Origin of the sequence: Actinoallomurus bryophytorum (genome assembly GCF_006716425.1) — a bacterium.
GTDB lineage: Bacteria > Actinomycetota > Actinomycetes > Streptosporangiales > Streptosporangiaceae > Actinoallomurus > Actinoallomurus bryophytorum.
The window spans coordinates 511376-568076 of the sequence record NZ_VFOZ01000002.1; the positions used below are offsets into that span (position 1 = coordinate 511376).

Here is a 56701-nt window from a genome sequence, read left to right on the forward strand (position 1 = left end):
TGCCGATCAGATCGTGGGCGTTACGGACGATCGACTGCAGTACGTCGTCGAGCTCGCCCAGCGCGGTGAGCGACCTGGCGGTGGCGTACAACGACGCGAGTTCGCGCTGTCGGCGTACAAGCGAGTGCTCCGCCTCGCCATCGAGGTCGCCGGCCACAGTGCCGTCCATTCTCAGCATCGGGTGGAAGAAAGACCTACCGAATCGGCGCTAGATGTGGACGATACCTACCTCAGCCGCAGATTGACAGCGCCCTAACATGACCGCCATCACCTGCCTGCGCTATCGCCATTCCTGCCGGCGGTCGCCGGCGTATCCGAGAGAGAAGGTGCTCCACGGATGCTCGGGTTGATGCAGGACCGTCCGCTGTCATTGCCGCACGTCTTCCGGCGGGTCGAACGCTACTTCAGGCACAAGACCGTGGTGTCAGGCCGCGTCGGCGGCGAGACGACCATGACATGGGCCGAGGTCTGTACGCGGGTGCGGCGCCTGACCACCGTCCTCGACGAGCTCGGCGTACCCGCCGACGCCCGGGTGGGCACATTCGCGTGGAACAGCCACCGGCACGTCGAGCTGTATCTGGCGGTGCCCTGCACCGGGCGGGTGCTGCACACCATCAACCACCGGCTCTTCGGCGAGCAGATCACCTATATCGTCAACGACGCCGCCGACGACGTGTTGTTCATCGACCGCTCCATCCTGCCTGCCGTCTGGCCCCTGGTCGACTCCTTCACCACCGTGCGCGCGGTGCTGGTCATGGACGACGGAAGCGACGCCGAGATCCCCGACGACGCCCGCATCCTCGACTACGAAGGCCGTCTCGGCCGGGCCGAGGACACGGAGCGGGAGTTCACCGTCACCGACGAGAACACCGCCGCCGCGCTGTGCTACACCTCGGGCACCACCGGCAATCCCAAGGGTGTGCTCTACAGCCACCGCTCCGTGGTCCTGCACGCCGCCCTGTTGCTGATGGTCGATACCTTCGGCATCAACGAACGCGACGTGATCATGCCGATCGTGCCGATGTTCCACGTCAACGCCTGGGGCCTGCCGTACAGCGCCATGCTCTGCGGGGCCGACCTCGTGCTCCCCGGACCGGCGATGACCCCACGGGAACTGGCGGGAATGCTCGCCCGCCACAAGGTCACTTTCGGCGCCGCGGTCGCCACCGTCTGGCGCGGACTCCTGCCCTTGCTCGACCAGCACGACCTGTCAGCCGTACGCCAGATCGTGAGCGGCGGCGGCGCGGTCGACGAGGCGCTCACCCGTGCGTACCAGGACGCCATCGGCGTGCCGCTGACCAATGCCTGGGGCATGACCGAAACCAGCCCGGTGGTCACCACCTCCCGCATCGGCACCGCGCACGACCGGTACACGCGCGAGGAGCGACGCGCACTGCTGGCCACGCCCGGGCCGGCCATCCCGCTCACCGAGGTCCGCGTCGTCGGCGACGACGGGCGCGAAGCACCCTGGGACGGCCGTACGCCCGGTGAACTGCAGGTCAGCGGCCCCACCATCGCCGCGCGCTACTTCAGTACGCAGGCCGTCGCAGACGCGGTCACCGACGATGGCTGGCTGCACACCGGTGACGTGGCCACCGTCGACGACCACGGCTACATACGCATCGTCGACCGCACCAAGGACCTCGTGAAATCGGGAGGTGAATGGATCTCCTCGGTCGAGCTGGAGAACGCCATCATGGACCACCCTGATGTCGCCGAAGCCGCCGTTATCGGCGTCGCCGATGCCAAATGGGGCGAACGACCTGTGGCCTACGTCGTCGCCCGGCCCGGGGCCACATTGACCGCCGAGACCGTACGCGATCACGCCCGCGCCCGCGTGGCCTCCTGGTGGCTGCCCGACCAGGTGTTCTTCCTCGACGAGATACCCAAGACCGCCACCGGGAAGTTCTCCAAACAACGACTCCGGTCCCTCTACCTCACCGACACCCAGCGATCCGCGCAGTGAAGGGGCACGACGCCATGACCATCGAACCCCGCCTGATCGTCACCGGCCGTGAGGCCGACGGCACCTCCGTGTTCGTGACCGACGAACCCGCCGACCCCACCACCATCGCCGCGTTCCCCGGCACCTTCTACCTGATGTGGGGCACGGACGACGGCGGCACCACCGTGGGCACCGAACCCCAAGAACCGAAGGTCTTCCCCTTCTTCCCCGGCCCCGGCGGCACCCGTGCCCTGTTCCTCCGCTTCGCCCCCCACTCCTCCGAACCCGCCGGTGACCCCGAGGCCATCGCCGCTGAGGGAGCCGAAAAACTCCCCGGCCTGCTCGATGTGTTCGAGCCCGACAACCCCGGCATGCACACCACCGACAGCATCGACTACGGAATCTGTCTCGAAGGTGAACTTCACCTCGAACTCGACGACGGCAAAGAAGTCAAACTCGTCCCCGGCACCCTCGTGGTCCAGCAAGGCACCCGCCACGCATGGCACAACAAGAGCGACACACCGGCACTCATGTGCTACGTCCTCATCGGCGCCGGGCGCTAACGCCCATCGGCCCACGACAGCCGGGGACATTCCAGCACTTGCTTCATCCAGCGCATCGTCCCAGCCGGCCTTGCCCAGCGGTCCAGGTGTCGCGTTGGTGGCCCGACCAGGCGGTGCGGGTGAAGGGCCGCGGCGGCCGCCCCGATCGTCATCACGCGCAGCCTCACTAATTCGTCGCCGCGGGCGCTCCGGAGAGCCCGGTTTCTTCTGCAGAATCTGCGGCACTGGTTGCGGGGCATTCCATCCAGGAATCCTCACCGTCGGCAGGGGCCCGTTGACCACGTCAGGGGACACGTCTACACCGAATTCCCTCTCAACCGCCAGCAATACCATTTCTGCAGAGTTCCAATCATCGAAGTCATCGCTCTCATCGTGAAAGAATCCGACTTCCTACAACGCCCAATTGAGGCGACCAGGGTTCACTCCCTTCGCCGGCGCGAAGTCCCAGTCAATGTAGGTGGCCAGGATTTCCCCGTCGCGCGCATGTGTGGCCTTGGCCGTGCTGTCCAGCAGCTTCTGCACGCAGATCGCCTCAGTTCCAACAGACAGGCGGGAAAGTGTTCAACCTGAAACACCTCGTCGGCGAGGTTAGGATCGACCTCAAGCAGGAGAGTCCAATCACCGCCGACGTGTACACGCAGGACCGGACGCCATGACCGAAGTGCTGCACCGCCTCGACCGGCATGTACTGCGGATGTGACTCCTGACCGGCAACGCCCAGCCTGACCAGCACCCCATCCAGCGGGAGGCCGCGCACGCACGTGACGCAATATTGGTCATCTGCCACACAGGAATAAACCTTCGATCGCAGGTTAGTCACCTCGCCGCTGAACTCATACTCTCTACTCGCCTGCACCAATACGGATCAGGCCACCCGGTTCCACGTGACTACCGCGCACCCTCAACATAGTTCACGAGGAAATATCGGTGTGGGTGCCGAATATCGTGTCACAGGGGCTGATCTGGGGTTTCGCTGTGGTGGTGGCTCGGCTCCGGCAGGATCGCAGGATGGCGCTGCGGTTGTTGTACTTGATCGTCTTACGGGTGTTCGGCTGGATCGCGCTGCTCGCCCGATCACGAGCGTCGAAAGACGCCGAGGTCTTGGTACTGCGTCATCAGCTCGCGGTACTCCGCCTCCAGGTCGCGACTCCTCGGCCATCGTGGGCGGACCGGGCGATCATTTCCGCGCTCGCGCGACTGCTACCGCGACACCGCCGGCACAATCTGTTCGTCACCCCACGAACGCTCTTGCGCTGGCATGCCGATCTTGTGAAGCGACGTTGGACCTACCCCAAGCGCGGGCCAGGGCGACCACCGATCCGACCCACCATCCGAGCCCTGGTGCTGCGGCTGGCCGCCGAGACCCGGCCTGGGGGTACCGGCACATCGCCGGGCAGATCGCCAGCCTGGGCCGGAAGGTATCTCCGGCCACCGTTTGAGCGATCTTGAAGAAGGCCGGCTTCGATCCAGCGCCCCGGCGCAGCGACCCGACCTGGGCTCAGTTCCTCAAAGCCCAAGCATCCGGAATCTTGGCTTGTGACTTCTTCAGCGCCGAGACCGTCATGCTCGCGTGGATGTACTGCTTCGCCGTGGAAGAGCACGCCACGCGGCGGGTCCACATCTTGGGTGTCACGGCGCATCCAACCGCCGGCTGGGTCGCCCAGCAAGCCCGCAACCTGATACTCGACCTGGGTGATCGGGCCGGCGACTTCCGATCTTGATCAGGGACCGGGACAGCAAGTTCACCCGGCTGTTCGATGAGGTGTTCACGACCGAGGGCATCCGCGTGGTGCTCACCGCACCGCAGGCCCCTCGGATGAACGCGATCATGGAACGGCGGGTTGGCAGCGTACGCCGCGAACTTCTTGGCCGGATACTCATCATGAACGAACGCCACCTGCGCACGGTCCTCGCCGAGTACGAAACCTACTTCAATGAACATCGCCCGCACCGGGCCCTGAACCAGGCCAGCCCGCTGCAAGCGCTGCCCGATCCGGTCGACGCCGACATCAAGGTCACCCGACGGGACTGACTCGGCGGCCTCTTACCCGAATACGCCCAGGTCGCATGAGGTGACGCAATATTTGGCACCCACACCGACGCTATGGCTAACGGTTAGCTCTCAGCACCAACTCAGCACGGGGCCGGGCAGCAACGGGAAACGATCAGGACTGACGGGCATTCGCCGATGGCCGTGTGACCCGCCTTCAACCCAAGAGGTGGCCATCCGACGATGCCTCTGACCTGCGAAAAGGCTACCGGACCGGCAGTCCGGTGATCGTGCGGCCGATGACGAGGCGCTGGATCTCCGACGTGCCCTCGAAGATGGTGAAGATCTTGCTGTCGCGGTGCCAGCGTTCGACCGGATAGTCGCGGGTGTAGCCGTTGCCGCCCAAAACCTGGATGGCGTCCTCGGTCACCTTCACGGCCGTCTCGCCGGCGTGGAGTTTGGCCATGGAGCCCTCCGCGCTTTCGAAGTCCTTGCCGTTGCGCGCCATCCATGCCGCGCGCCAGACCAGGAGGCGTGCCGCGTCGACCGACATCTTCATGTCGGCCAGTTTGAACGCGACCGCCTGGAAGTCGCCGATCTTGCGGCCGAACTGCTCGCGTTCGCGGGCGTAGTCGAGGGCGTACTCGTACGCGGCGCGGGCGATGCCCACGGCCATGGCGCCTACCACCGGGCGGGACGCCTCGAAGGTTCGCATCGCGGCCTGGCCCGCGGAGCGCTTGCCCTCGCGGGCCCGGGCCAGTCGCTCGTCCAGTTTCTCCTTGCCGCCGACCAGGCACGCGCCCGGGACGCGTACGCCGTCCAGGATCACCTCGGCGGTGTGGGACGCGCGGATTCCGTGCTTCTTGAACTTCTGGCCCTGGGAGAGGCCGGGCGTGCCCGGGGGGACGATGAAGTTCGCCTGGCCGCGGGAGCCCAGGGAGGAGTCGACCGAGGCGACGACCACGTGCACGTTCGCGATCCCGCCGTTCGTGGCCCATGTCTTGGTGCCGTTCAGGACCCATTCGTCCTTGGCCTCGTCGTAGGAGGCGCGGGTACGGATCGCCGAGACGTCCGAGCCCGCGTCCGGCTCCGAGGCGCAGAACGCGCCGAGCTTGACGTCATCGGCGGTGCCGAACATCTGCGGGACCCACTCCCCCGTCTGCTCGGGCGTACCGGTCGCGGCCACCGAGACGGCGGCCAGGCCGGAGCCCACCAGTGACAGGCCGATCCCCGCGTCACCCCAGAAGATCTCCTCGAAGGCGACCGGGATGCCCAGCCCGGAGGGCTCGAACCACTGCTGGGCGAAGAAGTCGAGCGAGTACAGGCCGATCTTGGCCGCCTCCTGGAGGATCGGCCACGGCGTCTCTTCGCGCTCGTCCCACTCCTCGCCGGCCGGCCGGATGACGTCCTTGGCGAACTCGTGCACCCATTCCTTGACCTGCTGGATGTCCTCGGGCAGTTCGAGGGAGAAGGCCGAGGCGCCGTCGTCGGACATGTTTCCTCCGTCTCGGCCGATCCGCAGGGAGCGGGCCGGCCGACTATTGGACTCGCTGTCACTTAAGCGTAGCCCCCCAGGCGTTACCGGCGGTAACATCGTGGCCGGATTCACAGTCGAGCGGCTCCAGTAGCGGCCCGCCCATGCCGCCGAGATCACGGCGTCGCCTCGTAGCCCCGCCAGGTAATCCACCGGCGAGCGAATTGAATGCCGAAGTCGAACTTTGCCGACCGGAGAAGAAGGTTGAACGAGCATCTATCCCGCCGACACTTGAAGCGCACCAAAGGCGGACGGGCCGCCATCCTCAGGCCGCCGGACAAGGCCGAGTTCACCCGGGGGCCATCGCCAGACGATTGGCGATCTGTCAAGTAACAGATTGCCCTGCGAGCGGTGACCACTCAACTCCGGAGCGGATGAACGCGATAGGCCGACATACAAAAAACCATCCGGGCGAATGCGGCTTACCATACCGCGCTACGGGGGCGACGGCATGGAGCATCGATAGAGGTCAACGGCCATATTCGGCGCCGTTACAGTAGAGCTGAGTGATCTACGTCACAGACCACTTTACGGTCGACCGATCTCCTCATTACGAGCCCTTGCCTCTCCGCTAGAGATAGGTATAGTGCTGGGTTGTTCACCCTATTTCCGGGATAGGCGCGGTACGCGAAAGGTTGTGATGCCGCGGGGTCATTGAAGAAGGCTTGGTAATGGCAGTACATCCTATCCGGCGCATTTTCTATTTATGATGTTTCGAAAGGGAGAAGTCATGAGCCGTCTCATTGATCGCATGATCGAACGGATCGTTCCCCAGACGACCGCGTCCGCCTGCCAGGGCCTCTACTTCTGCAACTCCGCAGGACACTCGGGCTACTGGTACCGCTTCTGCTGCCCGCAGACCGGCTGTGAGTGGGACAAGGTCAGAAGCACCTGCTGACCTGACCGTCAGAGCGTGCCGGACGGTGGTGTGACGCCGCCGTCCGGCGCCGGCGAGGAGAAGACACAGGCATGGAATACGTGAGGGCGGGTTGTGCCAGCTTGATCGCCTTGGTGTTCGTGGCCTCGGCGGTCTCGAAGATGCGGGACTTCGACGGGTTCGCACGATCGCTGCCCGCGCTTGCGACGGTGAGACCCGGCCTGGTCCGGCCGCTGGCGATGGTGGTCGTCGTCGCGGAGGCGGTGACCCCGGTTCTCTTGGTGATCCCGCCGGTGACCTCCTACGGCTTCGCGCTCGGCTTCGTGCTGCTCGCCGCGTTCACTACCGCCATCGCCGTCGCCGTCCGGCGCGGGCGGCATGCCCCCTGCCGATGCTTCGGAGTGTCCAGCACGCCGGTCGGCCCCCGTCATCTGGTCCGCAACACCGCGTTGGCGTTCATGGCCGCGCTCGGTGGCCTGGCGCCCCAGCAGATCCCACCGCCGGCCGGTCTGGCGGTGGCGGCCGCCGCCGGTCTCATCGGGGCGATCCTGATCGTCTCCTTCGACGACATCGTCGATCTGTTCGCGAGGAGTTCTTGATGCCCTACCTTGCCGCCGCCGTCGTGCTGCTCGGTGTGCTGTGCGTGTTGAACCTGCTGCTCACGATCGGGATCCTGCGCCGGATGAGGGCGCAGGGCGACCGGTCCGGGCGGCATCCCGGGCCCCTGTTCGCGCTGGGGCCAGGCTCGCCCATCGGCGAGTTCGCCGCCGTGACGACCACCGGTGAGCCGGTGTCCCACGACACCTTGACCGGCACGGTGGGATTCTTCTCCGCGGCCTGTGAGGCATGCCACGTCATGCTTCCGCGTTTCGTCGAGCACGCGCGTCAGGCGGGCCGCGAGAACATGCTGGCGGTCGTCGGCGGCGCCGACGCCGAATTGGTGGAGACCCTCACCCCGGTCGCCCGGGTCGTCGTGGCCGACCTCGACGGCGGACCCGTGGCGCGAGCGTTCCAGAACACCTGGACTCCGGCGCTCTACCTGGTCGGGGATGACCACAGGGTCGCCGCCGCGGCGGCCACGATCGAGGAACTACCCACGCTCACGTACGACCGCGTCGCCGGCCGGGGGTGAGTGTTGAGCGCCGCCCCGGACGGGGACCTGCGGATCGGCGCACGGGAGCTGTGCGCCTCCGCCGCGGAGGCCGTATCGCTCATCTGGCGGGCCGCCTCGGCGAACGTAGCGGTGTTCCTGCTGGCGACTGTGGCCGCGGCCGCGGCGCCGATCGCGACCGCGTGGTCGACCAAGCTCGTGATCGATCGGTTGACGACTCCGCACGGCGCGGTCGGCGGCCTGGCGCTCGTACTGATCACCACCGGACTCGGCGCCGCCGCCCTCCCGGTCCTGGTCCAGTACCTGAGGGGTCAGATCGGGCGGTCGGCGGGTCTGACCGCGACCGAACAGCTGTTCACCGCGGCCGAACGCCAGGTGGGCCTGCGTAACTTCGAGAATCCGGCCTTCCAGGACCGGCTCCGGCTCGCCCAGGAGGGCGTCGCCCGCATCGCCGAGATCGTGGACGGCCTCGGCAGCACTCTCGGTGGTGTGCTCGCCCTCACCGGGTTCATCGGTTCGCTGCTGATCCTCAGTCCGCCCATGACGATCGTGGTGCTCGCGGCCGCCATCCCAGCGCTCGTCTCCGAGATGCTCCTCTCCCGGCGCCGTTCGGCGATGGAATGGAGCATCGAACAGTTCTACCGGCGAGAGTTCTTCTACAGCCAGCTGCTCACCGGAGTCGCCGCGGCCACGGAGATCCGTTTGTTCGGCATCGGGGCGTTCCTGCGCTCCCGGATGATGGACGAACGGCGCAGCGCCAACGCGGCCAACCGGCGGATGGACCTTCGAGAGGTCCGCACGCAGGGTGGGCTGACAGTACTGAGTGCGACGGTGGCCGGTGTCGGCCTGTGGTGGGCGATCACGGCGGCCCGGCGTGGCGCGCTCAGCATCGGGGACGTCTCGATGTTCCTCGCGGCCGTCATCGGCGTGCAGTCCGCCCTGTCGACGCTGACCGCGGCGATCTCCGGCGGGCAGGCGAGGCTGCTGGCCTTCACCCACTATGTCGCCGTGGTCCGGGCCGAGTCCGATCTCCCCCAAGCGCGACAGGGAGTTCCCCCGCGGTTGCGGCAGGGCATCGAACTGCGGGACGTGTGGTTCCGTTACAGCGACGACCACCCCTGGGTGCTGCGGGGGGTGAGCCTCACGATCCCCTCCGGTCGCGCCGTCGCGCTCGTCGGCCTGAACGGCGCGGGCAAGAGCACGCTCGTCAAGCTCCTGTGCCGGATGTACGACCCGACCCGAGGACGGATCCTCTGGGATGGCGTCGATCTGCGGGACATCCCTCCCGCGCTCCTGCGCGAACGGATCAGCGCCGTTTTCCAGGACCATATGAATTACGACATGACGGCCGAGGAGAACATCGCCATCGGCGACCTGACCGCGCTGGGCGACCCAGGACGGCTCCAGGAGGCGGCCGGCCGTGCGGGGATCCACGACAGGCTCACCACGCTGCCCCGGGGTTACGCCACCCTGCTCAGCCGCATCTTCGTCGTCGGTACGGACAAGGACGACCCGGTGACGGGCGTCGTCCTGTCCGGCGGGCAGTGGCAACGCCTCGCACTGGCCCGCGCCTTCGTCCGGAACGACCGGGATCTGATGATCCTCGACGAACCCAGCTCCGGTCTGGATCCCGAGGCGGAGCACGAGATCCACACCCGGATGCGAGAACACCGCGGCGGCCGTACGAGCCTGCTGATCTCCCATCGGCTCAGCGCCGTCCGTGACGCCGACCACATCGCGGTCCTGGACGGCGGCCGCATCACCGAGCACGGGTCGCACGACGCCCTGCTCGCCGCCGACGGCAGCTATGCCCGGCTCTTCCGGCTCCAGGCCGCCGGATACCAGGAGGCGCTGTGACCATCGTCGTCCCGGTCATCGGGTCGCTGCTGGCGGCCGGGCTGCTGGTGCTGACGCTTCGCCGTCGTTTCCTCGTCACCGTCGTCGACGGCGCGAGCATGGAACCGGCGCTGCGATCCGGCGACCGCGTCCTGGTACGCAGGACCAAACGGGTCCGCCTGGGCCAGATCGTCGTCCTGGAGTTCCCCGATCTCCCGAGCGGGCGGGCACCGGTGACCGCACGAGGCCACCGCCAACTCCTCCTCAAACGGGCCGTGGCGGTGCCGGGCGACCGGCTGCCCGCCGAGTGGGAGGACCCGGACCTCGACGCGATAGCCGGCACGGTCGTGCCGCCCGGGTCGGTCGTGGTGCTCGGCGACAACCGTGCGACGAGCTGGGACTCACGCCACTACGGCTTCGTACGCCGTGAGCGGCTGGTGGGCGTGATGATCCGGCACCTGCCCCGATCAGGCGTGGCCGAGGTGGAGCCGGGCTCCGAGCGAGCGCGCGAGCATCACGCCTAACGCCCGGAACCAGTCCAGGCGCGCCCAAGGCAGCCGTACCCCGGCGAAGAGCCTGTCTTGATTGATAAGTTTCCAACCGTCAGTGACGGCACAGGTGCGTAAGTGGTAACTTATTGCGCGCCTCGCCCTGTGATTCCGGGGTCACTTCTGAAGATTGGGAGCCTGAGTGGGTCTGCTCCGTGGCCGAAATGCCCGTGCTCCCCGCGCGCTGACGTACGGCGCCCTCCTGCTCGCCGTCGTCATGGTCGCCGCGTTGACGGCCATTCTGTGGCCCGGTGGACCACAGACCCACGTCACCGCCTACTTCGAGCGGGCGACCGGCGTCTATCCCGGCACCGAGGTACGCATCCTGGGCGTCAAGGTCGGCAAGGTCACCAAGGTGACGCCCAAGGGCAACATGGTCGAGGTCAAGATGGCGTGGACGGCCGAGCACAAGGTGCCGGCCACCGCCCAGGCCGTGATCATCGTGCCGTCCCTGGTCGCCGACCGCTACATCCAGTTCACGCCGGTCTACCGCGGTGGCGCGGCCCTCAAGGACGGCGCCACGCTGTCGCTGTCCAGCACGGCCGTGCCGGTCGAGCTCGACGACGCCAACTCGGCGGTCAACGACCTGACCAAGGCCCTCGGCCCGCAGGGCGCCAACGCCAACGGCTCGTTGTCCAAGCTCCTCTCGACGAGCGCGCAGACCGTCGACGGGCAGGGCGAGAACTTCAAGCAGACCCTCCAGGACCTGTCCGACGTCAGCCGGGTCCTGTCGGACAACCGCGGCAACGCCACCCAGACGGTCCAGAACCTCGCCAAGATCACCCAGGCGATGGCCGCGAGCGACCGTCAGATCCGCTCGTTCTCCCAGAACCTCGCCTCGGTCTCGAGCACCCTCAACGGCGAGAAGGCCGAGCTGCGGGCGGCGGTCAAGAGCCTGTCGGTGGCGCTGCGCGAGGTCGCAGGCTTCGTCAAGCAGAACAAGTCCGAGATCGCCGCGAACGTCCAGGGGCTCGCCCAGATCACCGGGGTCCTGGTCAAGGAGAAGGCCGCGCTGCAGCAGTTCCTGGACAAGGCGCCGGTCGCCGCGTCCAACGCTCTCAGCGTCTATGACCCCCAGGACGGGTCCCTGCACGCCCGCCTCAACCTGCAGCAGTCACAGAACATCGCGATGTGGCTGTGCTCGCTGGCCTACTCGCTCGGCGCCCCGCCCAAGCAGTGCGAGACGCTGCTCAAGCCGCTCAACGCGCTCGGCATCCCGCTGAGCAAGCTGAGCCTGGACGCGTCGTCACTGACGACGGCGACGACGCAGTACGACGTCGTGCCGCCGCCCGCGGACGCGTACGGCGGCAACGCCCCGGCGCAGGGGACGAGCGGCAAGAGCACCGCCCGCACCAACCCGGACCCGACGTTCGGCGGGATCCTGTCCCCGCCGGGCAACTGAGCCGGGTCAGACCGTCGAGCCGACGTAGTCCGGCACCACGATCGCCGGTGGCCGCTCGTCGACCGCCACGCTGCTGGTCCGCACCTCGTGTCCGTCTCCGTCGCGACGGAACTGCGTCAGCGTGGTGGACGGCGGCTCCAGCCGTACGACCCTGCCCTGCCGTTCGAGCCGTGACCACGCGGTCTGCATGATCTGGCCGGACATGCCGCCGAGCGCCTCGGCGGACTGGTGCCGGTGCAGGCGTACGCCGAGGTCGACCTGGGCGATCGCGTCCAGTCCGGCGAGTTCGAGCACGTCGATCAGCATGCCGAGCTCGACGCCGTACCCGGTGACGAAGGGCAGGCGTTCGAGCACCTCGCGCCGGCCGGCGTACTCGCCCGACAGAGGCTGGAGGACTCCCGCCAGCACGGGCCAGTGCATGTTGATCAAAGGCCGTGCGACGAGCTCGGTCACCCGGCCGCCGCCGTGTGCCACGGTCGTGCCGCCGCTGACGTACGGGCGGTCGTAGCAGGCCTTGACGTAGCGGACGGACGGGTCGGTCAGCAGCGGGCCGAGCAGTCCGGTGACGAACGACGACGAGAACTCGCGCAGGTCGGCGTCCACGAAGACGATCACGTCACCGCGCGCGACGTGCATCGACTTCCACAGCGCCTCTCCCTTGCCGGACATCGGTGGGAGCTGGGGCAGCACCGCGTCCTGGGCGACCACCCGGGCTCCGGCGGCCGCCGCCACCTCGGCGGTGTCGTCGACCGACCGGGAGTCGATGACCACGATCTCGTCCACGAGCGGCGCGCTCTCGACGAGGTCACGGCGGATCGCGCCGACGATCTCACCGACCGTCTCGCGTTCGTTCCGTGCGGGCAGGACGACACTCACCGTCGTGTCACCCTTCGCCGCGAGCAGCTTGTCGACCGGCCAGTCCGCAGCCGAGCTCATGCGGTTGCGCAGCCATTCCTGGACCTGAGGCAGCAACGGGTCCCCCTCTCGTTTTTGCGACTCGGCCATTGACCCCCGCCGCCGTTTCACCGCCGTTTCGGCAACGTCACACGCAGGCAACGTCATCCCGACGCGTGCTGGTCGAGGAACGCGTACACGTCCGCCTCGTCCACTCCGGGGAACGCCCCGCGCGGCAGAACGGCCAGGACGTGGGAGTGCGCACGGGCCGAGGGCCACGCGTAGCCCTGCCAGCGCTGGGCGAGATCGGCCGGGGGCAGCTGGCAGCAGTCGCCGTCCGGGCAGGCGGACCTGACCCTCCGGTTGGTCTCGCGGCCGCGGAACCAGCGGGAGTGCTCGAACGGGACGCCGAGGGTGATCGCGAACTCGCGTTCGTGGCTCGGGTCGATGTGAGAGAGACACCAATACGTGCCGGTCGGCGTGTCGGTGTACTGGTAGTAGATCGAGAAGCGGTCGTCGGCCGAGAACACGTGCCTCCCGGCCCACTCGCGGCACATCCGTTGCCCCTCGATGGCCCCGTGCTCGTCGGAGGGGAAGATCAGCCCGTCGTTGGCGTACGCCTTGTAGATCGTGCCGCTCTCGTCGTTCTTGGTGAAGTGCACCGGCAGCTCGAGGTGGTGCGTGGCCAGGTTGGTGAAGCGGTGCGCGGCCATCTCATAGGACACTGAGAAGACGTCGCACAGGTCCTCGATGGACAGCTCCCGGTCGGCCTTGGCCTCCTGGAGATAGGGCACGACGGTCCGTTCGGGCAGAAGCGTCGCGGCGGCGTAGTAGTTGGCCTCGACCCGCTGGCGGAGGAAGTCGCCGAAGTCCTTGGGCACCGCGTGGCCGAGGGCGATGTGACCGAGGGTCTGCAGGAGGATCGTGCGCGGCGTGTGCATGCCGAGCTGCTGGCGTTCGAGGTAGATCCGCCGGTTGCGCAGGTCCGTGACGGACCGCACCGAGCGCGGCAGATCCTGCACGTAGCGAAGAGTGAAGCCGAAGTAGGTGACGAGGGCGAGCAGCATGCCCTGCGAGAGCGCACCGGCCCGGTAGCCGACGGCCTCCAGGGTCTTGGCGGCGCTCTCCTCGATCTCACCGAAGTAGTTGCCGCGCTCGTGCATCTGCTGGCGCAGCTCCGCGTTGGCCTTCCGCGCGTCCTCGGGGCTCGCGGTCGGCTTGGTGCGGCTCCGCCTGACCTCGTCGTACATGGCGAGGAGGTGTTCGAGCACGTCATTGGGCACCCGCTTGCCGATCTTCAGGTGCGGCAGGCCGAGGCTCTGGTAGAGCGGGTCGCGCTGGGCCTCCTCGATCGCGATCTCGAGCTGGGCACGCCGGTTCGGGGGCTGCTTGCGCAGGAGCTCCTCGATCGGCACCTCGAGGGCGGTGGCGAGCCCCTGGAGCAGCGAGAGCTTCGGCTCGCGCCGGCCGTTCTCCAGCAGCGAGAGCTGCGAAGGCGCCCTGCCGACACGTTTTCCCAGGTCAGACAGGGTGTAGCCGTGAACCTTACGAAGATGACGCAGTCGCTGACCGAACGTCACAAGGTCTAGACCATTCGTCAAGTTCAGCGGTTCTTCTTTTTGAAAGCCCGTCACAGGTTCACGCTAGCAGAATTTCGGGCGTTCTTCTTGTTACTTACCGGTTCACTAACACTGCCCTCACACGGAGACTGAGGACATACGCACCCAGGGGACGACATAGGAGGGCAATGGCAATGACTGACCGTCGCCTCAAGGGCGCAGCCAAGGAGCTGCAGCAACAGTGGGAGACCGACGCACGCTGGGCGAACATCGAGCGTGACTACACCGCCGAGGACGTCGTACGGCTGCGGGGGTCGGTGCAGGAGGAGTACACGCTCGCCCGTCTGGGCGCCGAGCGTCTCTGGAAGCTGCTGCACGAGGACGATTACATCAACGCACTGGGCGCGCTGACCGGAAATCAGGCGGTTCAGCAGGTGCGCGCCGGCCTGAAGGCCATCTACCTGTCGGGCTGGCAGGTCGCGGCGGACGCGAACCTCGGTGCGCAGACCTACCCGGACCAGAGCCTCTACCCGGCCAACTCCGTGCCGGCCGTCGTGCGCCGCATCAACAACGCGCTGATGCGCGCCGACCAGATCACCTGGTCGGAGGGCGACGACGACGCGCCGTACTGGCTCGCGCCGATCGTCGCCGACGCCGAGGCCGGCTTCGGCGGAGTGCTCAACGCGTTCGAGCTGATGAAGGGCATGATCGCCGCGGGTGCGGCGGGCGTGCACTGGGAGGACCAGCTCGCCTCGGAGAAGAAGTGCGGCCACCTCGGCGGCAAGGTCCTGATCCCGACCGGGCAGCACATCAAGACGCTGAACGCCGCCCGCCTCGCCGCGGACGTGTCCGGCGTGCCATCGCTGATCGTCGCGCGGACCGACGCCCAGGCCGCGACCCTGATCACGAGCGACGTCGACGAGCGCGACCAGGAGTTCGTCACCGGCGAGCGCACCGCGGAGGGCTTCTACCGGGTGCGCAACGGCATCTCCTCGTGCATCGCCCGCGGCCTGGCGTACGCGCCGTACTCCGACCTTCTGTGGATGGAGACCGGCACGCCGGACCTGGACGTCGCCCAGGAGTTCGCCGAGGCGATCAAGGCGGAGTACCCGGACCAGATGCTCGCCTACAACTGCTCGCCGTCCTTCAACTGGAAGAAACACCTCGACGACTCGACGATCGCCAAGTTCCAGCGCGAGCTGGGACACATGGGGTACACGTTCCAGTTCATCACGCTGGCCGGCTTCCACTCGCTCAACCACTCGATGTTCCACCTCGCCAAGGGCTACGCCGAGGACGGCATGACGTCCTACGTGGAGCTGCAGGAGGCGGAGTTCGCCGACGAGGCGGACGGCTACACCGCGACCAAGCACCAGCGCGAGGTCGGGACGGGCTACTTCGACCTGGTCAGCACGGCGATCTCGCCGGACTCCTCAACGGTGGCGTTGAAGGGCTCCACCGAGGAGGAGCAGTTCGTTAAGGCTCACTGACGCACTCGTCCAGGTCGTTGGAGATCCCCCGGTACTTTGCCGGGGGATCTTCTACTTGTGGCGCTATGCGGTCAATGCCACTTTGTGTAAGCCTTACGGTCAGAGGGCCCTATCGTCAGATAGTGGTCTTTGTCCTGTTCGATCCTCAGTAGTAGGGACCGACATGCGCAAAACCCGCCGACTGCTCGCCATCGGCACGACGACCGTCTGCCTTGCCGCGATCACTCCGGCCGCGGTCGCCGAGAAAAGACCGCAGTTCACCCCCGGTGCCAACGGCATCGGAGACCCGTACTTCCCTCTCGAGGGCAACGGGGGTTACGACGTCCAGCACTACGATCTCGCCCTGTCCTACGACCCGCAGACCAAGCGACTCGACGGCACGAACACGATCACCGCGCGGGCGACGCAGAACCTGTCCCGTTTCGACCTGGACCTGCAGCAGCTCGACGTCAGCAAGGTCACCGTGGGCGGGCGGAACGCGAAGTTCACCCGCGACGGCCAGGAGCTGCGGATCACGCCGCGGAAGGGGCTGCGGAAGAACTCGCGCTTCGTCGTCGCCGTGACGTACGGCGGCGTGCCCCAGACGATCGTCGGCTCGCCGGTCGTGTTCGGCTCGCCGTACGGGTTCGTGCACACCGACGACGGCTTCTTCACGGGTGACGAGCCGAACGCCTCCTCGACCTGGTTCCCCAGCAACGACCACCCGAGCGACAAGGCCACCTACACGTTCCACGTGACGGTGCCCAAGGATCGCTCCGTGATCGCCAACGGGAATCTCGTGTCGCAGCGGACCAAGGGCGACAAGACCACCTGGGTGTGGGACGAGAAGTACCCCATGGCGACCTACCTGGCCACGGCCGACATCGGCCAGTGGCAGTTCAAGAACGGCAGGACGCCGGGCGGGATCCGGGAGACGGTCGCGGTGGACCCGAAGCTGGTCGGGCGCGACCCGAACCACCCGGACCCGATGGCCTTCTTCTGGGACACCACCGCCCAGGTGACGGACCTGTGGTCCAAGACCTTCGGCAAGTACGCCTTCGACTCCACCGGGGCCATCGCCGACCTGGCGACGTACAACGGGCAGGCGATCGGCTTCTCGCTGGAGACCCAGACCCGGCCGCTGTACTCCGACGTGCGCAGCGCGGGGACGATCGCGCACGAGCTCGCCCACCAGTGGTTCGGTGACGCGGTCTCGGTGCAGGACTGGAACGACATCTGGCTGAACGAGAGCTTCGCGACGTTCGCCGCCAACCTGTACACGGAGAAGAACGGCGGCGCACCGGTGCACGACACGGCCCTAGCCGTGTACAACCGGCACAGCGCGACCGACCCGTGGTGGAACGTCAAGATCGCCGACCCGCAGCGCGACACCATGTTCCACGACCGCGTCTACAGCGGTGGCGGCATGGTGCTGGAGTTCCTGCGCGAGAAGATCGGTGACGACAAGTTCTTCGCCCTGCTGCACACCTGGTACGAGCAGCACAAGTACGGCAACGGCAGCACCGAGCAGTTCACGGCGCTGGCGAGCAAGATCTCCCACCAGGACCTGAGCTCGTTCTTCCAGACCTGGCTCTACTCGACCGGCAAGCCCGCCCTCCCGACGAGCTGACCCGCACCGAGCGCCGCCCGCCGCACCGTAAAGGTGTGGCGGGCGGCGCCGCGTCATCCGTACGGTGGTGCCCGGTACGCCCGGCACCCTCCGCCGTGCCCGGCCCCTGTCACCGGTGGTGAGGAGAGCGTCACGATGCGGCTCTACGCCTGGATCGCGGCGTACGCCTTCCGGCGCTACAGCACCTACCGCATCGCGGCCCTGTCGGCGACCTTCACCAACACCGTCTTCGGCTTCATGCGCGCGGGCGTGCTGATCGCGCTGTGGCACGCGCGGCCCTCGCTCGGCGGGTACGACGTCACGGACGCGGTGACGTTCAGCTTCCTCACCCAGGCGATGATCGAGCCGGTACGCATCTTCGGCGGCAGCCTGGACCTGACCGAGCGGATCCGCAGCGGCGACGTCTCGATCGACCTGCACCGCCCGGCCGACCTGCAGGGCTGGTGGCTGGCCGACGACCTCGGCCGCGCCGCGTTCGCGTTGATCTCACGCGGGCTGCCGCCGATGCTCGGCGGCGCGCTGGTCTTCTCGCTGCACTGGCCCTCCCCCGCGACCTGGCTCGCCTTCGCCGGCGCGGTGTTGCTCGGCGTGCTGGTCAGCTTCGGGCTGCGCTACCTCGTCTCGCTGGCCGTCTTCTGGCTGCACGACGACCGCGGCATCCATGGGATCTCCCTGGTCACCTCGATGTTCTTCTCCGGACTGCTCGTCCCGCTCACCGTCTTCCCCGGCCGGCTCGGGACGGTCGCGCACGCCCTGCCCTGGGCCGCGCTGGTCCAGCTCCCCGCGGACGTCTACCTCGGCAAGCGCACCGACCTCCTGCACGTGTACGCCTTCCAGGCGGGATGGGCGGTGGCCCTGCTCGCGGCCGGGCGGCTGCTCACGATGGGCGCGCGCCGGAAGCTGGTGGTCAACGGTGGTTGAGGCGGTACGCGTCTACCTGCTGCTGGCCGGCACCTGGATGCGCTCGGCGGCGCAGTATCCGGCGTCGATGGTCATGCTGGTCGCCACGCAGGCCGTCGCGACCTCCCTCGACCTCGCCGCGATCCTGATCATCTTCGCGCACACGCCACGCCTGGGCGGCTTCTCCCTGCCCGAGGTGATGTTCCTGTACGGCACGGCGGGCGTGTCGTTCGCCGTCGCCGACGTCACCCTCGGCACCTCCGAACGCCTCGGCGAGCACATCCGCCAGGGCACGCTCGACACCCTGCTGGTCCGCCCGGTCGGTCCCCTGGTCCAGATCGCCACCGAGGACTTCTCCCCGCGCCGGATGGGCAAGCTGGTCCCCACGGTGACCGTGCTCGTGGTCTCGCTCGTACGCCTGCCCATCGCCTGGACGCCCGTCCGTGTCATGGCCGTCCCGCTGATGATCGCGTGTGGCATCTGGATCTTCGGGGCGCTCTGGGTGCTCACCGCCGCCTGGCAGTTCGCGGTCGTGGACGGCAAGCAGGCGGGCAACTCGGTCACCTACGGGGGCGCCTACCTCACGCAGTACCCGCTGAGCCTGTTCGGCCGCGACGCCCTGCGCGGACTGACGTGGGTGCTGCCCCTGGCGTTCGTCAACTGGGAGCCGGCGCTGTACGTCCTCCGCCGCGCCGATCCGCTCGGCCTGCCGGTGTTCTTCCGCTTCGCCGCGCCACTCGTGGCGGCGGTGCTGTCCGTTCTCGCCGCCCTCGCCTGGCGTACCGGGCTGCGGCACTACCGATCCACGGGGAGCTGACGTGATCGAGGTGGACGAGATCGCCAAGTCCTTCACCGTACGGCGCCGCTCCGGGCGGCTGCGCCGGAGCCGTGTCCACGTCGCCGCGGTCGACGGGATCTCCTTCACGGTCGCCGCCGGTGAGTTCGTCGGCTATCTCGGCCCCAACGGCGCCGGCAAGTCGACCACGATCAAGATGCTCACCGGCATCCTCACCCCCTCCTCCGGGCGGGTACGGGTGGCCGGGCTCGACCCGTCACGGCAGCGTACGGCGCTGGCGCGGCGGCTGGGCGTGGTGTTCGGCCAGCGGACGACCCTCTGGTGGGACCTGCCGCTGCGCGACAGCCTGACCCTCATCCGGCACCTGTACCGGGTCGAGCGTTCGGTGCACCGGGCCCGGCTCGCCGAGCTCACCGAACTGCTCGAGCTCGGGCCGTTCCTCGACACGCCGGTCCGGCAGCTCAGCCTCGGGCAGCGCATGCGCGGCGACCTGGCGGCCGCGCTGGTGCACGACCCGGAGCTGCTCGTGCTGGACGAGCCGACGATCGGCCTCGACGTCGTCAGCAAGGCGACCGTGCGCGCCTTCCTGACCCGGCTCAACACCGAACGCGGCACGACGATCCTGCTGACCACCCACGATCTCGGTGACATCGAACGCCTCTGCCGCCGGGTCATGATCATCGACCACGGACGGCTGGCCTACGACGGGTCGCTGGACGCGCTGCGCGCCACCGTCGACGCGGACCGGATCCTCATCGTGGACCTCGCCCGGCCGGCCCCGCCGATCGAGGTGGAGGGCGCCAGCGTCGTCCGCACCGACGGCCCGCGGCAGTGGCTGGCGATCCCGTCCGCGGTGAACGCCGCCGCCGTGGTGGCGGCCGTGGCGGGGCGCCACGAGGTGGAGGACATCTCCCTTCGCGAGCCCGGCATCGAGGACCTCATCACCCGGCTCTACCGCGGCGGGGTCCCCGCCGGCCACTGACGCCGCACGCGTAAGTGACACACCGCCGGACGTGCTCGGTGCGCCAATACTTCAGTGCCACTTCGTATTCCGTCGGCAAAAGGCGCGCATTCTCGAAATGGCTGTGCATGCTTGCCCGGAAATTGGATATAGACGGTTCGCGTCCGAGAACGATCACCAACACCGAACCCCACCACAGGAAGTGTCACTATCAGGCGTTCACTCGGCAACCGGAACCTTCCCGGCAATCGTATTGAAGACGATTCGAGGCCGCCTGAGGTCGACTTCACACAAAGCAGTAACAATGACTTCGGGGGATTACAAATGGGCTCAATCACGAGAACGGCGGGCGGAATCGGTGCCGCGGTGCTCGCGGGAGCGGCGCTGACGATGGCACAGGCACCCGCGCAGGCCGCGGCGAAGAAGCAGGTCGTCACGGTGCCGTGCAGCTCTGCGGCGCTGGCGGCCGCGATCACCGCTGCCAACGCGACGCCGGCCACGCTCCGGCTCGCCGCCAACTGCACCTACGACATCACGACCGCGGCGACGGCCGCGGACGCACTGCCGATCATCACGGGGAACGTCCGTCTCATCGGCGGGCCGTCCACGACGATCAGGCGTAACGTTGCCGCGGGCGCGGTCCGCCTTCTGGAGGTCGCCACCACCGGCACGCTGCGCATCGACGGGATCTTCCTGCTGAACGGCACCTCCGCCACGTCGGGCGGCGCCATCATGAACGCCGGTTCGCTGACGCTGAACCAGGTGACGCTCAGCGGCAACACGGCCGCCACCAACGGCGGCGGCGTGGACATCGCGGTCGGCGGACGCGCACTGATCTTCCGCACGATCGTCAGCGCGAACACCGCCCTCGCCGGCTCCGGCGGCGGTGTCAACAACAACGGCACCCTCAGGTTCGAGCAGAGCCGCGCCTCCGCGAACAGCGCCGTCAGCGCGGGCACGGGCGGCGGAGGCATCAACACCGCGCTCGCCGCCACCTCGAGCGTCATCCAGAGCACGCTCGACCACAACACCACCACCGGCAGCGGCGGCGGGATCCGGAACCTCGGCACCACGCTGGTCGACCACACGCTGATCGAGCTCAACGCGGCCACGCTCAGTGGCGGCGGCATCTTCAACCTGCCGCCCGGCACCGTGACCATCTTCACGTCGATCATCCGCAACAACACGCCGACCAACTGCTTCCCGCTGAACAGCATCGCGGGCTGCACCAACTGATCCCGGCATGACTCCTGGAGAATTCACATGGGTTCATCCTCAGCGATGACCAGTGGAATCGGAGCCGTCGTGCTCGCCGGCGCCGCGCTGACGATGGCGCAGGCGCCGGCCCAGGCCGTGGCGAGAAAGCTCATCGTCGTGCCGTGCAGCTCGTCGGCGCGATCACGGCGGCGAACGCCGTCCCGGCCACGATCCGGCCGGCCGCGAACTGCACGTACGACATCACGGCGCCGGCGGTGGCCGGTGACACGCGGCGCTGCCGCCGATCACCGGTAACGTCACCATCGTCGGCGGGCCGTCCACCACCCTGCGGCGTGACCCGGGCATCGCCGTCGCGCGCGTCCTCAGGGTCGACGCGGGCGGCAGGCTCGACCTGGAACGCGTCTTCGTCCTCGCCGGGACCGGTCCCGGCGCCGGCGCGATACTGAACAACGGCACGCTGGTGCTGAGGTCCGACACGCTCAGTGGCAACACCGGGCCCAACGGCGGCGCGGTCTCCAACGGCGCCGCCGCGAGCGCGCTGATCTCGCGCACCGTCATCAGCGCCAACTCCACTCCGGGCACCGGAGGCGGCATCATCAACCTCGGCACCCTGACGGTCTCCGAGAGCCGCCTCTCCGGCAACAACTCCGGCGATGACGGCGGTGGCATCGCGACGATCGCCGGCGCCACGACCCGTCTCGTCCAGACCACGATCGACCACAACGTCGCGACCGGCACGGGCGGTGGTGTCTACCCGGACAACTGCTCACCGGCGAACACCATCCCGGGCTGCGTCGGCTGACCCACCCGCGGTGAGGGGCCGGGCCTGTCGCCCGGCCCCTCTCCACGTCAGGCGGCCGAGGTGCGCATGATCTCCCGGGTACGGGCCAGGCCGTCGCGGTATCCGCTCACCGACGGCTTCCAGCCGAGCTCGTCCCGTGCCCTGGCGGTGGACAGCCGCATCGAGGTGCGGGTCATGAGCACGCCGGCGTACGGAGCCATGAGGCGCACCAGCGCACCGGGCGCGCCCATCGGCCTGGGCAGCTCGAAGACGCGGGCCACCTCGGTGACGACGTCGAGCCAGGTCGCCGCCTCGTCGTCGCAGATGTTGTAGGCCCGGCCGCCCCGGCCGTGTTCGAGCGCGGCGACCGTCGCGCCTGCCGCGTCGTCCACGTAGGTCCATGGCGCGACACCGCCACGCGCGACCGGCAGCCGCCGCCGGCGCAGCGCCTCCAGCATCCCGTCCACCGATCCGGGGCCGTAGAAGCCGCCGTAGCGCAGCGAGATTCCCTCGACGCCCCCGGCGGTGAGGATCTGCTCCTCCGCCGACCGCATCGCGGCGACCGTACGCGCGAACGGGCCGCCCGGCTCGCCGAACGGGGCGTCCTCGGTGAGCGGTGCCGCGCCGTGGTCGCGGAAGCCGTAGCCGCCGAAGAACGACTGGCTGACGAACCGGTGCGCCCCGGTGGCACCGGCGACCGCCAGCAGGTTCGTGGTGCCCTCGGTGCGCAGCGCGTTGGTCGCGGCCATCAGCCCCTCGCGCGTGGGCACCTTCTTCAGCGCGGTCAGCTGGTGCACGACGGCGTCGAGCCGCAGCCCGTCCACTGCCGCGAGCAGCTTCGTACGGTCCAGGGCGTCGGCGACGACCGTGGTCGCGCCGGGGACCGGCTGCCGGGATCGGGTGAGGGCGAACACCTCGTGCCCGCCCTCGGCCAGCATCCGTACCAGGGGGCGTCCAACGGCACCGGTGGCGCCCGCGATCAGAACCTTCATCTCTCGGTCTCCTTGTCTCTCACCGCAGGAGACGAGAGACAGGGAGCCGGCGTGACATCACCTCGCGAGCGGCCCCGACTGTCCCGGCCGCCAGAGGTACTCGTGCTCGGGCCGTCCCGTACTGCCGTACCGCAACGACACGAGCACCCGGCCGGCCTGGGCGAGTGACGCGAGGTAGCGCTGGGCGGTCGCCCGCGAGATGCCGACCTCCTCGGAGATCTCGGCCGCCGAACGGGGCTCGCCGGCCCGCCGGAGGGCCTCGGCCACGAGGCGCGAGGTGACCGGCGACTGTCCCTTGACCACCTTCGGCGCGCCGCGCGCGGTCTCGTGCAGCGTACCGAGGGCGCGGTCGACGTCGGCCTGGGTCAGCCGGTCCCCCACCGAAAGGCGGCTGCGGTAGCGCGCGTAGGCCTGGAGTCGCTCGCCCAGCTCGGCGGCGGTGAACGGCTTGATGAGGTAGTGCAGCGCGCCGCGGGAGAGTGCCGTACGCACCGACTCCGGGTCGGTCACGGCGCTGGCCATGATGACGTCGGCGGACAGGCAGGGCAGCAGGTCCAGACCCGACTCGTCCGGCAGGTAGACGTCGAGCAGCACGAGGTCGGCACGTGCCGCCTTGTCCCGCGCGTCGGCGGCCGTACGTGCGCGGCCCGCAACGCGGAAGCCCGGCACCAGGTCGACGAACCCGGCATGGACCTGCGCCACGCGGAAGTCGTCGTCGACGACCAGCACGTCGATCAACTGAGCACCCCCGGAAGCCGGGCCACGAACACCGCGCCGGTGTCGTCCTCCCCCGTGCCGGCCAGCGTCACGTCGCCGCCGCGCGTCCGCGCGGCCGTACGCGCCAGTGCGAGGCCGATGCCGCGCGGCCGTCCGCCGTCGCCCTCGCGGGTGGACACGCCGTCGAGGAAGATGGCCTCGCGCAGATGCTCCGGCACGCCCTCGCCGGAGTCGGCGATGGTGGCGTGCAGGTCGGCGCCGTCGCCGAGGAGCTCGACCTCGACCCGCGCGGGCCGCCGCCCTCCGAGGCGCGCCGCCTCCAGCGCGTTCTCCACGAGGTTGCCGAGCACGGTGGTCACGTCCAGCGGCTCGGACACGCGTCCGGGCACCCAGGTGGTCTCGAGGATCTCCAGCTCGACGCCTTTCTCCGCCGCGACGGCGGCCTTGGCGGCGAGGAACGCCCCCAGGTACGGATCGGGTACCGTGCCCGGCGGCTCGCCCTTGGTGGTGGGGATCTCGGCGAGGGCCTGGATGTAGCCCGCCGCCTCCTGGTAGTGGCCGAGCTGGAGCAGCCCGGACAGTGTGTGCAGGCGGTTGGCGTACTCGTGCCGCTGGGCGCGCAGCGCGTCGAACAGGGTGCGTACCGCGTCCAGCTCGCGGGCGAGCGACTCCACGTCGGTACGATCCCGCAGGCTGATCACCGCGCCGAGGCGGCGGCCGTCGTGGCTGACCTCGCGCCGGTTGACGACGAGCACCCGGTCGCCGGAGACGACGAAGACGTTCGGCGGCACCTCCTCGCCCTCCAGGACGGCGCGGAGCCGGCCGTTCACGGGCAGGTCCGCGACGAGCGTCCGGCGGGCGGGCGTGGCGTCGAGCAGCCGCGCGGCCTCCTCGTTGCAGACGGTGACCCGGCCGCCGGTGTCCAGGGCGAGCACGCCCTCGCTGATGCCGTGCAGCACCGCCTCGCGTTCCTGGACCAGCTCGGCCAGCTCGTGGGGCTCCAGGCCCAGGGTCTGGCGTTTCAGCCGCCGGCCGATCGCGGCGGAGGCGAGCGCGCCGAGCAGGACCGTACCGGCGGCGAACAGGGCCGCCACCGCGAGCGTGCGGTGCACCCGGCGGTCGATCTCGCCGGCGTCGAACCCGACGCTGACCTCGCCGACCAGGGTGCCCACGTGGTCGTACAGCGGGACCTTGCCACGGGCGGACAGGCCGAGCGTGCCGCGTTCGATGACCATGACCTCGTGCCCGGACAGTGCCGCGGAGGGATCGGTGCTGACCCGCTTGCCGATCTCGGCGCGGTTGGGGTGGGCCAGCCGGATGCCGCGTCTGTCCGTCACGACGACGAACAGCGCGCCGGTGGCCCGCCGGATCCGCTCCGCCCGTGCCTCGACGACACCCTGCGGGTCGCCGTTCTCCACGGCGTCGCCGATCACCGGGTCGGACGCGACGGAGCGCGCGAGGGTGAGCGCCCGCCAGCCGAACTGGTGCCGCAGCTCATCACGCTGCACCCAGGCGGCGAGACCGCACCCTGTCGCGGCGACGAGCACCACGACACCGATCTGCAGGATCAGCACCTGGTGCACGAAGCGGATGCGCGGACGCCGGGTCATGACGTCTGAACCGTAACGGAAGCGGCGTTCGCCCGCCCTGCGAGCAGAATGCACAAAACAACGATTTAAACACGCAACATGGTGAAACGCGTTCTTGTGAGTAGAAGGCGGGCAAGGCTTAACGCAGTGGAAACACGGTCGTAGCGTCTGGCGACATGCCCACGCAAGCAGGCTCTGACGGTCCCGCGATCGAGCTTCGCGGCGCCACCAAGCGTTTCCGATCATCGGGCGGAGTGCACACGGCCGTCCGTGACCTCGACCTCACCGTGAACTCTGGGGAGTTCGTGGCGGTGGTCGGCCCCACCGGCTGCGGCAAGTCCACCACACTCTCGCTCGTCTCAGGGCTGGAGCCGGCCTCCGCCGGCGAGACACTGGTGTACGGCAGACCGGTCAACGGCATCCCCGACGGTGTCGGCTACATGTTCCAGACCGACGCCGTCCTCCCCTGGCGATCCGTGCTCGACAACGTGGCGACCGGCCCTCGCTACCGGGGGGCGAGCCGGCGCGCCGCACGAGAGAAGGCCCGCGACTGGGTGGAGCGCGTCGGCCTCGGCGGCTTCGAGTCCTATTACCCGCACCAGCTGTCCGGTGGCATGCGCAAGCGGGTCGCGCTCGCTCAGACGCTGGTCAACGAGCCGTCGATCCTGCTGATGGACGAGCCGTTCTCCGCGCTCGACGTGCAGACACGCGGGCTGATGCAGGACGAGCTGCTGCGGCTGTGGTCGGGCGGCACGTCGCGCGGCGCCGCGGTCGTCTTCGTCACCCACGACCTGGAGGAGGCGGTCGCGCTCGGCGACCGCGTGGTGGTGATGACCGCCGGGCCCGCGACCGTCAAGGCGTCCTTCCACGTCCCCCTGGAGCGGCCGCGCGACGCGGAGGAGATCCGGCTGACGCCGGAGTTCCTGGCGATCTACCGCGAGGTGTGGGAGTCGCTGCGCGAAGAGGTCCAGATCACCCGAGAGAGGAGTTCCGGCCGTGCTGCCTGACCTTACGATCGACTCCGCCCCCGAGGACACCTCGGGCGATGACCACGCGATCGCGCAGGCGCGCGGCGCGCAGCGGCGCCGGCTCATCGTGATCAACACCGTACGGATCCTGCTGGTCGTCGCGGTGCTCGGCTCGTGGGAGCTGGCCGCGTCCCACTGGATCGACCCGTTCTACTACTCCAAGCCGAGCGCGATCTGGCACCGCCTGGTCGACTGGTTCACGAACGGCACGTCGCAGGGCTCGATCTGGCAGCAGATCGCGTACACGCTGGAAGAGGCACTGATCGGCTTCGCCCTGGGCAGTGTGGGCGGCGTCGTGCTCGGCATCGTGCTCGGCCGCAGCCGCTTCCTGTCCGACGTGTGCGCGCCGTTCATCAAGGCCGCCAACGCGATTCCCCGCATCATCCTGGCCTCGCTGTTCGTCATCTGGTTCGGCCTCGGCATGTCCTCCAAGGTCGCGACCGCGTTCGTCCTGGTGTTCTTCGCGGTGTTCTTCAACGCCTTCCAGGGGGCACGCGAGGTCGACCGCAACCTGGTGAACAACGCTCGGATCCTGGGGGCCGGCCGGTTCCAGGTGCTCAGCACGATCGTCGTGCCCAGCGCCACCTCCTGGATCCTCGCCTCGCTCCACTCGGCGTTCGGCTTCGCCATCATCGGCGCGGTCGTCGGCGAGTACAGCGGCGCGGACAAGGGTCTCGGCCTGCTCATCAACCACGCCCAAGGCACTTTCGACTCGGCCGGCATCTACGCCGGAATGATCATCATCACGGTGATCGCCCTGCTGGCCGAGTGGCTGCTCACCCTGCTCGAACGCCGCCTGCTGCGGTGGCGTCCTCCCTCGTCCAGCGTCGAAGTACAGATCTAAGGAGCCACCCATGCGTACGGCCACCCGCATCGCCGCGGCCGCGATCGCCGCCACCACCGCACTGTCGCTCTCCGCCTGCCGCGACTCCCATGCCTCCTCCTCGGGCGGGAGCGGCGGCAAGAACGACACCATCAAGATCATGGTCGGCGGCATCGACAAGGTGATCTACCTGCCGGCCAAGCTCACCGAGCAGCTCGGCTACTTCAAGGAGCAGGGCGTGAACGTCCAGCTGCTCACCGAGCCGGCCGGAGCGCAGGCGGAGAACGTGCTGATCTCCGGCGACGTGAGCGGCGTCGTGGGTTTCTACGACCACACGATCGACCTGCAGACCAAGGACAAGTGCATCGAGAGCGTGCTGCAGTTCGCCGACGTGCCGGGCGAGGCCGAGATGGTGTCGACCGCGAAGGCCGGCCAGATCACCTCGCCCGCGGCGTTCAAGGGCAAGAAGCTCGGCGTCACCAGCCCCGGCTCGTCCACCGACTTCCTCACGCAGTACCTGGCGACCAAGAACGGCGTGCCGACGTCGGGCTACACGACGGTGAAGGCGGGTGCGGGCCAGACGTTCATCGCCGCGCTCAACAACGGCGGCATCGACGGGGGCATGACGACCGACCCGACCATCGCCCAGCTGACGAACACCGGCAAGGGGAAGGTCCTGATCGACATGCGCACCGAGGAGGGAACGCGCGCGGCACTCGGGGGCCTGTACCCGTCGAGCTCGCTCTACATGAACTGCGACTACGTCAAGTCACACGCGGAGGCCGTACAGAAACTGGTGAACGCGCTGGTCAAGACCCTGGGCTGGATCAAGGCGCACAAGCCGGCGGAGATCGCGGCCAAGATGCCGGCCGACTACGCGGGCGGCAACCCCAAGCTGTACGAGAAGGCGATCGCGGACAGCATCGGCATGTTCAACGCCGACGGCGTGATGCCGGCGGACGGCGCGAAGAACGTTCTGAACGTCCTGGCGCAGTTCTCCCCCAACGTGAAGGGCAAGAAGGACAGCATCGACCTGTCCACGACCTACACGACGGAATTCGCGTCCAAGGCTCCCAAGCAGTAACGGGAGCGGCGGCCGAGGCTGCGGGGCGGGCACCGGGGGTGCCCGCCCCGCACCATTTCCCCGCCTGCCGTTCCGGGGCGAATGCCGGACGGCTCGCGCGGCGGTCTCCCGTCACATGCCGAACCGTGCGCGCCGCACGGCTTCGACCGCCGCGGCGGGCCCGCTCACCTCGACCTGTGCGACGCTCTGCCGGCCGAAGAGATAGAGCAGCAGCTCGCCGGGAGGTCCGGAGATGCGCGCCGTGGGTACTCCCCGCCGCGCTCGAACGGTCTTGGCGGTCCCCGCCCACTGAAGCTCGAGACCCGCGCCGCGCAGCCGCCGCGCGAGGAACCAGCGCGCGCGACCGACGTTGCGCCAGAGGGCCTCGTCCATCGCGTGCTCGTTCGCCCGAGGACCACGGCCGTCGGCCCTGCGTACGTCCTCGTGGTGGACGAAGAGCTCGTTGAGGTTCGGGACCTCGCGTACCCATCCGATGCGGAAGACGCCTGGTGGCGGTCCCGATCGGATCGCCTCGGTGAGCCCGGCGAAGTCGCTCAGCGCAAGCGCTCTTCGTCGTCGTTCGGCGAAGCGTGCCCACGTACCGGGCAGGACGAGCCCGGGGCCGGCGAGGTGGTCGCGCTCGCGGATGACGAGGTGCGCGGCGAGGTCGCGGGTCGTCCACGGCGCGAGGAGAGTGGGCGCCTCGGGACCGAGCTCGTCCAACAGGTCGCTGAGCCGTGCTCTCTCGGCGGCGTCGAAGAGCGGATCGGCCATGTCGCCGGAGTGTAGCGAGGCCGTCGGCCGACTTCGAGGCTTTCCGAGGACGAGCCACATTCCGGCATAGATCAGTCGCTCCCGGCCTGCCCCGGAACTGCTGTCCCGGTCGAGATCGCCCCGGTCAGGACCGGCCGGCGCCCGCGGAACCGGGCGCCGCCCCACCGGCCCGCGCGGTGGCGGGGTCATCGTCCGTCGTCGTCGTCCCTTCGGCCAGCACGAGGGCCAGCAGTCCGGGGAAGCACGCATCGAACTCGGATCGCCGGAGGCGGTTGAGGCGGCGTGCGCCCTTGTCCAGTTGTTCCAGCAGGCCGGCGGCGCGGAGTACGGCGAAGTGGTGGCTGGCGGTGGCCTTGGAGACCGGCAGGTCGAAGGTGCCGCAGGCGCGGGTGAAGTCGGGCTCGCCGGCCAGCTCGCGCAGGATCGAGCGGCGCACCGGGTCGGTGAGCGCGTCCAGTGCGTCCTGCAGCGCCACGTCAGCCGGGTCGACGTGGACCAGGTTCCCGCGGCGGCGGGTCGGCTCGGTCATGGCGGATCCTTACCGGTTCGATGTGTTCGATCGTTATCGTACACTCCCAAGTGTTCGATCCAGATCTAACGCTTGGGGGGCCGGGACCGGCGCCACCGTCTACGTGACCGGGCGCAGCACGTCGCCCGGCGACTCATTCCACGACGGAACGATCGCCGAGACGGGGGCGCTCGTCGACCGCGCCGGGGGCACGGGTGTTCCCGTGCGGGTCGATCACTTCGGCGGCGGCACACCACGGTCGCTACGCCATGAGCTGGGCGGGCCGCCGGAGCTCCACCCCAGCCTCCGGTGACGCCGGCGGCGGCTCAGCCGACCCGGACGGTCTCGTCCTCGCGCACCACGTCGACGTCTCCGTCGTAGGACCTGCGGGCCGCCTCCTCGGCCCGCACGGCGAGAGTGCCGGGCCACAGGTGCGTGAGCATCAGGCGCCCGGCGCCCGCGCGGGTGGCGTGCTCACCGGCCTGCAGTGCGCTCGACAGGTAGCGCGCGTCGGCGGCCGGGACCTGATCGGGGTAGGTGGCCTCCGCCAGGAAGAGGTCGGCGTCGCGGGCGAGGTCGGCCAGCTCACGGCACGGGCCGGTGTCCCCGGTGTAGGCGAGTACCTTGCCGCCGCTGGTGAGCCGCAGACCGGCGTTGGGCACGAAGTGCGGCAGCGCCCAGCTGTCCACGGTGAACGGCCCGATCTCGAACCGGACTCCCGCCGTGAACGAACGCAGCGTGAAGGCGTCGTCGAGCATGCCGGGCCGGTCCAGGGCCAGGACACGGTCGAGCGCGCCGGGCAGCGCGTGGACCGGCAGCTTCGGTGCCGGATCGGGGTCGAGCGCGCGTGCCCGCAGGAGGGGGTTCAGGTCGGCGCAGTGGTCGGGGTGGCCGTGGCTGACCAGGACCGCGTCGACACCCGCCGCGGCCACGTGCCGCAGCAGGCGCGGCAGCGTCGCGTAGCCGGGGTCCACGAGCAGCCGGAAGCCGTCGTCCTCGATCAGATAGCCACTGCACGCGCGTCCGGCCGCGGGCCAGGCACCGCAGCTGCCGAGTACCGTCATCCGCATCACGCCGGCTCCCGTCCACCGAGAAATGACCTGCCAGGGACCGTCTCGAAGTCCCCGGGAAGGCGGCGGACTTCTGGGCAGGACCTGGGCCGATCGGGGTCATCATTCCCGCGGACGCCCGTCGGACGGGCGCGGCGGCGGCGATTTGCCGGGAAAAGTAGTGTTCGCACCTTAAATTGAACCTCCGGCATGGGTTATCCGTTGTTCAAAACATGGCACCTCGCAACGCGCTTCCGCATCATGCCCGGTCCGCGTCGGTCCCCGGCATCCGGGGTGTGGCGACGGTGACCTCGGCTCTGGTGATGCGCGCCCCCGCCCACGTCGTCTACGCGTTCCTCTCCCGGCTTCCCAACCACGGGCTGATCACCGGCCGCCGCCTCCGGCTGGAGAGCGTGACGGCCGACGGCATGGGCGCCCGTATCGCGATGCGCGGGCCGCTGGGCATCCGCCGTACGGCCCGCACCTGTGTCACGGACCTTCATCCGCCTCGTGGCTTCGGCGGTACGGCGGCGGTCGGCCGCCGTACCGAGGCGTACGTGCAGTGGACGATCGAGCGCGCCGGGACCGGCTCGCTCGTCACCCTGACCGCGACGATCTTCAGGGCCGGCGCGCTCGACCGGCTGCTGCTCACCCTCGGCGGCCGGCGGTGGCTGGCCCGCAGCTTCGACCGCGCGCTCGTCCTGCTCGCCGTGGCCATGGAGAGCGCACTCGACACCGGCGAGCCGTGCGCGCGGATGGCCGGTTAGCACGGGGCGGGCCCCGGCCCGGGCCTTCTCCGGCGCGTAAGGGATGTCCGCGCCGCCGAATACGCAAGTGACCTGGCGAGACACCGGATTCCCCTGCGTCGCGACGGGGGCGGTGAGTCGTCTTGCGAACAGAGGGAACAACGGTCGCGGTAAGTGATCGGATAACGCGTTTTCGTGGTGGCATCGCCGCCACGCGGAGCGGTACTCGCATTCCCTCGCAAAGCACCTCTAGTCGGTTGTTTTAGGACGTTTTGCGGGGGCAAAGAACGCTCGCAACTGCAACCCACCGGAGGCAACCATGTCGACCGTCATAGTGGTCGTCATCGTCATAGTCGTGATCGTCGCACTCGGAGCCGCCGCGTTCTTCGCGCGGGGACAGGCCCGCCGACGTGGCCTGCAACAGCGTTTCGGTCCCGAGTACGACCGGACCGTCGAGAGCCACGAGAGCACCCGCGAAGCCGAGCAGGAGCTCAAGGCCCGCGAGAAGCGGCATGACGAGCTGGAGATTCATCCGCTGGACCCGGCGGCGCGTGAGCGTCATCTCGCCGAATGGCGTCAGGTCCAGGAGCGTTTCGTGGACGCGCCCGAGGAGGCCGTGACCGAGGCGGACCGTCTGCTCGTCCTCGTGATGGGCGAGCGGGGTTACCCGACCGAGGGCTACGAGCAGCAGGTCTCCGACCTGTCCGTCGAACACGCCAGCACCATCGACCGGTACCGGCAGGCGCACGACATCAGCGCGCAGGCCGAGGCCAAGAAGGCGTCGACCGAGGACCTCCGTCAGGCCATGGTGCACTACCGCGCGCTGTTCACCGAGCTCCTCGACACCGACGAGGACGCCGTCACCAACGGGCGTGCGAACGGTGCCGTCACCGAGCACGGGACCAGGGCCGATGAGCCCGTGGCCGAGCCGGTCGTCGAGCCCGCGGCGGCCGAGCCCGTGGTCAGTGAGCCCATGGCCGATGAGCCCGTCGTGAGTGAGCCCGTGGCGGAGGAGCCCGTGGTGAGTGAGCCCGTGGTGAACGAGCCGTCGGGGACCACCGAGCGCGACGCCACCGAGACGGAGGCGCGGGACGAGGTCGGAGAGGGCACCGAGGCCAAGACCGGCGCTCGTACGAGGAGCGGCAGGCGGACCGCACGCCGTGACAGCGATGACGAGGGAGTGTAGGCGATGAACGAGTACAACGACCGTCCCGCCGACGAACCGGAGCCAGGGACCGATGACCGGCCCGTCGCCGGGTTCGGCTGGGCCGGGCACAACCCGGACCACCACACGGACGAGCACACGGGCGAGCACACGGGCGAGCAGACCGGCGAGCACACGGACGAGCTCGAGGACCAGCGCACCGACGACGAGACGCCGGGCGAGGACGAGCCCCTCGTCGGCGAGGTGTGGAACGACGACTCCGCCGCCGGGACCGGCGAGCAGGCCGGGCACGAGGCCGGTACGGACGAGGCCGGGTCCACCGACCTCGCCGACGAGGAGCGCGCCGAGGGGACCGAGGCCGGCCGCGACCACGTCGGCGAGCCGTTCGGCACCGAGGAACCGATGATCGTCACCGAGGACGAGAGCCCGGAGGACACCACTGAGGCCGAGAGCGCCGAGGAGGAGCCCGCCGAGGTCGCGGAGACGCCCGAGTCCGTCGAGCCGGTCGCGGTCACCGAGCCGTCCGATGTCGCCGAGCCCACCGCGGACGACGCCGAACCCGTGACCGAGCCCGCGGCCGAACCGGTCGTGGACGGCGCACGGCCGACGAACACCGACGAGTTCGCCATCGACTACCTCGTCGACCCTGAGGCCGCCGAGCGGTTCCGCAACCGCTGGCGCGACGTCAAGGGCGTCTTCGTCGACGACCCGGCGGACGCCGTCCGGCAGGCCAGCGCCCTTTCCGGCGAGGCGGTCGAAGAGCTGACCGCGGCACTGGGCCGGCTCAGGCAGAACCTCGACGATCACTGGGACGAAGGCAAGGAGACCGACACCGAACGGCTCCGCGTCGCACTGCGCGGCTACGGTTCGTTCATCGACCGCCTCCTGACCCGCTGACCTCCGCACGCGACAGCGGCGGGCGCACCATCGCGCCCGCCGCGTCCGTGTGCCCGCAGACGGCGGCGCCGGACCGTTCGCCGTAGGCCGCCGCCCGTACGAGGGGGCGAGGTCTCAGCGCGAGGCGCGTTCGCCCGGCCAGACCAGGAGTACGCGGCAGGGTGCGTGGTCGACGACGAAGCGCGTCACCGGGCCGACGCTGTCGGGACCCGGCAGGCCGCGCACGCCGTCGCGTACGCAGACCAGCATGTCGGCGTCGCCCGCCGCCGCGACGACCTCGTGCTCGGGGACCCCGCGTTCCCACAGACGCCGCACCGGACGGCCGATCCGGGCCTCGGCCTCGTCGAACAGCGCGGCGGCCTGGTCCTCCTCGATCCCCGCGAACGCCTCGCCGGGTTCGTGCCCGGCCGGTCCGAGCAGCCCGGTGAAGGTGTCCTGCGCGGCGATGTCCTCGGTGACCAGGAGGAGGACCACCTCGTCGCAGGCAAGGCCGGCGGCCGCGTCCACCGCGCTCTCCCACGCGGCGGCCGGGTTGATCCACACCATCACGGCCACACGACCACGCTCCGATTGCCGTCGGGGGCGTCCACCCTGTCATGGTCCGCGCGATGGAGGTGCCCGGCCGACTGAGAAGACCGGCCGCACCCGCACCGATTCAGGGGTGCGGTGCGCGGATGCCGCAAGGATGCCAGAAGAACCGGCTCACGATCACCGGCACCCTCCGATCGGCGGCCGATGCCATCGGAGGTGGCCCTTCCCCGGCTCACGCCTGGTCAGGGCCACCCTCCAGGTCAGCCGTTCAGGAAGGCGATCACCGCGTCGCGTCCGGCGTGGCCGAGCTCGCGGTTCTGGATCGAGTGCGAGGCTCCCTTGACGATGACGACCTTGCCGTTCGGGGCGTGCCCGGCCTCCTCGTACGCCCACTCCACCGGTGTCGAGAGGTCATGGTCCCCGTTCACCAGCAGCACCGGGACGTCCGGCAGGCGTGCCGGAGGCTCGGCGGACGGCCGGGAGTGCCAGCGCAGGCACTCCTGGGTGAAGCCGCTGCCGGCGGACGTCGCGCGGGTGTACGGCCAGAACCGGCTCGGGTCGATCCGCCGGAGCGCGGCGTCCAGCTTGGCCTGACGGCCGCGCAGCGGTGTGTCCGACCGGCCCCAGGGGAAGGCGCTGTCGGAGCAGAACGTGTCGATGTGCAGGCCGGCGCTGTAGCCGGTGACGTCGTCGCCGCCGGACTTGAGGATGTCCAGGAGCGCGTCCAGCCGGGTGGAGTCGCCGTGCCGTGCGGCGTGCAGCGCGCCGATGATGTCGCCCTGACCGCCGGGGAGGGCGTCCGCGTTGCGGTACGTCGGGTCCACGAACTCGTACGACACCATCGTGTCGAAGATCCGTACGCCGTCGGCGTCACTGCGGTGCCGTACCACCCAGGCGAGGTCGTCGGCGGGGTCGAACCCGCAGGCGGGCGCCGACGTGCACGCGTCGCGCAGGACACGGGCCTCGGCGTGCAGGCCGACGATGTAGAGGCCGTCGTCGGCCTGCGGGTCGACGTGCGGCAGCACGGAGTCGAGGACGACCTTGCGTACGTGCGAAGGATGGACGGCCGCGTAGCGCGCCGCCGTGAACGTCCCGTACGACACCCCGTCGACGACCATCTTGCCGACGCCGAGCGCCTGACGGAGGGTCTCGTAGTCGGCGACGGTCTGCTCGGTGCCGTACAGGCCCTTGCGGTCGCCGATGACGCCGGAGCACTCGTCGATCGCCCCGGGCGTCGGCGCGGCGATGTCGGAGCTGCCGACCTGGGCCTGGAGCTGCGGGCAGTCGATCGCGCCGAACTCCCCGGTGCCCCGCTGGTCCAGCGTGACGAAGCGGTACTCCTTGGCGACCTCGGGGAGGCGCTGGTGGGCGATCCGGTCGCTGAACGGCACGCCGGGCTGCCCCGGGCCGCCGGTCAGGAACAGCAGGGTGCCCTTGGGCGCGTCCGCGTTGTCCGCGGTCGCCACCTGGAGGTCGAGGGTTCCCGGCACCCGGCCGCGGTGGTCCAGCGGCACGGTCAGGGTCGAGCAGGTGAACCCGGGTTGGTCCGGGCACGGATGGGATCCGGTCAGCTTCGGCTCGGCGGCGGGGGGTCGCGGCGTACGGTCCGCCGACGCCGGACCCGCGAGGCCGGCCACGAGGGCGGTGACCACCGCGGCTACGAGTACTCGTGAACGCATTCCGGATTGTGAACACGAAACCGCGTTCAAGGACAAACCAGAAACCCGCATGAACCTCCCATTGACCTCTATCGGCCATTATGTCGCTATGTCGATGAGCAGGATGTCCTCGCGGCGGCCATTCGCCGTCCGGCAAGAGCAGGCGGGAATTCATCCCCGCGTCCTTGACTGGATCCTGACCGGACTGGCAACTCTCTTCGTATGAGCATCTCCCGCAGGAGACTCGGTCTCCGTTCGCTTGTCCTCGTCCCCGCCCTGGCGACGGCGGGCCTGCTGGCCCCGGCCGCCGCCCATTCGACGGCGGCGCCGCTCGCCACCGGAACCATCTGCCACTCGAAGCTGCCGCCACAGGCCGACGACACCCTCAGGCTCATCGACCAGGGCGGTCCGTTCCCCTACTCACAAGACGGCCAGGTCTTCCAGAACCGCGAGGGCGTGCTGCCCAGCGAACCGAACGGCTACTACCACGAGTACACGGTCAAGACCCCGGGCTCATCGACCCGCGGAGCCCGCCGCATCGTCACCGCCCGTAGTGGCACGGATTACTACACCTCGGACCACTACGTGACGTTCAACGCCATCAATTTCGGCTGCTGAGATCCAACGGCTCGCCGTGATCGGGCAATGAGTCGATGAAACCGGCGCGTGGTCGCGGCGAGCGGCGCGGCCTGGTGACAGCGTCTGACGTGATCACTCTTTCAAGGGGGAACGTCATGCGCACACTCACCGTCACCGCGCTCGCCGCCGCCGGGCTGCTCAGCCTGGCACCCGCCGCGGGTGCCGCCCGCGCCGGAAGTCACCTCACCGTCACCGGGCAGGCCAGCCACCTGCGTCCCATCGTCGGCGAGGTCGATACCGTCCGCTGGACCGTCACCAACACCGGCGACGGGCACCTGGACCACGTCAGGCTGGTCGCGTCGGTGCCGAACGGGTGGGCCGTCAAGGACGGTCCGGGCTGCACGCACGCGGGTACGAATCTCCGCTGCGACCTGGGCGGGCTGGACGCGGGCCGCCGCGCCAGCGTCCAGATCCCGATGGTCGTGCACCGGCCGCTCGGGGCGGTGCAGCTGCGCGCCTGGGCCACCGGTTCCGTCGGCAGGCTGAGCGTTCCCGGTCCCGAGACCTCCTTCCAGGTGGTCGTGGTCGCACACCGCTAGGGCTTCGCACTCGAACGCGGCCGCCCGCACGGGCGGCCGCGTTCGGCCGTGTTCCATCGCGTTCGGCGGACGGCCGGCCGAGGTTCGGCCGATGTTCGGCGAGGTGAGTGGGGCGATTGCCACGGCTCTGCACCGCTTTGTCACTAGCATGACCGCGTGCCTGAACTGCTACTCCCCTTCCTCGGCGTGGTCGCGATCCTCACCATCACGCCGGGGCCCGACACGCTGCTGGTCGTACGCAACGGACTCAGCGCGGGCGTCCGCGGCGCCTGGCTCACCGGCCTGGGCTGCTGCCTGGGCATCTCGGTGCACGCCACGGCCGCCGTACTCGGCCTGTCCGCGATCCTGGCGGCCTCGGCGACGGCGTACACGGTGGTGAAGCTGGCCGGCGCGGCCTACCTCGCGTATCTCGGCGTACGCCTGCTGATCTCGACGATCATGTCCGGCGAGGAGCCCACGCCCGAGCGGATGCCCCAGGTGGCGGTACGCGGCAACGGCGCGGCGTTCCGGCAGGGGCTCGTGACCAACCTGCTCAACCCGAAGATCGCACTGCTGTTCCTCACCCTGCTGCCGCAGTTCGTCGCGTCCGACGAGCCGCGGCTACGCACCACGGCCATGCTCGCCGCGATCTTTCTCGGCATCGCCGTGCTGTGGTGGCGGACGTTCTCGCTGGCCATCGGCCCGATCTCGCGCGTCCTGCGCGGACGCCGCTCCAGGCGCCTCCTCGACGGCGTCGCCGGCTGCGCCCTGATCGCCATCAGCGCCCGCGTGGCCTTCGAGAGCAACCGCTAGGAGCCGGCGGGCTCGGCGGCGATCTGCTCCAGGACCTTGAGATCGCTCGCGAACGGGCTTCTCTCGTGCGGCCAGTGCAGCGCGAGGTCGGTGATGCCGAGCTCGGCGTAGCGCCCGGCCAGATCGCGGTAGGACTCGATCGAGTCCATCCAGGGCTCGTCCGGGTCTCCGGTGCGCAGCAGCCTGCGGACCGTGCGGCCCTCGGCCGCGCACGCCTCGTCGAGCCGGGGCAGCTGGGCGCGTACGGCGTCGAAGCACGGCACGCCGGGCCGGAGGGAGCCCATCGTGATCCAGGTGTCGGCGTACTTCGCGGCCAGGCGCATCCCCCGCGGTCCCGCGCCCGCGATCGCGAACGGCACGCGTGGGCGCTGCACGCAGCCGGGCTCGGTCAGCGCGTCGTAGACCGACCAGAACCGCCCGTCGAAGGTCGTGCGTGGCCCGCGGAGCAGCAGGTCCATGAGCTCGACCCACTCGGCGAACCGGTCGGCGCGCTCGGCCAGCGGCCACTCGACGTCGTCGAGGATCCCGGCGTCCGAGGCCCGCCTTGTGCCGCCCGCGCCGATGCCGAGGTCCAGCCGCCCGCCGCTGAGATCGTCGATCGCCCTGACCGCGTGCGCGGTCGGCAGCGGATGGCGGAAGTTGGGCGAGGTGACCAGTGTCCCGATGCGGATACGTGAGGTCTCCACCGCCGCGGCGGCCAGCGTCGCGTACGCGTCCCGCCACGGCGTGATGCCGCGCCAGGCCACATGGTCATAGACCCAGGCGACGTCGAAGCCGAGCTCCTCCGCCGCTAGCCACTGCTCCCTCGTCTCACTCCAGGAGCCGATGGGCCAAAGGATCACTCCGCCGCGCATACGGGCACGCTACCGGGCCCAGGCTGCGGGCCGAGAGGCGACCCACGCGGACCGAATGTCATTCAAAAACTCCACCGCGGCCCGGCCTGTCAATGCCCGTACGGGTTCATACTGGGCGCGGGGGGCACCGGTCCACACGGATCGGACCTGGTGTTCGGTGGTATGACGACAAGGAGCCGCTTCCATGGCCGACGAGGAGTTCCTCGCGAAACTGCCTCCCCAGGAGCTGATCTTCAAGCTGCCTCCCTCGTTCGACGACGTCGAACAGGAGCGGCGGCACCGCAAGGAGCGGCTGACGGCCGCCCTGCGCATCTTCGGCAAGCTCGGCTTCGAGGAGGGCGTCGCCGGTCACATCACCGCGCGCGACCCGGAGCTGCCCGACCACTTCTGGGTCAACCCCTTCGGAATGTCGTTCAAGCACATCCGGGTGAGCGACCTGATTCTGGTCGACCACGAGGGGAAGGTCGTCGAGGGCCGCTACCCGGTCAACGAGGCCGCCTTCGCGATCCACTCACAGGTCCACCGGGCACGGCCGGACGTCGTGGCCGCCGCGCACAGCCACTCCGTGCACGGCCGGGCCATCTGCGCGCTCGGCGCGACGCTGGAGCCGATCACGCAGGACGTCTGCGCCTTCTATGAGGACCACGCCCTGTTCGACGACTACACCGGCGTCGTCACCGACCTGGAGGAGGGCAGGCGCATCGCCGCCACGCTCGGCTCCCACAAGGCCGTGATCCTGCGCAACCACGGCCTGCTCACGGTCGGCGACACCGTCGACGCCGCGGCCTGGTGGTTCATCACGATGGAGCGCTCCTGCCAGGTGCAGCTGCTCGCCAAGGCGGCCGGGCGGGTGGTGCACATCTCCCAGGAGAACGCCAAGCTCACCCACGAGCAGATCGGCAACGACCTCGTCGGCTGGATCAACTACCAGCCGCTGCACGACCAGATCGTGCGCGAGCAGCCCGACCTGTTCGAGTGAGGTCCTGACCGCTCCCTGTCCGAGAGGTCAGTGATCGGTAAGCGGCCCCTCCTAGTGTTCGGAGAAAGCACGCCGAACGGCGGAGGGTCTCATGGTCAACACCACGGTCGGCCGCGGCTCTGTACGGATCACCTGACGAAACGACGGTGTGATCTTTCAGGCACGACCGCGTTATCCCAAGCACAGCGCCGGACGAGATCTCTCTCGTCCGGCGCTGTGCCGTTCACGTGCGGTCTCAGGGGACCAGCTCGGCCCAGCGGGGAACGCGCGGCACGAGGAGGAGCCGCATCCCGGCCTCCACCGGAGTACGGTCACGCTTGCGCGTGTTACACGGTCCGCACGCCAGGACGGTGTTCTCCCAGGTCGTGGCGCCACCACGTGAACGCGGCACGATGTGGTCGACGGTGTCTCCCCACGTGGCGCAGTACCCGCAGCGCCCCTCGTCGCGGCGGCGCAGCCCGTGCTTGCTCCAGGTCGGCGGCTGCCCGTACCTCCAACGCATGGTCACGTAACGCACCAGCCGGAGTACCCGCGGCAGCGGAAAGTGCCCGATGCGCCGGCCCTCCACCGCCTCTTCGACGACGGCGACCCCGCGCACGAGCATGCGTACGGCGTGCCGCACGTCGACCTTGTGCAGCGGCTCGTACGAGGCGTTCAGGACCAGTACGTTCACCGGGCTCCCCAATCCACCGCGGAAAACAAAAAACGCCGCCTCCAGATTCCGGAGACGGCGCGACATCGGGGACGGTCAACGTCCCCGATGGTGTTCTTCCTCCGGAAATCGCTCATGCCGGGTCAGTCGCGCCGGACCGTGCTCCTCCGACTCGACGCGGTCCGGCATCAGGGTGAGCAGCCGTGCTCGCCACTGGGGCGTGACCGGCGCCTCGCCCGGGGTCTCCCGTGCGAACTCGTCCTGTCGCGACACTGTGCTCTCCTTTCTCCGGTTCGACTCGGGAACAGCATGGATCACCTCTCCGATGACGGGCAATGCGTTTTCCGACAAAACGCGTGACCGTAATCCGGAGAGGGCGGACGCCGGCCGGCTGCTCGCGAGCCTCGGTCCATTGCCGGCAGCACGTTCGGAGGCCGGCAGGGCACGTTCTGGTGGCGTCGTCAGTCGTCGGCGATCGGAATCTCGGCGAGCAGCGAGGTGCCGCCTCCTGCCGGACTCCTGATCTCGAGTCGGCCGCCTAGTGCCTCGACACGATCGGTGATGCCGAGGAGTCCCGATCCGCGGCCCGGGTCGGCTCCGCCCTTCCCGTCGTCGCGGATCGAGAGCCGGATGGTCCCGCCCTGGACGGTGACGTCGACATGCACCGCGGACGCGTCGGCGTGCGCGGCCGCGTTCGTCAGCGCCTCGGCCACGACGTGGTAGGCGGTCGCCTCGAAACGCTGCTGCAGTTTCCCGTCGGCGCACATGGTGAGCTCGACGGGGATGGGGGAACAGCGCACGAGCGCCTTGACCGCCGGTTGGAGGCCGCGCCTGGACAGCAGCGCCGGGTGAAGGCCCCGGGCGATCCCCCGCAGGTCCTCCAGCGTCTCGTCCAGGGCCTGGCTCGTGTGGTGCAGCAGTTCCCTGACATCTTCCTGTTCGGCCGGCGGCGTGGCCTGCGCCGCACGCAGTTCGAGCATGAGCGAGGCCAGACGCTGCTGGGTTCCGTCGTGCAGATCACGTTCGATGAGACGGCGGGTCGCGTCGGCGGCGGCGAGGACCCGGGCGCGGGAGGCTCGCAGCTTGTCGTCGCTGTCGGCGTTCGCGATGGCGGTGGCCACCAGGTCGGTGAAGTCGAGCAGGCGCTTCTCGGTGTCCTGGGGTGCCGGCTCGGACGTCGACCCGGCGATCACCGACCCCCACAGGCGCCCGCCGACCGTGATGGGGCAGCCGACGGCGGATTTGATCCCCATGTCGCGTATCGCGGTGAGAACCTCGCCGTCGCCTTCGGTGGCCTCGATGGCGTCCATGCGCCCAGGTGCCTTCGTACGCGCCAGGAGTTCCGCGGGAGTCCCCTTCTCCAGCGGCCAGCGCATACCGAGGGGAATCGTGGAGTTCCAGACGCCGACCGTGGTCGCGACGGCGTCCGGCTCATAGCGGAACACCGCCGTGTTCGATCCCTCCCCCAGGATCTGTCCCACCTCGCGTGCGACCGCACCGAAGATCTCCCCCGGCGGCGCACCATGCGCGACGAGCGTCGCCAGGCGCCGCAACGCCGCCTGTTCGTCCATGATCCGTTGGCGTACCCGTGCCGCTTGGAGCAGCACCTCCATGGAGGGCACCACACGCTCGCCCAGACGCCGCAGCGTCGCCCGCGGCAGCCCGGTGGGGACGAGGATCGAGGCCACCTCGGCGCCGTCGTCACGCAGCGGGAATGCCACGTACTGCTCGTCATCGGGGGCCGCGCCGAGCCGGATCGCCGCGGACGGCAGCTTCAGGGCGCGGGCCAGATGTTTCGCGGCGGCCGGCTGCGCGGCCTTCAGATCCGGCGCGTACAGCAGGATGCGGGCCAGTTCGGCGGAAAGATCGGCCTCCGCGCGTGCGTCGACCTCGACGGCCAGGGAGCGGGCCAGCTTGGAGATCGAACCGGCCAGCAGCGTGACGGCGAGGAAGACCGCGAGCACCGTCCAGCTCTCGGCCTTGTCGAGTGTCAGGCTCGCGACCGGCGGGATGAGGAAATAGTCCAGGGCGATGGTGCTGACCAGCGCGGTCGCCATCCCGAGCCACAGACCCCACACGGACGCGACCGTCACGACGCCCAGCAGATACAAGATCCCCAGCGAGCGCACCGGTGTGATCTGCTGGAGCAGCTCGCCAAGAAGCGTCTCCGCCACGACGCACAGGAGGGCTACCAGGATCCCCAGTGCGAGGGGCGGGCGCGTTCTGCGCTGCACGAGCGCCAGCAGGCCCAGGGGCATGACTCCATCGTGAGATCGAAGGCGGGCGGCGTCATGCAAGCCACCCACTACCCCCGCGTACCCGCTAACCCCCAAACGGTCGGCCACGGACGAGGCGGGGCCCGGACCGAGGACTTCGAGACAGGTCTTAGCCGACGAACAGGTAGTCGGCCTGGTACGGCACGGCCGCGGTCGGTGTGCGCTGCGGGTCGCATGTTCCCGTCGGCGCCGTCCCGCGTACCGTGTTGAGCCGCAGCACCTCGGCGACGTGGGCGAGTCTGCCGTGCGCGGCGCCCGTCTGGGTGGCCTGGAGGTCCAGCTCGGGGATGTTGTCCGGTCCGTTCGGGGTCTTGAGGATGATCTTCCCCGTCACCGAGGTGCCATCCGGGGCGACCCACTGCGGCGGGCCGTCGACGGGCTGCACGAAGGAGTGCCGGATGCCGCCCCGCAGCCGCGCCGCGACGTCGCGCTGGGTGAAGGCGAACGTGCCGTCCGCCTGCTGGGTGCAGGCGTAGATCTGCGAACCCTGGACCACGGGGGCGACGTCGATGGACGGGCCGCCCTGGCGGACCGGCTGGCTGAGCCTGTGCAGCTGACCGCGGACGGCGCCTCCGGGGAACTGCCGGGTGTCGAGGTTCGCGTAGAAGGAGCCGGGATCGGCGACGAGCGCGGTCAGCAACGCCGTGTCGTTCACCCGCACCGAGCCGCTCGCCGTGTCGCCGGACCGCGTCGAGGAGAACAGCTCGATCTTCAGGTCGCCGTCGACGCCCGGCCCGCCCGCGTAAATGTGCGCCTCGGTCGGCGCCGAGATGCCCTGCCACCGCACCGAGTAGGAGACCTTCGAGCCGTCGATCTCGACCACCTCGAGCGCCCGGCCGTCCGGGTCGTTCACCGCGCCCCTGGCGCTGGGCACCTCGTTGCGGCCCAGCAGGCTCGACACGAGGTGCACGGTGTCCGCCGAGGGGGACGCCTGCGACGCGGAGGCCGATGCGTGCACAGCCGCGGTCGCCCCCGTGCCGGCCACGACGACGGCGCCGGTCAGAATGAGCCTCTTGCTGAACATCAGATCACCTTCGGCTAGGGAGGGTGCTTGCCCGTTCAGCAAGGCAGTACGGCCGGGCGCAGCGGACGGTTCAACGGCCTTGAAGACCGTGCGAACCGGGACCCGCAGGGGCTCTTCGTCCCGGCTACTCGGTGAGCTTCCGTATCGCGCTCAGCGTGCGCTCACCGCCCGGGTCGCCCCCGGTCACCGGCACCACCGCGATCTCGTCGACGCCCGCGTCGGCGTACGCGGCCAGCCGCGCGCGTACGGCGGCGGCGTCGCCGGCCAGCCCGATCGTGCCGGCCAGCTCGAGCGGCAGGGCCGTGAGCAGCTCCCGCGGCGCGGTGCCGCCGCGCGCCAGCCTCACCGCGTCGGAGAACCCCGCCTCGGCGAGGTTGTCGGCGAAGCCCGGCGCGCTGAGGTAGGGAACGAGACCCCAGATCAGCTGCGCGTACGACTCGGGTACCGGATCGACGGCGGCCGGCATCCAGGCCGCCAGCCGCGGCGCTCGACGGCCGGCCTTCTTCGCCGCCGCGGCGAGCTTGTCCTTCAGCACGGCGGCCTGCTGCGGGGTGACGAGGTTGATCACCATCCGGTCGGCGTGCCGGGCCGCCGTCGCGATGGCGCGGTCGCCGAGCGCCGCCACGGTCAGCGGGCCCTCAGGCGGTCCCAGGCGCAGCCGGAAGCCGCTGCCGCCGGCCGCCTTGCCAGAGCGGCCCGTACGGCCGCCGCCGAGCAGTGTGGCCACCGCCCGCGCGCTCTCCTCCAGCGCGGCGGCGGAGCGGCCACGCGACCTGCCGTGCCACTCCTCGACGAGTGTGGGGTTCGAGGTGCCCAGCGCGACGCCGATCCGGCGGCGGGTGAGCGCCGTCACCGAGGCCGCTCCCATGGCGATCATGGCCGGGTCGCGGACGTTCACCGGGATCGGGCCGACCGTCATCGTGATCTTGTCGGTCGCCAGTCCGATCGCGGTCGCGAGCGCGAAGGCGTCCCAGGTGCCCGTCTCCCCGATCCACAGCTCACTGAAGCCCAGCCGGTCGGCGAGCACCGCGGTGTGCAGCCCCTCCTCCGGAGGACGATCGAGCCACATCCCGACAACGGCACTGATTTCCATACGCCCATCGAAGCAGAACCGTCAGGGTGCCGTGTCCGCATGTACGATGCCCGTGCGGCCCGGCCCGCTCATGGCGATCCGCTGGGTTACGGGATGCCGCAGGTAGCACCGCGACCAGACCCGCATAGAGTTGTGCGCGTGGCTGAAGAGGCGTGGAAGGTAGAACCGTCCGGTCCGCTGCGTGGCGACATCCACGTACGCGGCTCGAAGAACGCCGTGACGAAGCACATGGTCGCGGCCATGCTCGGCGAGGGCGAGAGTACGATCCGCAACGCGCCCGAGGTGGGTGACGTCGAGATCACCGGGGCGATGCTCCAAGCGCTCGGGCACGCCGTCACGCGCGACGGGTCGCACATCAGGATCGCGCCCGGCCCGGTGGCCGAGCCGCGGGTGCCCGAGGCGTTCACCGGGCTCAACCGCATCCCGATCCTCATGGTGGGCCCGCTGCTGCACCTGGCGGGCGAGGCCTTCGTGCCGCTCGTCGGCGGCGACCCGATCGGCCGCCGCCCGGTCGACTTCCACGTCGAGGCACTGCGTGCCATGGGCGCCGAGGTCGAGGTCGGCGACACCGGCATCTCCGCTCGCGCCACCCGCCTGCACGGCGCCCGCATCGACCTTCCGTACCCGAGCGTCGGCGCCACCGAGACCGTGCTGATGTCGGCGGTGCTGGCGGAGGGCAAGACGGTGCTGCGCGGTGCCGCGATGGAGCCGGAGGTCGTCGAGCTGGCCCTGTTCCTGCAGCGCATGGGCGCGCAGATCGAGCTGAGCCCCGACCGCCGCATCGTCATCGAGGGCGTGAAGAAGCTCAAGGGCGCCTCCACCCGGCTCGCCGGCGACCGCCTCGAGGCGTTCTCCTACCTGGTGGCCGGTCTCATCACCGGCGGCGAGGTGCGCGTGCACGGCTGCTCGCAGGACCGCCTGGTCACCGCCATCACCACGCTCGCGCGGATGGGCGCCCGGTTCGAGATCACCGATGAGTGGATCACCGCGTCGGCGCCGGACGGGCTGCGCCCGGCGGCGGTGCACACCGACACCCATCCGGGGTACATGACCGACTGGCAGCAGCCGCTGATGGTCCTGTTCACGCAGGCCGAGGGCATGTCGGTGCTGCACGAGACGGTGTTCGAGAACCGCCTCGTCTACGTCCCGGCGCTGAAGAAGATGGGCTGTGAGATCGAGACCTTCAACGCCTGCCTGGGCGGCCCGGCCTGCCGGTTCCACGACAGCAACTCGGTGCACTCGGCCGTGGTCCGTGGCGTCTCCAAGCTGACCGGCGCCGACGTGACCATGCCGGACGTACGCGCCGGCTTCTCCGCGGTCCTCGCGGCGGCGGCGGCGGACGGCCCGTCGACCCTGCGCGGCGTGCACCACATCGAGCGCGGCTACCACCGCCCGGCCGAGCAGTTCGTCTCGCTGGGCCTGAGCCTTCACAGCGAGACGGTCTGACCGGAGCCCGCCAGAGCGACGGAAGGGCGTTCAGCGCCGCCGGCTCGCGTGACGGGCGCCGGGCAGTCTCTCCACGACCCGGCGGAGCCTGGACGGGGACCGCGCCGGGCCGATGCGGATGCTCAGGTTGCCGTTGACCGTGCGGTACGGCTCCAGACGCCCGCGGGCGGGCAGGTTCGCGGCGTAGCCGGCGAGGCGGCGCTCGTACGTCCAGCCGCCCCCGTCGATGCGCCCGACCAGGTCCCAGGTGCCGTCCGTCAGCTCCGGGAGCACGTCCAGGTCGACCAGGGCCTCCGCGGACATGACGCCGTCGGAGAGACGTTCGCGGGTGATCGTCAGCGGGAAGTCCGCGTTGTCCGACCGCCGGCGGATGTAGAGGTCAAGCAGCCATGGACGGTCGTTGACCTGCAGGACCTCGGCGGGCATGTCCAGCGGTATCGGAGGCTCCCACCGCTCGTCCGTGAACCGCAGGGGCGTCCCGTCGCGGTAGGTGAACCGGGCGGTGAAGCGCACCGCGAGCCGGTCGCCACGCCATCGCGTACCGTCCAGGACGGCCTCCAGCGCGATGTCGCGTTCGGCCGCCATGAGGCGGAACAGCGTCTCGTGGGCGTCGGCGCGAAGGAGCCTTGATCGCACCCGCATGCGTCCGGCGAGCAGGCTTTCGACGTCCGTGCCGAAGCGTTCGGCCATGATCCGCCGCGCCTCGTCGTAGAAGGCCCGGCGGTAGTCCGCCGGTGCGTCCAGGAAACTCGCGTCACCGAAGCGCTTGAGGACCTTCCCGCGGTACCAGTGCGCGTAGTACCGGTCGCGTACCGGTCCCGGCTCGACGTGCTCGTCGACGATGTCGAGCACCTCACGGAGCATGGCGAGGTAGTGGACGGGCTCGGGGAGGTTGCGGGAGTAGCTGCCGGGCCGCTTCACCCAGTGACAGCACGGGTAGTCCGCGACCACCGAGATCGTGTGGGCGTCGAAGTACGCCTTGAGCACGAACCGGTGGTCCTCCAGGCGTACCGGGCCCTCGGGGAAGCGGATCTTGTGCTCGGTCAGGAAGGAGCGGCGGAACATCTTGTGCGGCGTGAGGATGCCCAGCAGGGCGTCCTCCAGCACGTCGGCGCGGTCGTGGTTCACCTTGAACATGAGCCGGGGCACCCGGCGCCCGTGCCCGATCATCTTGCCGATCACGATGTCGGAGTCGTTGCGGAGCGCCATGGCGTGCATGCGCTCCAGCGCCTCCTCCCCGAGCCAGTCGTCATCGTCGAGGAAGTAGACGTAGTCGCCGCGCGCGGCGTCGATGCCGGCGTTGCGCGGGCCGCCCGGGCCGCCGCTGGGCGGCAGGTGGATCACGCGGACGCGCTCGTCCCGCGCCGCCAGCTCGTCCAGGCGCTTCTCGGTGCCGTCGCTGGAGCCGTCGTCGGCGAAGATCACCTCGTAGTCGTCCATGGTCTGGGACAGCACCGACCGGGCGCACTGGTCCAGGTCCTCGCCGGTGTTGTAGACGGGGATGATGACGCTGACCTTCACCGCGTCAGCTCCAGGGCCGCCCGTACCGCGGGCGCGAGCCGATGATGATCGGCCGGGTCCACGAACATCCACTCGTCGATCTCCCCCGTGGCGGTCAGTTCGCCGTGATATTCGGCCGTGTAGCAGGCCATACGTACGCGTGTGCCGGGCGGCTGGTCGTGCGCGGGTGCCTCGACCACGCCGATCCCGCGAAAGCTCGCCTGGTCCAGCCGGACGCCGAGCTCCTCGTCCACCTCGCGCGAGAGCGCGGTCCAGTCGTCCTCGCCCGCCTCTCGCTTTCCACCGGGCAGGTAGAGCAGGTCACGGGAGCGGGCCCGTACGGCCAGCAGCCGGCCCCCGGACACGTGCACCCAGCCAACGACATCAAGCACAAGATCCATCCTGCCAGCGGTCGGTGCGGGGCGCCGCCACAGGGGCGGCGCGCCCGGCGCGATCAGTGCAGCGCACTGCCCTTGGTCCAGTCGGTCCAGGACATCTGCCAGTAGCCGAACCCGTTGTCGGGCTCCAGGTCGCGGTCGGTGCCGCTGACGTTGACGATGTCGCCGCGGCGTGACAGGGCGTAGAACCACTTGGCGAACGCCGGCGGGGCGTTCACGCAGCCGTGGCTGACGTTCGTGTGCCCCTGCGAGCCGACCGACCACGGCGCGGAGTGGACGTACTCGCCGCTGGAGGAGATCTGCACGGCGTCCTTGACGGTCAGGCTGTAGTAGTTCGGGTCACTCTTGTTGGTCACGCCCTCCCAGCCGGAGGTCATCGTGACCGGGCTCTGCTTGCCCATCACCGCGTGGACGCCGTTGGTGGTGGTGTACTTGCGCAGCCCGCCCTTGCCCGCGCTGATCGGCGTGGTCTTCACCGTCTTGCCGTCGACCTGGACCTTCATGCGATGCGTCTTCACGTTGACGTCGCTGATGTGAGAGTCACCGATCTTGAACGACCGGCTGTAGTCCTTGGTGCCGTAGGTGTCCTTGGCGCCGCGTACGCCGGTCAGCAGGGCGCTCAGGTGCACGGCCTGATGCGGCTGCCAGTAGGTCTTCGTCCGGTACACCGCCTGCTGGCGGCCGAACCAGTGCCACGCGCCCTCGACGGGCTTGTCGGAGGTGACCCGCAGGGCGCGTTCGACGTCGGCCTGGTTGTAGACCGGCTTGCTGAACTTGACGATGAGCGGCATGCCCACGCCGATCGTCTCGTCCGGCATCGGGGTGATGTCGGAGATCGCGAACGTCAGCTTCGGCGTGAGGGTCTGGAACGAGCTCGTCGTCGTGGTGGTCTTGCCGTCGTCGGTCGCGGTCGCGGTCACGGTGTACTTGGTGGCGGGCTTGAGCGCGCGGCTGGACTTCCACTGCTGGTGCGCCTGGTCGAAAGCGCCCGCGACCTGCGCTCCGCCTCCCTGGACGGCGACCGTGCCGAGCTTGCCGCTGGTCGCCTTGACGACGATCGGGAGTTCGGGACGGCTGTCGGCGGCACCGTTGACGGGTGAGATCGAGACCTTCGCGGCCGGCGACGATCCACCCCCTCCACCACATCCGGCGACCATCACCATCGCGGTGGCCCCGGCCACCACTCCCCTGCTCAGCAAAGAAATTCTCATATCCCTCAGGCCCTATGGCCGCGATTGCACGTCTTATGGCGAGACATCCTCATAGAAGAAGACGTCGCCGAGCGGCTCTTTGTTCGCTCTTTGCCCGCTGTTGGCTCAGCTACTCAGGCAGCGACCACTGCGACGCAGCGTTTGAATCCCCAGACCGAGATCACGACGGCGGCCGCACCGAGGAGCGCCACGGCAGGTGTGCGTATCCAGAGGTAGGCGGCGATCGAGTGCCGGAACAGGAGCCAGACGCTCAGCGCCGTGTTGAGCGTGAAGACCAGCGACCACAGCAGCGACATGCGCAGGAAGAACCGGTGGACGCGGTGGTGGGCCAGGAAGCCGGCCGGCAGCGGCATCAGGTCGGTGGCGACCTTGGCGGCGAGCGGACGGCGCAGCGGCACCGAGGCCAGGAACGCCATCGCGACGAGCAGGGTGCCCAGCGTGGGCTGGAGGAAGTAGACGACGGCGCTTCCGGTCACGGCCGCCATCACGGCCCGCGCGGTGACGCCGAGTGCCGCGAGCAGCAGGGTGCCGGGCACCGGGCGGCGCCGGATCAGGCGGATCGCGATGCCGCCGTAGACCCAGGCGACGGCCGTGATCAGCGCGCCGTTCAGGCCCAGCAGGACGAGCCCGGCGTAGAACACCACCACCGGCGCGATCATCCCCTCGAAGACCCGTGGCAGCGCGTGCAGCGCGAGGTGGGTCAGACGCGGGATCTCGAACCGGTGCGTTGCTTCCATGGGCCGGGTGGCTCCTCCGGGTTGTCGACGGGGCGGAGACCGGGCCAACGGTACGCGAAGATCGCGATTCCCCAGCCCAAATCCCGGCAAACGTCATGATGAACGCGCGGATCGATGTTTGACCACATACAGGACAGCCCTATCACCGTCGATTACGCTCCGTCGTCATGACGATCGACCACGAGGGCCGAATCCACGCGCTGCTCGCCCGCGCCGAGCACCCGGAGACCCCCGAGGCGGAGGCGCAGGCCTGTGCGGCCAAGGCGGCGGAGCTGATGATGCGCCACGCGATCGACGAGGCGGCCCTGCGCGCCCGGCGCGGCGAGCGGCCCGAGGCGGTCGTCTACTGGGAGCACCTCGTGTCCGGTGGCGACGGCCATGCCCGCGCCCGCTCGGCCGGCCTCACCGCGGTCGTACGTGCGTACGGCGGTGCGTGCGCCCTGCGCGGGGACGGCACCTACCGGCGGGACCTCGCCCTGCTGCTCGTCGCGACCAGATCGGCCCGCGACGCGCTCACGCTGCTGCTGCCGTCGCTGACTCTGCAGATGGACGGTGCGGGAACCCGCGCCACGGACGCGTACATGGACGGCTTTCCCCTGGAGCTGTTCCGCCGCAAGGCCGACCGCACCCGGTGGCGCAACGGCTACCTCAAGGCTTTCCTGGTGGGCTACGGGGACAGGGTCGCCGAACGCGTCGAGGCCGTGCGCGGGCGCCTCCGCGACGACGGCCCCGAGACGGGTGCCCTGGTGCTGGCCCGCGACGACGAGCGCGTACGCGAGGAGTTCGCCGCCCGGTTCCCCGACCTGGCGCGGGGGCGTGCGCAGCGGGTGCGAAGCGACGGGTTCAGCGCGGGACGCGACGCCGGACGCTTCGCCGACCTCGGCTCCGGCACCGTCACCGGGTCCCGCCCCGCCCTCGGCATGCCGGGCGGCAGATGAGGGGACTTTCGGCCCTGCCCGGACCGGCGATGTACGGCCAGCCTCGATGGTAGGAGGCGAGTCACGGGAGGAGTCATGAACACCATCGATCGCTGGTCGATCGATATCTACCTGAGCGAGACAGAGGGCGAGACGCACGCCGAGGCACGGCTGGCCACGCGCGACGACGAGAGCCTGCGGGGGCGCGGGACGGCCCGATGCAACCCGGCCGACTGGGACGTCCCCGAGATCGGGGCCGAGCTCGCGGCGGCGCGTGCGCTGTCCGACCTGGCGCACCGGCTGCTGGAGACGGCGGCCTCCGACATCGAGGCCGTCACCCACGAACGCGTCCGGCTGGTCGACCGGTAGAGGCGTGCGGCGATGGGGGTCTGAGACGGCGACGGATGCCGTGAGCGAAGGTGGCGCGCGACCGCGCGCCGGGGCGAGGGGGCACTGTGGGCGGACAGAGACTCGCGCGGGACATCCGGCAGGCGCTGGTCGACCGGGGGGATCCGGACTACGACGGCGCGCGGGCGGCCATGCTCTGCGACGAGCCCACGCCGCCGCGCCATCCGGAGATGATCGTCCGGGCGGCCTCGGTGGACGACGTACGCGAGGCCATCGCCCTCGCACGTTCACGCGGGCTGAAGGTGAGCGTACGCGCCGGTGGGCCCGGCTGGTGCGGCTCGCCACTGGCGGACGGCGGCCTGCTGATCGATCTTTCCCGGCTCCGCCGGCACAGCGTCGCCGAGGGCTCGGCGACCGTGGAGCCCGGCGTCACCGGCCGGGACCTCACCCGGGCACTCTCCGCGAGGGAGCACGCCTTCCCCGTCGCGCACCGGGGTTCCGTCACGGTGGGCGGGTCCGTCCTCGGTGGGGGTCTCGGGTGGAACTCCCGCGCCTGGGGGCCCGCGTGCGCGGGCCTGGAGGCGATCGAGGCGGTGACCGCCACGGGCGAGACGATCCGGTGCAGCGACCATGAGAACCCCGAGCTGCTCTGGGCCGCGCGCGGCGGCGGCCCCGGATTCTTCGCCGCGGTCACCTCGTTCCGGCTCGGCCTGCGGCACCTCCCCCGGGCGATCATGACGACGAGGTACGTCTTCCTCCTGACCGATGTCGAGGACGTCGCGGACTGGGTCGACGCCGTGGCCGCCGCCGTACCCGCCAACGTCGAGCTCGGCGTGGCGCTCACGACGGCCGACCGGGGCACGGGGAACGGCTCGCCGCCGCCCCGGGTCATCGTCGTGACCGCGACCGCCTTCTCCTGCGCGTGGGACGACGCGATCCGCTGCCTCGAACCCCTGCGCGACTGCCCGTACGCCGAACGGGCGCTGATCCGGCAGGTGGACCAGCCGACGCCGTTCGCGGTGCTGTTCACCGGCTCGGACGCGCTCTGGCCGCCGGGCCGCCGCGCCGCCACCGACTCCCTCTGGCTGAACGGCGGTTTCTCGGCCCTCCTGCCGCTTCTCGCCCGCGACCTCGAGGGCGCGCCGTCCACGGAGTCGTTCGTCCTCGCCACCCCGGCCCCCGGCGGTCCGGGGCCGGAGATGGCGTTCTCGCCGCTCGGCCGGATCCACCTCGGCTGCCACGCGATGTGGACGGATCCCGCGGGCGACGAGGCCAACCTGGCGTGGTTGCGCGAACTCGCGGCGTCCGCCGAGCCGTACACCGCCGGGCACTACGTCGCCGAGACCGACCTGTCCGCCACACCGTCCCGCGCGCGCCGCTCGTTCACCCCGCCCGCCTGGCAGCGCTTCCAGTCGCTGCGAGCCAGGTACGACCCCGACGGAGTGTTCGAGACCTACCCGCACCCCTGAGAACCGGCGGCCCACGTCCGAGGTGGACAGGGGGTGCGGCGACGCCAAAGATGGGAGGTGACAAGGTCGATGCCGGATTCTCGGAGGGCTCGTTGACGGACGAGATCTGCTACCTGAGCGCGCGTGAGCTGGCACGCCGGATCCGTGCGCGCGAGATGTCGGCACGTGAGGTGACCGAGGCTCATCTGGCGCGGATCGAGGCGGTCAACCCGCGGATCAACGCGATCGTGACGCTCACTGCCGAACGTGCCCTGCGTGAGGCGGACGCGGCGGACGCCGCGCTGGCCGGCGGTGCCGAGCCGCCGCCGCTGCACGGCCTGCCCGTCGCGCACAAGGACACGCACGAGACCGCCGGAGTGCGGACGACCTCCGGCTCACCGCTGCTCGCCACCAATGTTCCGGCGCGGGACGAGCTCGTCGTCGAGCGGATGCGCGCGGCCGGCACGGTGATGCTCGGGAAGACCAACGTGCCCGAGTTCGCCGCCGGGTCCCACACGTTCAACCCCCTCTTCGGCACGACGCGCAACCCCTATGACCTGTCCCGCTCGGCGGGCGGCAGCAGCGGCGGCGGCGCGGCGGCCCTCGCGGCCGGGCTGCAACCGCTGGCCGACGGGAGCGACATGGGCGGGTCACTGCGCAACCCCGCCTCGTTCTGCAACGTCGTGGGGCTGCGGCCGTCGCCGGGCCGGGTGCCGAGCTGGCCGGACGAGGCGGCCTGGGGCACCATGGGCGTCCAGGGGCCGATGGCGCGCGACGTCGCCGATGTCGCGCTGCTGCTGTCGGTGCTCGCCGGCCCCGATCCCCGCTCGCCGATCGCGCTGGAGACGCCCGGATCGGCGTTCGCGGGCACGCTCGAGGCCGACCTCACCGGGCTCCGCGTCGCCTGGGCTCCCCGCCTGGACGGCTCGATCCCGTTCGAGCCCGACGTCGTCGCCACGCTCGAACCCACGGTCAAGGTCTTCGCCGAGCTCGGCTGCGTCGTCGAGGAGGCGTGCCCGGACCTGTCCGGTGCCGACGAGGTCTTCCGCGTCCTGCGGGCCTGGCGGTTCGAGCTCGGGCTCGGCACGGTCATGGACCGCCACCGCGATCGGATCAAACCCGCGGTCGTGGCCAACATCGAGGACGGACGCCGCCTCACCGGCGCCGACCTCGGGCGCGCCGAGGTCCTGCACACACGCCTCTACCACCGCGTACGGGAGTTCTTCGAGCGCTATGACCTGCTGCTCGCGCCCGTCTGCCAGGTCGTGCCGTTCGACGCGGACATCGAATACCCCACCGAGGTCGACGGCGAGCCGATGAGCTCCTACGTCGACTGGATGCGCTCGGCGTACCTCATCTCCGCGACCGGCTGCCCGGCACTGTCGGTCCCGGGCGGCTTCACCGCGGGCGGTCTGCCCGTCGGACTGCAGGTGATCGGGCCGCACCGCGCCGACCTCGCCGTGCTGCGGGCCGGGTACGCGTTCGAGCGTGCCACCGCGTACGGCGAGCGGCGCCCGCCACTGTGACGGCGGGTCAGCGGCCCGAGATGAGACCGGCGAGCCGCGCGTAACCGGACGTACGGGAGCGCCCGGCGCTCTCCCGCCGGTCCGCCGCGCGGTAGAGCGTGTAGATGAGCTGCACGCCGATCCAGCGCAGCGGCTCGGGCTCCCACGGGCGTACTCTCCGGCCGACCCAGGGCAGGCCGGCCAGCGCCGTGTCCTCGCGGAGCACCAGGTCGCGGAGCGTACGCCCGGCCAGGTTGGTCGTCGCGACCCCCGTACCCACGTAGCCACCGGCCCAGCCCAGACCGGTGGCGTGGTCCACGTGGGCGGTCGAGCACCAGTCGCGCGGGACGCCGAGCACGCCGCACCACGCGTGGTCCACCGGAGCCTGTGCGGCGGCGGGGAACAGCTCGCCGAGCATCCGCCCGAGCGCGGCGACGGTCTTCGGCTGGGTGGCACCGCGGCGGTCCCAGCCCGAGCCGAACCGGTACGGGACGCCACGGCCGCCGATGGCGATCCGGCCGTCCGCGGTGTGCTGCGCGTAGATGTACGCGTGGGCGTGGTCGCCCAGCAACTCGCTGCCCGCCCAGCCGATGCGCTCCCACACGTCCTCGCCGAGCGGTTCGGTGACGATCATGGAGCTGTTCATCGGCAGCCACTGGCGCCGCTGGCCGGCGAGGCCCGCGGTGAAGCCCTCGGTCGCCCGTATGACGTACTCCGCACGCACATTGCCACGTGCGGTCACCGCCTCGGCCGGGCGGCCGCCTCGACGCGGCCGGATCTCGGTGACGGCCGTGGACTCGAAGATGTCCACGCCGAGCGCCTCGACCGCACGGGCGAGACCCTGGACGAGCCGGGCCGGCTGCACACGTGCGCAGTGGGGGCTGTACGTGGCATCCAGCGCCCCGGCGACGCGCAGCCGTTCCTCCCGCTCGTCCGCGCCGAGCAGACGCAGGTCCGCCTCGGTGAAACCCCACGCGCGGGCCTCGGCGAGCTCCTCGTGCAGCCGGCGGCGCTGCGCCGCGTTGGTGGCGACGTTGAGCACGCCGGACTTGACGATGTCGGCCTCGATCCCCTCGGCCGAGGCGACCCTGATGACCTCGTCGACACTCTCGAACATGGCCCGCTGCTGTGCCACGACCGCCTGGCGGCCGTGCGCGCGTGCGTAGTGTGCGGGTGAGCCGGCCAGCTCGGCGGTGAGCCAGCCCCCGTTGCGCCCGGACGCGCCGAACCCGGCGAACTCCTTCTCCAGGACGGCGACGCGCAGGCCGGGCCGTGCGCGCTTCAGGTAGTAGGCGGTCCACAGACCGGTGAACCCGCCGCCGACGACGCACACGTCGTACTCGCGCGGGCCCGGCAGCGGGCGGCGGGCGGACGGCAGGCCCGCCTGGCGGTACCAGAACGAGACGTCACCGTTGACGAAGCCGGCCGTCCTGCCGACGGCCTCCCCGCTCGCGAGCGGACCACGCACGACGCCCCCCGACACTGTTCGCTAGGACCGCGACAAACCGTACAGTCGGCATGAAATACCCCACAAGGGCACCCCGGCTAGGGCCTAACGCGCCGTCGTCCCCGAAGACAAGGCCGAACACCCCGGCACCGAAATTGCGTTACGGACGTCATAGGCGGTTATGAGAGGCTACGTCCGTTCGACGTTCATTGAAGTGTTGCTGCCTCGTTTCGCGGTCTGTCAAGGTATCGGTGCACACGTGCCAGGTGTAGGGAAATGGCTACCGGGTCCGCATCGGTCCTCCACCGGCCGGACGCCGCCCGATCCGGCGGCGGAGGCCCGCGGGGATTCTTCGCCGAGGCGAGCGACCGGGACGTGCGCGTCGAAATCACGGACAAGGGAACAGGGGAGATCCGTGCGCAATCGCCGGGCCGCACTTATCCGGGTGGTGCTCGCACTCACGGTGCTGAGCGGATGCGGGGGATCGGGAAATTCGGCTAAGCCGTCACCGACACCGACCAAGGCGTCATCGCTGAAGTTCACCCCGCTGAACCTCGGCCTGCCCAAGCAGGCGCTGAGCGCACCGATCACCGGAAGGGTCCCGGACACCCAGACGCTTCACGTCGGCGTCACGCTGAAGATCAGCGACGCGGTGTGGAAGCAGATGGGGCACGGTAAGAGCACCAAACAAGGCGCTCAGGGCCTGGCCCAGAAGCTCGGCGTCACCGACGACGAGATGAAGAAGATCAACGCCTACCTGGCGAGCGCGCACATCCAGGCCAAGCCGAGCAAGACCCGTACCAGCGTGTCCTTCGACGTCAAGGCGGGTGTGGCGGGAAAGCTCCTGCAGACCTCGTTCGTGACGCACAAGCTGAACGGCCGGTCCTACTTCACACCCGACCCGGCCCACATGCCGGTCGTCCCCACGCAGATCGCAGGCTACATCCTGTCCGTCACGGGGCTCGACAGCTACAGCATGGCGCCGCACTCCCGTGCCATGGCGCCCACGGCACTGGCCGCGCCGGCGAAGGCCGCCAACTGCGGGCAGTTCCCGGCGCAGGCCGCGACGTACCAGAAGATCGCGGCGGCGTACGGGTACGACCGGCTGTGGGCCCAGGGCTGGCACGGCGAGAACATGACGGTGAACCTCGTCGAGATGGACGGGTACGATCCCCGCGACATCGCGGCCTACAACGGCTGCGCGAACTCCCGCATCTCTCTGTCCAACGTGAACCTCGGGGCGACCGCTCCCCCGCCCGGCGGTGAGGCGACCCTGGACATCGAGATGCTGGCCGGCCTGGCGCCGGGCGTCCGGGTCGTCGACTACCAGGAGGACCCGGCG

The 56701-nt window shown here is 69.9% G+C and carries 57 protein-coding genes (2 of these 57 cut by a window edge); 33 read left to right on the forward strand and 24 right to left on the reverse strand.

What is annotated here, in order from left to right; genetic code table 11:
* Nucleotides 1-169, reverse strand: partial view of a helix-turn-helix domain-containing protein gene (locus tag FB559_RS38480; RefSeq protein ID WP_141962532.1) — the 5' portion only. It extends 1628 nt beyond the left edge of the window; the window shows 169 of its 1797 coding nt (coding positions 1-169); the start codon lies at nt 167-169; its stop codon lies off the left edge, out of view.
* A gap of 168 nt (nt 170-337) precedes the next feature.
* On the opposite strand from FB559_RS38480, the gene FB559_RS38485 reads away from it, so the two are divergent.
* Both FB559_RS38485 and FB559_RS38490 read left to right on the forward strand, forming a co-directional pair.
* The gene (locus tag FB559_RS38485) at nt 338-1966 is read left to right on the forward strand and encodes a long-chain fatty acid--CoA ligase (RefSeq protein WP_141962533.1); all 1629 of its coding nucleotides are present in this window, start codon (nt 338-340) and stop codon (nt 1964-1966) included.
* Nucleotides 1967-1980: 14 nt separating this feature from the next.
* Nucleotides 1981-2508, forward strand: a complete 528-nt coding sequence (locus FB559_RS38490) for a cupin domain-containing protein (protein ID WP_141962534.1) — start codon at nt 1981-1983, stop codon at nt 2506-2508.
* Nucleotides 2509-2898: 390 nt separating this feature from the next.
* Here FB559_RS38490 and FB559_RS46365 read toward each other — a convergent pair whose 3' ends face one another.
* Nucleotides 2899-3030 (reverse strand): hypothetical protein, encoded by a 132-nt coding sequence (locus FB559_RS46365; RefSeq protein WP_281286353.1) that lies wholly within the window; start codon nt 3028-3030, stop codon nt 2899-2901.
* 923 nt (nt 3031-3953) lie between these two features.
* Here FB559_RS46365 and FB559_RS45075 point away from each other — a divergent pair.
* Nucleotides 3954-4229: a hypothetical protein gene (locus FB559_RS45075; RefSeq protein ID WP_221640650.1), complete on the forward strand. Its 276-nt coding sequence runs from the start codon at nt 3954-3956 to the stop codon at nt 4227-4229.
* Between the two features lie 41 nt (nt 4230-4270).
* Nucleotides 4271-4540, forward strand: a complete 270-nt coding sequence (locus tag FB559_RS45080; RefSeq protein ID WP_221640651.1) for an integrase core domain-containing protein — start codon at nt 4271-4273, stop codon at nt 4538-4540.
* Between the two features lie 223 nt (nt 4541-4763).
* Here FB559_RS45080 and FB559_RS38500 read toward each other — a convergent pair whose 3' ends face one another.
* Entirely contained in the window at nt 4764-5993 is a 1230-nt protein-coding gene (locus tag FB559_RS38500; protein ID WP_141962535.1) for an acyl-CoA dehydrogenase family protein, read from the reverse strand.
* 769 nt (nt 5994-6762) lie between these two features.
* Between FB559_RS38500 and FB559_RS44335 the strand changes: the two genes are divergently transcribed.
* The 6 genes from FB559_RS44335 (at nt 6763) to FB559_RS38525 (ending at nt 11806) form a co-directional block, all read left to right on the forward strand.
* Nucleotides 6763-6930 carry a hypothetical protein gene (locus tag FB559_RS44335; protein WP_185792677.1) on the forward strand — a complete coding sequence of 56 codons (168 nt, stop codon included), beginning with the start codon at nt 6763-6765 and terminating at the stop codon, nt 6928-6930.
* 71 nt (nt 6931-7001) lie between these two features.
* Nucleotides 7002-7508 carry a MauE/DoxX family redox-associated membrane protein gene (locus FB559_RS38505; protein ID WP_141962536.1) on the forward strand — a complete coding sequence of 169 codons (507 nt, stop codon included), beginning with the start codon at nt 7002-7004 and terminating at the stop codon, nt 7506-7508.
* Entirely contained in the window at nt 7508-8041 is a 534-nt protein-coding gene (locus FB559_RS38510; RefSeq protein WP_141962537.1) for a peroxiredoxin family protein, read from the forward strand. Before FB559_RS38505 ends, FB559_RS38510 begins: the two co-directional genes overlap by 1 nt.
* Nucleotides 8042-9877, forward strand: a complete 1836-nt coding sequence (locus FB559_RS38515; protein ID WP_221640652.1) for an ABC transporter ATP-binding protein — start codon at nt 8042-8044, stop codon at nt 9875-9877.
* On the forward strand, nt 9874-10380 hold the full coding sequence (locus tag FB559_RS38520) for a S26 family signal peptidase (RefSeq protein ID WP_221640653.1): 507 nt from the start codon (nt 9874-9876) through the stop codon (nt 10378-10380). The genes FB559_RS38515 and FB559_RS38520 overlap by 4 nt, the downstream gene beginning before the upstream one ends.
* A 166-nt stretch (nt 10381-10546) precedes the next feature.
* Entirely contained in the window at nt 10547-11806 is a 1260-nt protein-coding gene (locus FB559_RS38525) for an MCE family protein (protein WP_141962539.1), read from the forward strand.
* 6 nt (nt 11807-11812) lie between these two features.
* Here FB559_RS38525 and FB559_RS38530 read toward each other — a convergent pair whose 3' ends face one another.
* Nucleotides 11813-12778 (reverse strand): glucosyl-3-phosphoglycerate synthase, encoded by a 966-nt coding sequence (locus FB559_RS38530; RefSeq protein ID WP_221640654.1) that lies wholly within the window; start codon nt 12776-12778, stop codon nt 11813-11815.
* Between the two features lie 86 nt (nt 12779-12864).
* Nucleotides 12865-14301, reverse strand: a complete 1437-nt coding sequence (locus FB559_RS38535; RefSeq protein WP_141962541.1) for a helix-turn-helix transcriptional regulator — start codon at nt 14299-14301, stop codon at nt 12865-12867.
* 152 nt (nt 14302-14453) lie between these two features.
* On the opposite strand from FB559_RS38535, the gene aceA reads away from it, so the two are divergent.
* The 7 genes from aceA (at nt 14454) to FB559_RS38570 (ending at nt 22035) form a co-directional block, all read left to right on the forward strand.
* Nucleotides 14454-15749 carry an isocitrate lyase gene (gene aceA / locus FB559_RS38540; RefSeq protein WP_425455126.1) on the forward strand — a complete coding sequence of 432 codons (1296 nt, stop codon included), beginning with the start codon at nt 14454-14456 and terminating at the stop codon, nt 15747-15749.
* 163 nt (nt 15750-15912) lie between these two features.
* The gene (locus FB559_RS38545) at nt 15913-17358 is read left to right on the forward strand and encodes a M1 family metallopeptidase (protein ID WP_141962543.1); all 1446 of its coding nucleotides are present in this window, start codon (nt 15913-15915) and stop codon (nt 17356-17358) included.
* A 135-nt stretch (nt 17359-17493) separates the two neighbouring features.
* Nucleotides 17494-18279, forward strand: coding sequence for an ABC transporter permease (locus FB559_RS38550; RefSeq protein WP_141962544.1), 786 nt, complete (start codon nt 17494-17496; stop codon nt 18277-18279).
* The gene (locus FB559_RS38555) at nt 18272-19075 is read left to right on the forward strand and encodes an ABC transporter permease (protein ID WP_246122777.1); all 804 of its coding nucleotides are present in this window, start codon (nt 18272-18274) and stop codon (nt 19073-19075) included. The genes FB559_RS38550 and FB559_RS38555 overlap by 8 nt, the downstream gene beginning before the upstream one ends.
* A gap of 1 nt (nt 19076) precedes the next feature.
* Nucleotides 19077-20036: an ABC transporter ATP-binding protein gene (locus FB559_RS38560; protein WP_141962545.1), complete on the forward strand. Its 960-nt coding sequence runs from the start codon at nt 19077-19079 to the stop codon at nt 20034-20036.
* 303 nt (nt 20037-20339) lie between these two features.
* Complete coding sequence (locus FB559_RS38565) at nt 20340-21251, forward strand: hypothetical protein (protein WP_141962546.1); 912 nt, start codon at nt 20340-20342, stop codon at nt 21249-21251.
* 442 nt (nt 21252-21693) lie between these two features.
* The gene (locus tag FB559_RS38570) at nt 21694-22035 is read left to right on the forward strand and encodes a hypothetical protein (protein ID WP_141962547.1); all 342 of its coding nucleotides are present in this window, start codon (nt 21694-21696) and stop codon (nt 22033-22035) included.
* 47 nt (nt 22036-22082) lie between these two features.
* Here the strand turns inward: FB559_RS38570 and FB559_RS38575 are convergent, their stop codons facing one another.
* From FB559_RS38575 to FB559_RS38585, 3 genes are read right to left on the reverse strand one after another with little or no spacing between them, the layout of a single operon-like run.
* Complete coding sequence (locus FB559_RS38575; protein ID WP_141962548.1) at nt 22083-23006, reverse strand: NAD-dependent epimerase/dehydratase family protein; 924 nt, start codon at nt 23004-23006, stop codon at nt 22083-22085.
* 57 nt (nt 23007-23063) lie between these two features.
* A complete protein-coding gene (locus FB559_RS38580; RefSeq protein WP_246122898.1) occupies nt 23064-23735 on the reverse strand; it encodes a response regulator in 672 nt (223 codons plus the stop codon).
* A gap of 5 nt (nt 23736-23740) precedes the next feature.
* Entirely contained in the window at nt 23741-25333 is a 1593-nt protein-coding gene (locus tag FB559_RS38585; protein ID WP_141962550.1) for an ATP-binding protein, read from the reverse strand.
* Between the two features lie 155 nt (nt 25334-25488).
* On the opposite strand from FB559_RS38585, the gene FB559_RS38590 reads away from it, so the two are divergent.
* The 3 genes from FB559_RS38590 to FB559_RS38600 are packed head-to-tail and all read left to right on the forward strand — an operon-like array spanning nt 25489 to nt 28247.
* Entirely contained in the window at nt 25489-26319 is an 831-nt protein-coding gene (locus FB559_RS38590; protein ID WP_141962551.1) for an ABC transporter ATP-binding protein, read from the forward strand.
* Complete coding sequence (locus FB559_RS38595; protein WP_141962552.1) at nt 26309-27184, forward strand: ABC transporter permease; 876 nt, start codon at nt 26309-26311, stop codon at nt 27182-27184. The genes FB559_RS38590 and FB559_RS38595 overlap by 11 nt, the downstream gene beginning before the upstream one ends.
* Before the next feature lie 10 nt (nt 27185-27194).
* On the forward strand, nt 27195-28247 hold the full coding sequence (locus tag FB559_RS38600) for an ABC transporter substrate-binding protein (protein ID WP_141962553.1): 1053 nt from the start codon (nt 27195-27197) through the stop codon (nt 28245-28247).
* A 111-nt stretch (nt 28248-28358) separates the two neighbouring features.
* On the opposite strand, the gene FB559_RS38605 is transcribed toward FB559_RS38600, so the two are convergent.
* From FB559_RS38605 to FB559_RS38615, 3 genes are all read right to left on the reverse strand, one after another.
* A complete protein-coding gene (locus tag FB559_RS38605) occupies nt 28359-29000 on the reverse strand; it encodes a TIGR03085 family metal-binding protein (RefSeq protein WP_141962554.1) in 642 nt (213 codons plus the stop codon).
* 124 nt (nt 29001-29124) lie between these two features.
* Nucleotides 29125-29529 (reverse strand): ArsR/SmtB family transcription factor, encoded by a 405-nt coding sequence (locus FB559_RS38610; RefSeq protein ID WP_141962555.1) that lies wholly within the window; start codon nt 29527-29529, stop codon nt 29125-29127.
* Between the two features lie 305 nt (nt 29530-29834).
* Nucleotides 29835-30578 (reverse strand): MBL fold metallo-hydrolase, encoded by a 744-nt coding sequence (locus FB559_RS38615; RefSeq protein ID WP_141963213.1) that lies wholly within the window; start codon nt 30576-30578, stop codon nt 29835-29837.
* A 212-nt stretch (nt 30579-30790) separates the two neighbouring features.
* On the opposite strand from FB559_RS38615, the gene FB559_RS38620 reads away from it, so the two are divergent.
* The 3 genes from FB559_RS38620 to FB559_RS38630 all read left to right on the forward strand — a co-directional run bounded on the left by FB559_RS38620 (nt 30791) and on the right by FB559_RS38630 (nt 33365).
* On the forward strand, nt 30791-31324 hold the full coding sequence (locus FB559_RS38620; protein ID WP_141962556.1) for an SRPBCC family protein: 534 nt from the start codon (nt 30791-30793) through the stop codon (nt 31322-31324).
* A gap of 298 nt (nt 31325-31622) precedes the next feature.
* The gene (locus FB559_RS44340) at nt 31623-32489 is read left to right on the forward strand and encodes a hypothetical protein (protein ID WP_185792678.1); all 867 of its coding nucleotides are present in this window, start codon (nt 31623-31625) and stop codon (nt 32487-32489) included.
* Nucleotides 32490-32492: 3 nt separating this feature from the next.
* Nucleotides 32493-33365, forward strand: coding sequence for a TraB/GumN family protein (locus FB559_RS38630; protein WP_141962557.1), 873 nt, complete (start codon nt 32493-32495; stop codon nt 33363-33365).
* A gap of 114 nt (nt 33366-33479) precedes the next feature.
* On the opposite strand, the gene FB559_RS38635 is transcribed toward FB559_RS38630, so the two are convergent.
* Both FB559_RS38635 and FB559_RS38640 read right to left on the reverse strand, forming a co-directional pair.
* Nucleotides 33480-33911, reverse strand: coding sequence for a universal stress protein (locus FB559_RS38635; RefSeq protein WP_141963215.1), 432 nt, complete (start codon nt 33909-33911; stop codon nt 33480-33482).
* Between the two features lie 245 nt (nt 33912-34156).
* Nucleotides 34157-35575: an alpha/beta hydrolase gene (locus FB559_RS38640; RefSeq protein WP_141962558.1), complete on the reverse strand. Its 1419-nt coding sequence runs from the start codon at nt 35573-35575 to the stop codon at nt 34157-34159.
* Nucleotides 35576-35776: 201 nt separating this feature from the next.
* Between FB559_RS38640 and FB559_RS38645 the strand changes: the two genes are divergently transcribed.
* The 3 genes from FB559_RS38645 to FB559_RS38655 all read left to right on the forward strand — a co-directional run bounded on the left by FB559_RS38645 (nt 35777) and on the right by FB559_RS38655 (nt 37524).
* Nucleotides 35777-36172 carry a guanyl-specific ribonuclease gene (locus tag FB559_RS38645; protein WP_141962559.1) on the forward strand — a complete coding sequence of 132 codons (396 nt, stop codon included), beginning with the start codon at nt 35777-35779 and terminating at the stop codon, nt 36170-36172.
* A 116-nt stretch (nt 36173-36288) separates the two neighbouring features.
* Complete coding sequence (locus FB559_RS38650) at nt 36289-36732, forward strand: hypothetical protein (RefSeq protein ID WP_141962560.1); 444 nt, start codon at nt 36289-36291, stop codon at nt 36730-36732.
* A 156-nt stretch (nt 36733-36888) separates the two neighbouring features.
* Nucleotides 36889-37524 carry a LysE family translocator gene (locus FB559_RS38655; protein WP_141962561.1) on the forward strand — a complete coding sequence of 212 codons (636 nt, stop codon included), beginning with the start codon at nt 36889-36891 and terminating at the stop codon, nt 37522-37524.
* On the opposite strand, the gene FB559_RS38660 is transcribed toward FB559_RS38655, so the two are convergent.
* Nucleotides 37521-38366: an LLM class flavin-dependent oxidoreductase gene (locus tag FB559_RS38660; protein ID WP_246122779.1), complete on the reverse strand. Its 846-nt coding sequence runs from the start codon at nt 38364-38366 to the stop codon at nt 37521-37523. The genes FB559_RS38655 and FB559_RS38660 overlap by 4 nt on opposite strands.
* Nucleotides 38367-38562: 196 nt before the next feature.
* Here FB559_RS38660 and FB559_RS38665 point away from each other — a divergent pair, with 196 nt between their 5' ends.
* The gene (locus tag FB559_RS38665) at nt 38563-39357 is read left to right on the forward strand and encodes a class II aldolase/adducin family protein (RefSeq protein ID WP_141962563.1); all 795 of its coding nucleotides are present in this window, start codon (nt 38563-38565) and stop codon (nt 39355-39357) included.
* A gap of 235 nt (nt 39358-39592) precedes the next feature.
* Here FB559_RS38665 and FB559_RS38670 read toward each other — a convergent pair whose 3' ends face one another.
* The 5 genes from FB559_RS38670 to FB559_RS38685 all read right to left on the reverse strand — a co-directional run bounded on the left by FB559_RS38670 (nt 39593) and on the right by FB559_RS38685 (nt 44378).
* Nucleotides 39593-40030: an HNH endonuclease gene (locus tag FB559_RS38670; protein ID WP_141962564.1), complete on the reverse strand. Its 438-nt coding sequence runs from the start codon at nt 40028-40030 to the stop codon at nt 39593-39595.
* Between the two features lie 75 nt (nt 40031-40105).
* Nucleotides 40106-40282: a hypothetical protein gene (locus FB559_RS44345; protein WP_185792679.1), complete on the reverse strand. Its 177-nt coding sequence runs from the start codon at nt 40280-40282 to the stop codon at nt 40106-40108.
* A 188-nt stretch (nt 40283-40470) separates the two neighbouring features.
* Nucleotides 40471-42267 (reverse strand): sensor histidine kinase, encoded by a 1797-nt coding sequence (locus FB559_RS38675; RefSeq protein WP_141962565.1) that lies wholly within the window; start codon nt 42265-42267, stop codon nt 40471-40473.
* Nucleotides 42268-42394: 127 nt separating this feature from the next.
* Nucleotides 42395-43309 carry a CHRD domain-containing protein gene (locus FB559_RS38680; RefSeq protein WP_141962566.1) on the reverse strand — a complete coding sequence of 305 codons (915 nt, stop codon included), beginning with the start codon at nt 43307-43309 and terminating at the stop codon, nt 42395-42397.
* A 124-nt stretch (nt 43310-43433) separates the two neighbouring features.
* The gene (locus FB559_RS38685) at nt 43434-44378 is read right to left on the reverse strand and encodes an LLM class F420-dependent oxidoreductase (RefSeq protein WP_246122787.1); all 945 of its coding nucleotides are present in this window, start codon (nt 44376-44378) and stop codon (nt 43434-43436) included.
* A gap of 162 nt (nt 44379-44540) precedes the next feature.
* On the opposite strand from FB559_RS38685, the gene murA reads away from it, so the two are divergent.
* Nucleotides 44541-45848, forward strand: coding sequence for a UDP-N-acetylglucosamine 1-carboxyvinyltransferase (murA, locus tag FB559_RS38690; protein ID WP_141962568.1), 1308 nt, complete (start codon nt 44541-44543; stop codon nt 45846-45848).
* A 30-nt stretch (nt 45849-45878) separates the two neighbouring features.
* On the opposite strand, the gene FB559_RS38695 is transcribed toward murA, so the two are convergent.
* The 4 genes from FB559_RS38695 to FB559_RS38710 form a co-directional block, all read right to left on the reverse strand.
* Nucleotides 45879-47369, reverse strand: coding sequence for a glycosyltransferase family 2 protein (locus FB559_RS38695; RefSeq protein ID WP_141962569.1), 1491 nt, complete (start codon nt 47367-47369; stop codon nt 45879-45881).
* Nucleotides 47366-47749 carry an NUDIX hydrolase gene (locus FB559_RS38700; protein WP_141962570.1) on the reverse strand — a complete coding sequence of 128 codons (384 nt, stop codon included), beginning with the start codon at nt 47747-47749 and terminating at the stop codon, nt 47366-47368. The genes FB559_RS38695 and FB559_RS38700 overlap by 4 nt, the downstream gene beginning before the upstream one ends.
* A gap of 53 nt (nt 47750-47802) precedes the next feature.
* Nucleotides 47803-48945, reverse strand: a complete 1143-nt coding sequence (locus tag FB559_RS38705) for a L,D-transpeptidase (RefSeq protein WP_246122789.1) — start codon at nt 48943-48945, stop codon at nt 47803-47805.
* Between the two features lie 125 nt (nt 48946-49070).
* Entirely contained in the window at nt 49071-49694 is a 624-nt protein-coding gene (locus tag FB559_RS38710; protein WP_141962572.1) for a VC0807 family protein, read from the reverse strand.
* Nucleotides 49695-49861: 167 nt separating this feature from the next.
* On the opposite strand from FB559_RS38710, the gene FB559_RS38715 reads away from it, so the two are divergent.
* From FB559_RS38715 to FB559_RS38730, 4 genes are all read left to right on the forward strand, one after another.
* On the forward strand, nt 49862-50632 hold the full coding sequence (locus FB559_RS38715; protein WP_141962573.1) for a DUF2786 domain-containing protein: 771 nt from the start codon (nt 49862-49864) through the stop codon (nt 50630-50632).
* A 75-nt stretch (nt 50633-50707) separates the two neighbouring features.
* Entirely contained in the window at nt 50708-50980 is a 273-nt protein-coding gene (locus FB559_RS38720) for a DUF1876 domain-containing protein (protein WP_141962574.1), read from the forward strand.
* An 86-nt stretch (nt 50981-51066) separates the two neighbouring features.
* A complete protein-coding gene (locus FB559_RS38725) occupies nt 51067-52428 on the forward strand; it encodes an FAD-binding oxidoreductase (protein ID WP_141962575.1) in 1362 nt (453 codons plus the stop codon).
* 50 nt (nt 52429-52478) lie between these two features.
* On the forward strand, nt 52479-53933 hold the full coding sequence (locus tag FB559_RS38730) for an amidase (RefSeq protein WP_141962576.1): 1455 nt from the start codon (nt 52479-52481) through the stop codon (nt 53931-53933).
* A gap of 7 nt (nt 53934-53940) precedes the next feature.
* Here the strand turns inward: FB559_RS38730 and FB559_RS38735 are convergent, their stop codons facing one another.
* Nucleotides 53941-55380, reverse strand: a complete 1440-nt coding sequence (locus FB559_RS38735) for an NAD(P)/FAD-dependent oxidoreductase (RefSeq protein WP_141962577.1) — start codon at nt 55378-55380, stop codon at nt 53941-53943.
* A 394-nt stretch (nt 55381-55774) separates the two neighbouring features.
* On the opposite strand from FB559_RS38735, the gene FB559_RS38740 reads away from it, so the two are divergent.
* Nucleotides 55775-56701, forward strand: partial view of a S53 family peptidase gene (locus FB559_RS38740; RefSeq protein WP_185792680.1) — the 5' portion only. 825 nt of this gene lie beyond the right edge of the window; the window shows 927 of its 1752 coding nt (coding positions 1-927); it begins with the start codon at nt 55775-55777; the stop codon falls past the right edge of the window.

What these genes read in the sequence shown, in the direction of transcription:
- FB559_RS38510 (WP_141962537.1), top strand. Translation starts at nt 7,508, where the DNA reads ATGCCCTACCTTGCCGCCGCCGTCGTGCTGCTCGGTGTGCTGTGCGTG.
- FB559_RS38500 (WP_141962535.1), bottom strand. Translation starts at nt 5,993, where the DNA reads ATGTCCGACGACGGCGCCTCGGCCTTCTCCCTCGAACTGCCCGAGGAC.
- FB559_RS38550 (WP_141962544.1), top strand. Translation starts at nt 17,494, where the DNA reads ATGCGGCTCTACGCCTGGATCGCGGCGTACGCCTTCCGGCGCTACAGC.
- FB559_RS38545 (WP_141962543.1), top strand. Translation starts at nt 15,913, where the DNA reads ATGCGCAAAACCCGCCGACTGCTCGCCATCGGCACGACGACCGTCTGC.
- FB559_RS44335 (WP_185792677.1), top strand. Translation starts at nt 6,763, where the DNA reads ATGAGCCGTCTCATTGATCGCATGATCGAACGGATCGTTCCCCAGACG.
- FB559_RS38620 (WP_141962556.1), top strand. Translation starts at nt 30,791, where the DNA reads ATGGCACCTCGCAACGCGCTTCCGCATCATGCCCGGTCCGCGTCGGTC.
- FB559_RS38645 (WP_141962559.1), top strand. Translation starts at nt 35,777, where the DNA reads ATGAGCATCTCCCGCAGGAGACTCGGTCTCCGTTCGCTTGTCCTCGTC.
- FB559_RS38715 (WP_141962573.1), top strand. Translation starts at nt 49,862, where the DNA reads ATGACGATCGACCACGAGGGCCGAATCCACGCGCTGCTCGCCCGCGCC.
- FB559_RS38575 (WP_141962548.1), bottom strand. Translation starts at nt 23,006, where the DNA reads ATGAAGGTTCTGATCGCGGGCGCCACCGGTGCCGTTGGACGCCCCCTG.
- FB559_RS44340 (WP_185792678.1), top strand. Translation starts at nt 31,623, where the DNA reads ATGTCGACCGTCATAGTGGTCGTCATCGTCATAGTCGTGATCGTCGCA.
- FB559_RS38505 (WP_141962536.1), top strand. Translation starts at nt 7,002, where the DNA reads ATGGAATACGTGAGGGCGGGTTGTGCCAGCTTGATCGCCTTGGTGTTC.
- FB559_RS38700 (WP_141962570.1), bottom strand. Translation starts at nt 47,749, where the DNA reads ATGGATCTTGTGCTTGATGTCGTTGGCTGGGTGCACGTGTCCGGGGGC.
- FB559_RS38680 (WP_141962566.1), bottom strand. Translation starts at nt 43,309, where the DNA reads ATGTTCAGCAAGAGGCTCATTCTGACCGGCGCCGTCGTCGTGGCCGGC.
- FB559_RS38640 (WP_141962558.1), bottom strand. Translation starts at nt 35,575, where the DNA reads ATGCGTTCACGAGTACTCGTAGCCGCGGTGGTCACCGCCCTCGTGGCC.
- aceA (WP_425455126.1), top strand. Translation starts at nt 14,454, where the DNA reads ATGACTGACCGTCGCCTCAAGGGCGCAGCCAAGGAGCTGCAGCAACAG.
- FB559_RS38650 (WP_141962560.1), top strand. Translation starts at nt 36,289, where the DNA reads ATGCGCACACTCACCGTCACCGCGCTCGCCGCCGCCGGGCTGCTCAGC.
- FB559_RS38590 (WP_141962551.1), top strand. Translation starts at nt 25,489, where the DNA reads ATGCCCACGCAAGCAGGCTCTGACGGTCCCGCGATCGAGCTTCGCGGC.
- FB559_RS38610 (WP_141962555.1), bottom strand. Translation starts at nt 29,529, where the DNA reads ATGACCGAGCCGACCCGCCGCCGCGGGAACCTGGTCCACGTCGACCCG.
- FB559_RS38600 (WP_141962553.1), top strand. Translation starts at nt 27,195, where the DNA reads ATGCGTACGGCCACCCGCATCGCCGCGGCCGCGATCGCCGCCACCACC.
- FB559_RS38615 (WP_141963213.1), bottom strand. Translation starts at nt 30,578, where the DNA reads ATGCGGATGACGGTACTCGGCAGCTGCGGTGCCTGGCCCGCGGCCGGA.
- FB559_RS38685 (WP_246122787.1), bottom strand. Translation starts at nt 44,378, where the DNA reads ATGTGGCTCGATCGTCCTCCGGAGGAGGGGCTGCACACCGCGGTGCTC.
- FB559_RS38485 (WP_141962533.1), top strand. Translation starts at nt 338, where the DNA reads ATGCTCGGGTTGATGCAGGACCGTCCGCTGTCATTGCCGCACGTCTTC.
- FB559_RS38635 (WP_141963215.1), bottom strand. Translation starts at nt 33,911, where the DNA reads ATGGTGTGGATCAACCCGGCCGCCGCGTGGGAGAGCGCGGTGGACGCG.
- FB559_RS38630 (WP_141962557.1), top strand. Translation starts at nt 32,493, where the DNA reads ATGAACGAGTACAACGACCGTCCCGCCGACGAACCGGAGCCAGGGACC.
- FB559_RS38565 (WP_141962546.1), top strand. Translation starts at nt 20,340, where the DNA reads ATGGGCTCAATCACGAGAACGGCGGGCGGAATCGGTGCCGCGGTGCTC.
- FB559_RS38730 (WP_141962576.1), top strand. Translation starts at nt 52,479, where the DNA reads ATGGGAGGTGACAAGGTCGATGCCGGATTCTCGGAGGGCTCGTTGACG.
- FB559_RS38710 (WP_141962572.1), bottom strand. Translation starts at nt 49,694, where the DNA reads ATGGAAGCAACGCACCGGTTCGAGATCCCGCGTCTGACCCACCTCGCG.
- FB559_RS38720 (WP_141962574.1), top strand. Translation starts at nt 50,708, where the DNA reads ATGAACACCATCGATCGCTGGTCGATCGATATCTACCTGAGCGAGACA.
- FB559_RS38665 (WP_141962563.1), top strand. Translation starts at nt 38,563, where the DNA reads ATGGCCGACGAGGAGTTCCTCGCGAAACTGCCTCCCCAGGAGCTGATC.
- FB559_RS38675 (WP_141962565.1), bottom strand. Translation starts at nt 42,267, where the DNA reads ATGCCCCTGGGCCTGCTGGCGCTCGTGCAGCGCAGAACGCGCCCGCCC.
- FB559_RS38490 (WP_141962534.1), top strand. Translation starts at nt 1,981, where the DNA reads ATGACCATCGAACCCCGCCTGATCGTCACCGGCCGTGAGGCCGACGGC.
- FB559_RS38605 (WP_141962554.1), bottom strand. Translation starts at nt 29,000, where the DNA reads ATGGCCGATCCGCTCTTCGACGCCGCCGAGAGAGCACGGCTCAGCGAC.
- FB559_RS38585 (WP_141962550.1), bottom strand. Translation starts at nt 25,333, where the DNA reads ATGACCCGGCGTCCGCGCATCCGCTTCGTGCACCAGGTGCTGATCCTG.